Source organism: Pseudomonas sp. Pse1 (genome assembly GCF_024519635.1).
Classification (GTDB): domain Bacteria; phylum Pseudomonadota; class Gammaproteobacteria; order Pseudomonadales; family Pseudomonadaceae; genus Aquipseudomonas.
On the sequence record NZ_JALJRO010000002.1, the window covers coordinates 281,755 to 339,039 of the forward strand.

Sequence of the window (57,285 nt, forward strand, 5' to 3'; positions counted from 1 at the left end):
CGCAGCTGAAGAAATGTCTCTCACTCAGCCGGCCGTCAGCCTACAAATTCGTCAGCTTGAAGAGCTGATTGGTCAACCTTTGTTCGATTATGTCGGCAAAAAGCTCTACATGACCGAGGCCGCTGAAGCGTTACAGCGAGCCAGTCGAGACATTTTCGGCCGCCTGGAAAACCTCGATATGCAGCTGTCCGACATGCAAGGATCGCTGCAGGGACAACTCAAACTGGCGGTGGAATCCAGCGCCAAATACTTCGTCCCGCACCTGTTCGCCGCCTTCAAGCGCCAGCATCCGGAGGTCAATCTGCAGCTGACGGTAGTCAACCGCGGCCAGGTCATCCGACGCCTCTCGGACAACCGCGATGACCTGGTGATCATGTCCATGGTGCCCCAGGACATGGGCCTGGAGTTTCTGCCCTTCCTCAATAACCCCATCGTCGCAGTGGCCCCACCGGATCACCCGCTGTGCCACATGGGGCCATTGCGCCTGCAGGACCTGGAGCCCTATACCTTGTTGCTGCGCGAGCCGGGCTCAGGGACGAGGCTGGCCTGTGAGGAGTATTTCAAGGAAAAGCGCGTGCACTTCAACCAGACCCAGGAGGTCTCGTCGGCCGAAGCGCAGCGTGAATGCGTGGCGGCGGGTCTGGGCATAGCGCTGTTGACGCGGCACGCCCTGAACCTGGAGTTGGCAACCGGCGGTCTCAAAGAGCTGCCCGTCGAAGAGTTGCCGTTGTTCCGCAGCTGGTGCCTGGTGCAAGCCAAGGCGAAGCGCCTGTCACCGGTGGCACATGCATTTCTTGGATTTATCCGCAGCGAACGCGTGCAGATCAGCGCGCTGGTTGAGCGCTTCGGCGGGAAGTTGCCGACGCCGCCTGCCAGTAATTGAGTTCCAGACTGTCGGGAAAATCGCCTATTTCAGCGAGAAGTTGCCGCTGCTCGCAGCGATCTTCAATCGCACGACGGAACGCCATGCGGCGTTGATCTTCTTGCTGACGGCGGGTTTTGACAGCGCTGTTGCGTTCTTCGTAGGGCTGGGCCATTTCGAGTCTCCCAAGGCGTGTACGGGAGTTTCACGATAGGGCTCGGGGATGACGGTTTGGCGGCGCGAGGGTTACAGACAGATGAATGTTGACCTCATCCGGGCTTAGTCATCCAGCGCTTTCACCGACTTGGGCGATAGCCGCAGGCTGCGAAGGCTGCGTTTGACGCTCTTGAGGTGATTGACCAGGCTCGGTCCGCGCGCCATGGCAACTCCCATGGCCAGGACATCGATCACCACCAGGTGGGCGATCCGCGAGGTCAGTGGCGTATAGATTTCGGTATCTTCATGCACGTCGATCGCCAGATTGACAGTCGACAGCTCAGCCAATGGCGTCTGGCTCGGGCAGAGAGTGATCAAAGACGCGCCGCTTTCACGCACCAGGTTGGCGGTAATCAACAAGTCCTTGGAGCGGCCCGACTGGGAGATACAGATCGCCACGTCACTGGGCTTGAGCGTCACCGCCGACATCGCCTGCATATGCGGGTCGGAATAGGCCGCGGCCGTGAGCAGCAAGCGGAAGAACTTATGCTGGGCGTCCGCCGCCACGGCACCCGAGGCACCAAAACCGTAGAACTCGACACGCTGGGCCTGGGACATCAAGGATACAGCCCGCTGCAGCTCCACAGGATCGAGCTTCTCGCGAACCTCCATCAGCGTGTGCAGGGTGGTGTCGAAAATTTTCAGGCTGTAATCGGCGACCGAGTCGTCTTCGTGAATAGCGAACTGTCCAAAACTCGCGCCGGCCGCCAGGCTCTGCGCCAGTTTCAACTTGAGATCCTGGAAGCCGGAACAACCGATGGCGCGACAGAAACGCACGATAGTCGGTTCGCTGATGCCCACACTATGGGCAAGATCCGCCATGGAGCTGTGCATCACCGCCGCAGGGTCAAGCAGCACGTGATCGGCAACCTTGAGCTCCGATTTGCGTAACAGGTGGCGAGACTGGGCGATATGTTGCAACAGGTTCAAAGGGCAGGACTCGTCGGTAGGGGCTGGCGCCGGGGAGGTAGTACGCTTGTAGTTATACTACAAGAATCCGCTTTTTGCCTGCCCAATGCGTAACCGCGTCCCTCGATTTCAGCTGGGCGCACCTCATGTAGCACTGTCAGGCGGGCGCGTTATCCGCTGCCACCCCTCGAACCAGGCTTCCTGACCAGTTATTCAGGCACTCAACCCAGTTGCGCAAGCCAAATATGTAACCTTACAAACACACTAATTAAATACCGCGAAAATCAGAAGTGCCTTGGTTAAATCCCATGCGCAGGAAGCAATTAATCTTTAATCATGGAGCATTAACCAATGAATGTTAAAAGCAAAAACTGGACTGCACAAATCGATCGCATGCCCGGCACAAAGCCTAATTTCCGTGTCTACGGAACCGTCACCGTTGCCCACCCGGGCATCACGCCGAAGCTGGTCAAGAGCCCGGTACAGGACACGCCATATCTACCACTGGAGCTGATTCTGGAAAGCAACGATGGAATCAACATTCAGGTCGAGACAGACAAGTTTGTCGAATACAAAGTTGAAGGCGACTACCCTGTAAGCGCCGTTGGAATCCACTATAAAGGCCAACTAATCCAGCACATCGATGAAGTGCTGGTCACCCAGTAAATCCTCATTAACCTCCCGACAGTGCACCTATGACTTTCGGGAGGCTCACTGACGTTTCAAGACTTGAACGGCATCCCGCTCACGCAGCAGACACCCAAGCCCCTCGGCCTCCATCGGCCTGCTGATCAAATAACCCTGCACTTCGTCACAGTGTTCGGCCTTGAGGAACTCGAGCTGCTCGACTCGCTCGACCCCTTCAGCCACCACCTTGAGCGACAGGCCATGGGCCATGGCGATGATTGCTCGGGTAATGGCCACGTCGGCATCGCCCTCGCCAAGCCCGCGAATGAAGGCCTGATCGATTTTCACGTAATCCACCGGAATGCGTTTGAGGTAGCTCAACGACGAATATCCAGTGCCAAAATCGTCGATAGCCAGCTTTACCCCCAGATCGCGCAATTGCCGAAAGGTCACGATGATGTGCTCAACACTGTCGAGTAACTGGCTTTCGGTCAGCTCCAGCTCCAGGTAGTGCGGCGCTAGTCCGGTTTCATCAAGGACCTGGCGCACCAGACTGACCAACTTGCCCTGGCGCAATTGATGGACCGATAGATTGACCGACACCCGGATCGGCTCCAGCCCCTGACGCTGCCACTCACACGCCTGCCAACAGGCCTGGCGCAATACAAACTCGCCAATCGAGCCGATCAGCCCGGTCTCCTCGGCCAGGCCGATAAAGTCCCCCGGCGGCACCCGCCCCATCGTTGGGTGATCCCAGCGCACCAATGCCTCAGCGGCGTTCAGGCGACCTGTGGCCAGGCACAGCTTGGGCTGGTAATAGACTTTAAGCTGCTGCTCCTCGATGGCCTTGCGCAACTGGTTTTCCAATTGCAATCGCTCAAGGGTACTGGCCTGAAGGCTGTCGGTATAAAACTGGAAGTTGTTACCTCCCAAATGCTTTGCATGCTGCATGGCCATATTCGATTGGCTGACCAGCGTCGAAATTTGCCGGGCATTGTCCGGCAACATGCTGATACCCATCGACGCACTCACGACCAGCTCATGCCCTTCGATGGTCATTGGCACGCGCAGCTTATTCGCCAGTCGGGTCGCCACCCGCGCCAGGCTCGACAAACTGCCATAGGCATCGAAAAGCACGGCAAACTCATCGCTGGACAGGCGAGCGATGGTGTCCGCTTCCGGCAGCGCATTGACCAGGCGTCGAGCCATCTTCTGCAACAGTTGGTCGGCCACATCATGACCAAGGCTGTCATTGAGTAACTTGAAACGGTCGAGGTTGATATGCAGCAACGCCAGACTGCGACCTCCCTGCTGCACGCGTTGATGGGCTTCATGCAGGCGCTCACGGAACAACGAACGATTCGCCAGGCCCGTCAGGTCGTCATAGTGGGTCAGGTAGCGCATTCGTTCTTCAGCGGCGCGGCGCGCCGAAAGATCGGCGAAGAACCCTACTATATGACTGACGTTTCCTCGGCGATCGCGCACTACGCTTAGTTGCAGCCATTGCGGATACAGCTCACCGTTTTTACGGGCCTCGACCAGTTCTCCCTGCCAATGACCCGACTGCTCCAGGGCTTTCTGGATCGATGGAAAGTGCCGACGCGCATCACGACTGCAGGGTAGCTCGACCACATTGCGCCCCAGCAGATCCTCCATCTGATAACCGCTGACCCGGCTGAACGCCTGATTGACGGCAATCAGTATGTAGTTCGGGTCGAGGATCACGATGCCTTCACTGGCCGCTTCAAACACCGTCGCCGCTAACTGGCGTTGCTCCTCCAGATCTTTGCTGACGCTGATGTCGCGGCGCGTCCCGACCATGCGCAACACCCGCCCTGCCGGGCTGCGCTGCACGGCGCGCCCCCGATCTTCGATCCACACCCAATGTCCGTCGCCATGGCGCACCCGATATTCGATCTGATAGTCCTCACTGCGCCCCTTCAGATGCTCCACCAACGCCCGCCGCAGCGGCGGTAAGTCCTCAGGATGCAAGCGCGGTTTCAATTGACTGGGCATCCCGGTGACGAAAGCCGGCTCAATACCGAGCAACTCTTCAAGCTGGGTGTGGTGCACTTCATCGGTTTGGAGATTCCAGTCCCACAAGCCCAATTCACTGGCCTTCAGCGCCAACGCCAGACGGGCTTCGCTTTTGCTCAAAGCCTGATTGGCGTCGTCCAGTTCAAGACTGCTTTGCGCCACCCGGCCTTGCAGCTCTACCTGTGCGGCGCGCAATAGCGCTTCCGCCTCGCGGCGCTGCTCGACTTCCCGCGCCAGGGCCTGGTTAAGCTGATCACTATCACTTTGCGCCTGCTGCAGGTGCTCGATCAGCGCCTGATTCTGGAAGCGGCGCAATAACCGTCCATGGATCAAGCGATTGACCTGCCATGCCACCACACTCAGGGCGCCCAGCAGGATCAAACCAAGCCAGCCCCATCCCTGCTGTTGTTCGTTCGCTCCCCAAAACAGATAACCAACGGCTGGCAGCAGACAAGGCAGGGTAAACGACAGAAAAGCCGGCGCGCTGACCGCATACGCCACACTGGCCGAGAGTGTTGCCGCACCGATCAGGCCGAACACCCAGGCTTGCTGAAGGAAATTGTCGGTGGGCGCAAGGGCGATGCCGGCTGCGGCCAGGGTCAGGCCGCTGACGGCGGATCCCAAGAGAAACATGCGTCGCCAGATTGGCTGGGCTTGACGGCTGGGCATCGCCGAATCGAAGGCCGCCACTTGAATGACCCGCAATGCCACCAGTAATAACAGCCACACCAGCCAGACACTGATCAGCCAAGAGCGCGGCGGGCTCCAGAGCAGGCCGGCGCATACCAGGCCGTTGAGTAACATGAACAACGTCGGCAGCAGCGAGCCCTGATAAAGCAGCCGTGTGCGCTCAACCGCCAGCTCCATGGCGTATTGCTTGCGGATAACCTGCGGCTCGACAAAGGCGCCAGCCAGGCTGGAGTTGGGGGTCATAGGCAAGGATCTTGTTCTTATAAGAAGTGGCCACGCTGGGCCGAAACATCACCGGAGCATACACAAGCAATGGTCCTGACCAAACCGCCACGGCGGATAAAAACCAGGCAACCGATGGGCTGCACTTTGCCCCGAAACTGCCGGGGGCACGGCCTGTGAGGGCTGGCGAGAAATGACCGAGCGGTCGCTCTCGGCAATTCTTTCATCGGTAAATGCAAAGCTCGGTTTGCCCGGTTTGACGCGGCACCCTAGAATGCCCCGATGCGCGATGATCTCTCCCTTTTGCTGAATTCCCTCAACGATGCCCAACGGCAGGCTGTAGCGGCCTCCGTGGGGCGTCAGTTGGTCCTGGCCGGTGCTGGCTCCGGTAAAACCCGAGTGCTGGTGCACCGTATCGCCTGGTTGATCCAGGTCGAAAACGCCTCGCCCCACTCCATCCTGTCGGTGACGTTCACCAACAAGGCCGCTGCGGAGATGCGCCATCGCATCGAGCAGTTGATGGGTATCAACCCGGCCGGTATGTGGGTCGGCACCTTCCACGGTCTGGCGCACCGCCTGTTACGGGCACACTGGCAGGAAGCCGGCCTGAGCCAGACCTTCCAGATCCTCGACAGCGACGACCAGCAACGCCTGGTCAAGCGCGTGATCCGCGAGCTGGGTCTGGACGAACAGCGCTGGCCCGCGCGCCAGGCGCAGTGGTTTATCAACGGACAGAAAGATGAAGGCCTGCGCCCTCAACACATCCAGGCCAGCGGCGATCTGTTCCTGGGCACCATGCGCAGTATCTACGAAGCCTATGAGGCTGCTTGCCTGCGCGCCGGCGTCATCGACTTCTCCGAACTGCTGCTGCGCGCCCTCGATCTGTGGCGCGACCATCCGGGCCTGTTGGCGCACTATCAGAAACGCTTCCGCCATGTGCTGGTGGACGAGTTCCAGGACACCAACGCCGTGCAGTACGCCTGGTTGCGACTGCTGGCCAAGGGCGGCGACAGCCTGATGGTAGTGGGCGATGACGACCAGTCGATCTACGGCTGGCGCGGCGCGAAAATCGAAAATATCCATCAGTATTCAGCCGATTTCCCTGACGCTGAAGTGATTCGCCTGGAGCAGAACTATCGCTCCACGGCCGGCATTCTCAAGGCGGCAAACGCCTTGATTGCCAATAACACCGGGCGCCTGGGCAAAGAGTTGTGGACCGACGGCGGTGACGGCGAAGCCATCAACCTCTACGCTGCGTTCAACGAACACGATGAAGCGCGTTATGTTGTCGAAACCATCGAGAGCGCGCTGAAAACCGGCATGGCCCGCAGCGATATCGCGATTTTGTACCGCTCCAACGCCCAATCGCGGGTATTGGAAGAAGCCCTGTTGCGCGAACGCATTCCGTATCGCATCTATGGCGGCCAGCGCTTCTTCGAGCGTGCCGAAATCAAGAACGCCATGGCCTACCTGCGCTTGCTCGAAGGTCGTGGCAATGACGCGGCACTGGAGCGGGTGATCAACGTTCCGGCCCGGGGCATTGGCGAAAAGACCGTCGAAGCCATCCGCGACCACGCCCGCCACAGTGATGTGTCGATGTGGGAAGCCATGCGCCAGCTAGTCGCCAATAAAGGCCTGACCGGTCGTGCGGCGGGCGCCTTGGGCGCGTTCATCGAGTTGATCGAGAACCTGGCGGCGAAAACCGTCGAAATGCCACTGCACCTGATGACCCAGACGGTCATCGAGCAGTCCGGCCTGATCGCCTATCACGAAGCGGAAAAAGGCGAAAAAGGCCAGGCGCGGGTAGAAAACCTTGAGGAACTGGTCAGCGCCGCGCGCAACTTCGAAAACAGCGAAGAAGACGAAGACCTGACCCCCTTGGCCGCGTTCCTCGGCCATGCCTCACTGGAAGCCGGTGACACCCAGGCCGACGAGCACGAAGACAGCATTCAGTTGATGACCTTGCACAGCGCCAAGGGCCTGGAATTTCCCTACGTGTTCCTGGTGGGCATGGAAGAGGGCCTGTTCCCGCACAAGATGAGCCTGGAAGAACCCGGCCGCCTTGAAGAGGAACGTCGCCTAGCGTACGTCGGCATCACCCGCGCCATGCAGAACCTGGTAATGACCTATGCTGAAACCCGGCGCCTGTACGGCAGCGAAACCTACAACAAAGTGTCGCGCTTCGTTCGCGAAGTGCCCAAGGGTCTGATCCAGGAAGTGCGCCTGTCCAACAGCGTCAGTCGTCCTTTCAGCGGCCAGAAGCAGAGTACCAGCAGCATGTTCGCTGGCGCAGAGATCCCGGAAACCGCTTTCAGCCTGGGTCAGCAAGTGCAACATGCGGTCTTCGGCGAAGGGGTGATCCTCAACTTCGAAGGTTCGGGCGCCCAGGCGCGCGTGCAAGTGAACTTCAGCGAAGGCAGCAAATGGCTGATGCTCGGCTACGCCAAGCTCGAGGCCATCTGAGGAAATCATCGACATGGGCTCGGGTTTCTTTTCCTCCTGGACATTCTGGGCCCTGATGTCGGCAGCTTTCGCGGCCCTGACCGCGATCTTTGCCAAGGTCGGCATTGAAAACGTCAATTCCGACTTCGCGACGCTACTGCGTACGATCGTGGTGCTGGTCAGCCTGGCCTTGATTTTGTACGCAACGGGCCAATATCAATCCCTGGGATCGATCTCCGGCAAAAGCTATTTGTTCCTGCTGTTATCAGGGCTGGCGACCGGCGCCTCGTGGATCTGCTACTTCCGTGCGCTCAAGCTCGGACCGGCCTCGCTGGTCGCCCCGGTGGACAAGCTCAGCGTGGTGCTGGTGGCAGTACTGGGGGTGATCCTGCTGGGGGAGAGACTCGACCTGCGGCAATGGGCTGGGATCGGCCTGATATCAGCGGGCGTAGTTCTATTGGCACTACGCCGCTAAACGACTTTTCTACTGAACCAAGCACCCCGTCCTACAGACAAAAGAACATAGCCCTACACGTACCGACTGAGCTGAACGCAGCCTGTCAGGCAAAAGCCCGAAACACTCTGCCGCTAGCCAGTAACACTTCACCTGTGCAACATGGCGCGCGTGCCATCCACAAATGGGAATTCCCTTTATGAAACGTTTTCTTAGCATCGCCATGGCGTTGTGCATCGGCCTGACGATGAGCCTGGACGCCAACGCCAAGCGCTTTGGTGGCGGCAAAAGCTCCGGCGCTGCGCCGTCGCACCAGACCAGCCAAATGGCTCCTTCCTCTCCAGGCATGGGCGGCGCAGCTGCGACCGCCGGTGCTGCCGGTGCTGCTGGCGCTGCCGCCAAGGCCGGCGGTGCTTCGCGCTGGCTCGGCCCTCTGGCAGGTATCGCTGCCGGTGGCCTGCTGGCCTCCATGTTCATGGGCGACGGCTTCCAGGGCATGCAGATCTTCGACATGCTGATCATGGCGGTCATCGCCTTCGTGATCTTCCGCTTCATCGCTTCGCGTCGTCGCAAGCAGCAGGAGCACCTGGCACCTGCCGGTCACGCACCTATGCAACGTGAAGCCTTCGAGCAGAAGCCGGCCATGGGCTCGATCTTCGGTGGCTCGGCTGCACCCGCTGCCGCTCGTCCGGTGATCAACGCACCAGCCTGGTTCAATGAACAGCGCTTCATCGAAGCTGCGCGCAACCACTTCCAGTCCCTGCAACAGCACTGGGACGCCAACGAAATGGACAAGATCGCCGAGTTCGTGACCCCGCAACTGCTTGAGTTCCTCAAGCGCGAACGTGCCGACCTGGGCGACGGCTTCCAGTCGACCTACATCGACAACCTGACCGTGCAACTGGACGGCGTGGACGATCGCGCAGACAAGACCATCGCCACTCTGACCTTCAGCGGCGTGTCGAAGACCTCGCGCTTCGACCAGGGCGAAGTGTTCAGCGAAAGCTGGAACATGGAACGTCCGCAAGGCGAGAACCAGCCTTGGCTGGTCGCCGGTATCCGCCAGAACGGCTAATACCCTGCAGTTTTGCATGCAGTAAAAAAAACCCCAGCCTCGGCTGGGGTTTTCTATTTCGCGGTTGCATCTATAGCAAGCTACTGTATAAACCGCCCCAACCAAACCGCGCCATTGAGCAAGAGGATCCCGGACGTGGAAGAAATCATCGAACAACTGCGAGAAGCCAACGAACCGGTACCGGTGCCCTTGGAGCTGCCCGACGAAGACCTGCTGGTGGAAATCGAGGAACAGCTGTTCATCGACATCCCGTTTGTCTTCCGCGAATTCCTGCTGACCGTCAGCGATGTCGTCTACGGCAGCCTGGAGCCGGTGACTGTCACCGACCCACAATCCCACACCTACCTGCCAGACGTTGCCGCCAACGCATGGGATGCCGGCGTCGACCGCAGCCTGATCCCGATCTGCCAGGACGGTGACGACTACTACTGCGTCGAGGAAGACGGCACTGTGGTGCTGTGGTCGGCCGAAGAAGAACTGGTCACCGAAGAGACCTGGGAATCGGTATGGCACTGGGCGCGGGACGTCTGGCTGGAAAGCTGATGGGCCAGACGCCCGGCCGGGTCAATGCCCGGATGACTCCTTGTGGTTATCCAGGGTTTCCAGCAGGGCCACTTGCATCCGCGTGTGCACGCGGATGAACCAACGCCAAAGCAATGCCGCCACGGCAGCAGTGACCACGGCAATCAGCAGCAGTAACTTGTTGGTCGGCAAAATGCTGGCCGACAAGGCTGCCAGCAACAGGAAAATCACCAACAGCGAGAGAATCGGGATCACCTCGGCGATCACTCGACGCACGCGCTGTGTATGGCGCCCGGCCATCTCCGGCTTGACGCCCATCTCTGCCAGCAGCATCGACAGTGCCTTGAGCTTGCGATAAGCCGCAATCAGGAACGGCAACGACACCAGCAACGCCCCACCCCAGATCAACGCTTTCTGCCAACTCGGGTCACTGATCCAGTCTTGCAGGTAGGCAGACATGCGCTCGGCAAAGAACGCCCCCGAGAAAAAGATCGCCACCACCAGCGCCAGGTTGACCCCGACCTGCAACAGAATCCGCCGGATCATCGAGGCCAGCATCGCGCCCTCACCCTGCGGCTGAATACTGCGCAGCCATTCGCCATACATCCCCAACACCCGACCCAGCCGGGTCGGGATCACATTGGCGAGCTTGATCGACAACGGATCGGCGGCACGGATCAGGTATGGCGTCAGCAGGGTGGTGATCACCGAAACCGCCACGGCCACCGGGTAAAGGAAATTACTGGTGACCTGCAGGGTCATGCCCAGCGCTGCGATGATGAAAGAAAATTCGCCAATCTGCGACAACCCCATCCCTACCCGCAGTGAGGTACGTCCATCATTGCCGGCAATGAATGCCCCGAGCCCGCACGAGAACATTTTCCCCAGCACCACCGCCACGGTAATCACTGCAATCGGCCAGGCGTATTGCAACAGGATCATCGGGTCGAGCATCAGGCCGATGGCGACGAAGAAGATCGCACTGAACAGGTCGCGAACCGGTTCGATCAAACGCTCAATTTTCAGCAACTGCCGGGACTCGGCCATGATTGCGCCAATCAGGAACGCTCCCAGCACCATGCTGTACTCCAGCTTGACCACCAGCAGGCAGAAACCGAAACACAGGCCCAGCACGGTGATCAGTAGCATTTCATTGCTTTCGAATTTGGCCACGTAGGCCAACAGTCTGGGCACCAGCAGGATGCCCACCACCAGGGCGACGATCATGAACAGCGACAGTTTGCCGACGGTGGAGAACACCTCGCCGGAACTCACGGTGCCACTGACGGCGATGCTCGAGAGCAAGGCAATGATGCCGATGCCCAGAATGTCCTCGACGATCAGCACGCCAAAAATCAGCTGGGCAAAGCGCTCGTTTTTCATCTTCAAGTCATTCAGAGCCTTGACGATGATGGTGGTCGAGGAAATGGCCAGGATTGCGCCAAGGAACAGCGAATCCATGGTGTTCCAGTCGAACCAGCGGCCGATTTCGTAGCCGATCCAGATCATCAGCACGATTTCCAGGAACGCCGCGATAAAGGCCGTCGCGCCGACCTTGAACAGCTTGCGCAGGCTGAACTCCAGACCGAGACAGAACATCAGGAAGATCACCCCCAACTCCGCCAGGGTCTTGATGGTCTGTTCGTCGTGAATCAGCCCGAATGGTGGCGTGTGCGGACCGATGATGAAGCCGGCGACGATGTAACCGAGGACCACCGGTTGTTTCATCCGGTGAAACAATACGGTCACTACCCCGGCCACCATCATGATCACTGCCAAATCCTGAATGAAACTGATGGCATGCATGGCGAAGGCTCCTTGACGTGGGGTACGGGCGGCGGCATCCGATCAACGGGCACGAGAAAAGGCCACGCAAAAGGACTTTCGCAGGGTAACACCGCGACTTAAGGCAGAAACGCGGTGCAATATATGGAAACAGATGGATACAAGCGTGACGACCGCGCCGGGCGTGGCGTCCCGTAAAGGATGGTTTTAAAAACTGATCAAGTGCCCGCAGAGGCGCTCCCCGAATTGCTGCCTACCACCGTGAGTGTGCTATGGAACCCGGAAACGCCCAGCTGTCGATGACCGTCCTGATGACCCCCGACATGGCCAACTTCTCTGGCAATGTCCACGGCGGCACCCTGCTCAAATACCTGGATGAAGTGGCCTACGCCTGCGCCAGCCGATATGCCGGCCGCTACGTAGTGACCCTGTCGGTCGACCAGGTGATCTTTCGCGAACCGATTCATGTCGGTGAACTGGTGACGTTCCTTGCGTCGGTCAACTACACCGGCAACACGTCGATGGAAGTCGGCATCAAGGTGGTCACCGAAAACATCCGCGAGCGCTCGGTGCGTCACACCAACAGTTGCTTCTTCACCATGGTCTCGCTCGACGATGAGCGCAAGCCGGCCCCCGTCCCGCCGCTGCAGCCGCAGAACAGCGAGGACCGCCGCCGCTTCATCCAGGGCAAGCAGCGCCGGCAGATCCGCCAGGAAATGGAAAAGCGTTACCAGGAACTCAAGGCCGACGTCTGATGCGCGAGCGTCAGAGGCTGATTGCCGTCGCCTCGAATTTCACCCGCGGATGAGCGATACGATCCTGGGCCCGCACCAGTTGCAGTTCGTAGCTGGCGCAGGCCTGGGTTTCCAGCAGCACTTCGTGCACCGCCGCGGCGGCGAATTCAAACGCAGCAACCAGGCTGTCACCCAGCAGGACACGCGCGAGGAACAGACCCGACGTCAGGTCGCCAACGCCGACAGGCTGACGCGGAAAGGCCAGCAGCGGTCGACGTAGATGCCAACTGCCTTCAGCCGTCACCAACAGCATCTCGAACCCGTCCGGCAACTTGCCGGGATAATCCAGATGTTTGACCAGCACTGCCTTCGGGCCACGGGCCAACAGCGCCCGGGCCATGGCCAGGCAATCGAACAGTGACTGCGGCTTGCGCCCGGAAAAGCTGTCCAGCTCCAACTGGTTCGGGCACATGAAGTCGGCCACCGACGCGGCTTCGTTCAGCAGGAAGTCGCTGACCTCGGCAGGCACGATGCAGCCTTTCTCGGCATGTCCCATCACCGGATCACAGAGGTACAAGGCATGAGGATTGACCGCCTTGATTCGCGCCACGCCACTGAGGATCGCCCGGCCCTGATCGGCACTGCCCAGATAACCCGATAGCACTGCATCGCAGTTACCCAGTTCGCCAATCGCCGCAATTCCCTCCACCAGCGCCGGAATCTGCTGCGGCGCCAGTACCTCGCCCGCCCACTGGCCGTACTGAGTGTGGTTGGAAAACTGCACCGTGTTCAGCGGCCAGACATTTACCCCGACCCGCTGCATCGGGAAAACCGCGGCGCTGTTGCCGGCATGACCGAAAACCACGTGAGACTGGATGGCGAGCAGATGAGGTGTACGTTTCATGCGGGATGTCCGTAAAACCATTGAAATTCGAGCCGAGCAGTATGCGACTAAACGCAGCCTGTACGACAGGCCAATGTCGCAGTTAAGCTGCGGCTAATTAGTTGGAGTGTTGTGGATGCTGACCCTGGGAAACATCTTTGTCCTGATGCTGCTGGCCACCGGTGCGGCGTGGCTGTGGCACAACCACGGCTTGCGCGAGCGGGCGCTGGAGAGGGTCAAGCGGCATTGCGCCAAACTCGATATCGAACTGCTCGACGGTAACGTGGCGCTGAAAAAAATCGGCTTGGTCAAAGACGCCAATGGACGCCGGCGCCTGGCGCGGATCTACAACTTTGAGTTCACCGTGACCGGCGAACCCCGCCATACCGGGACTATCACCCAGTTCGGCGCCCACAGTGCGCAGATCGAACTGGCGCCCTACCCGATCCCCCACGAGGAAAAGCCCGAGGTGCAAAGCGCCGAAGTCATCGAGCTCAGCCAATGGCGCCAGGATCACAGCAAGTGGCGTCAGTGACGGCAGCGCGCAAAGTGCTCCTTTAGTTCGTCAATTGCCTGTGGTGCGTCGAAAATCAATTCCAGACGTGAGTCCTGACGCCATTCACTGGGCTGCCACTGCAAGCCGGCGTTATCCAGCGCGTTGAGCGACTCCCAGCCGTCAGGGCTGTGGATAACCGCTTTTGCCCGGCGCCAATCCAGCGTCTGCAGCCAGTCCTGCAGCCCCTGGCGATCAAACACCTGGCTCGGGTGCCAGCGCCAACCGATGCTCCAGCCGCCTTTCTGATGCTGACTGAGGCAGATTGGCAAACGTGGATCGGTCCAGATCAGCGGCGGCGAGGCCGATGCCCCGCTCACGTTATCCACAGCGGCGTTGCCGCGCTGCTCGATTCCCGGCAGCTCGCTCAAGAGTAACTGCCCCTGCTCGGTCCAAATCAGCGGAATCTGTGGCAACCGGTCGCGAATCCGTTGTCGCGCTTCGTCACCCAGATCGGCCGCCTTGTTCAACAGCAACAGGCCGGCATCCGGTATAGCTTGTTCTTGAGCGCTCGGCAGCGGTTTACCGGCGGCCAGTGCTTGCGCATCGAGCACCATGACGCAGGGCTGGATCGTCAACACGCCTCGCCAAGGCGCTTCGCTCAGTTGCCGGATTAACTGGACGGGATGGCCAAGCCCGGAAGGCTCAATGAACAGGCGGTCAGGGCGGGATTTGCGCAGAAGGCGCCCCAGACCAATCTGGAACGGAGCGCCGTTGACGCAACACAGGCAGCCGCCGGCGACTTCGCCCAAGGCGATGCCATCGGCATCGGAGGTCAGCAGCGCAGCGTCGATGCCGATTTGCCCGAACTCATTGATCAGCACGGCCCAGCGCTCATGTACTGGCCGCTGCGCCAGCAATTGCTTGAGCAAACTGGTCTTGCCAGCCCCCAGCGGGCCGGCAATCACGTGGGTGGGGATGTTGTGCAACAGACTGGAAGATTTCACAGCAGATAACGGCATCATGGAGAGGTGCCACCAATATGCCTGAGCAATGAGCGATGCACTATCACCGCCGGACTCAGGCCAGCCAGTCCAGGGTCAGGATCAACCGGCGTTCACCAGACAGCGGTTGAGGCGATCGGTGGACCAGGCCAAATCCTTCGTTACCTTGCCACTTTTCGCCCTTGAGCAGCGCCACTTCACCACAGAGCATGTGTTGACAGTCCTCGGGCTCGGCTAGCACATTGCCCAGATGCTGACGGCTCATGGCGTCTTCTCCAAGCCACTGGCTGCCGAGGCCGGCATAGGTGGTAATCAGTCGCACCGGTACGTGATCAACGTGAAAGCGCGGACACATGGCCTTATCCAGCGCTCGAACACGAACGCCAATGCGCCGCGCGCCCAACAGGCAGGCAAAAGCGCTAATCAGCCAGGACACATCGGCGATAAAGCCTTCGTATCCCTCGAGATCGCTGTAGCTGGAGGCCAATCCCTTCAAGTTCGGCGGTACTTCGTCATCCGCCAACTCCACCACCAGCGACTCGGCCAATGGCTGCTGCAACGACAGCAGCAACTCACCGAAATCGGCGATATGCAGCGGTAACTGACGCTGCCAGACGGTCAGGTTGGTATCGTCCTCGAGTATCCGGGCGAACACCTCGGGAGTCTGGCCAAGGACCTGCTTCGGCATCAGGCCGCCTCCTCGTCGATCCAGGGTCCAAAAGGATCTTCCAGCAGACGCCAGCCCTCGATACCCAGCGCCATCTCAGCATCACTCAACAGGCACTCATCAAGCTCATTAGTCAGCTGGGCGAAGTCGATGTTCTGGCCAATGAACACCAGCTCCTGGCGGCAATCACCGGTGGTTGCCGTCCAGTTCTGCAGAATCGCAGCGGTACTTTCCTGATCATCTGGCCACTGGTTTTTCGGCACGAACCGCCACCAGCGCCCGGCAAAACCATGACGCATCAAACCACCGGCCTGCGACCAACTGCCGGCGTCCTGGTGCTTGCTGGCCAGCCAGAAAAACCCTTTTGAACGCAGCAGCTTCCCGTTCACCCAGGGGCGATTGATAAAATTGAAGAAGCGCTGCGGATGAAACGGCCGACGCGCTCGATAGGCGCTTGAGGCGATGCCGTACTCGGTAGTTTCCGGCACATGCGCGCCGCGCAACTCCTGCAACCAGCCGGGGGCTTGTGAGGCTTTCTCGAAATCGAAGCGACCGGTGTTGAGAATCTGCTTGAGCGGCACCTCCCCCATGACCATCGGAATAATCCGCGCCTGGGCGTTCAAGCGCTTGAGAATCGCCACTAACTCTTCGCGCTCGGCGCTGCTGATCAAATCGATCTTGCTGATCAGCAGCACATCCGCGAATTCGATCTGCTCGATCAGCAAATCCGTGATCGACCGCTCGTCATCCTCACCCAGGGTCTCCCCGCGAGAGGCAAGACTTTCAGCGGCCTGATAGTCGAGCAGGAAGTTCATCCCGTCGACCACCGTCACCATGGTGTCCAGGCGCGCGATATCCGCCAGGCTTTGGCCCGATTCATCGCGAAAGGTGAAGGTCTCTGCTATCGGCAACGGCTCGGAAATCCCAGTGGACTCGATCAACAGATAATCGAAGCGACCGTCACGGGCCAGCGCACTGACCTCCTCCAGCAAATCCTCGCGCAGGGTGCAGCAAATGCAGCCGTTGCTCATTTCCACGAGCTTTTCCTGGGCGCGGTTGAGGGTGACATCGCGTTGCACCGCGCTGCCGTCGATGTTGATTTCACTCATGTCGTTGACGATCACCGCCACCCGCAAGTTCTCGCGGTTGCGCAGGACATGGTTGAGCAGCGTACTTTTGCCGGCACCAAGAAAACCGGACAACACGGTAACGGGGAGACGATTGGGCATCAGGGGTCCTCCATGAGGAGCGAGAAAACGGCGAATCGCAAATGTTATAGTATAACAATGCAAATAATCCACTCTGCCCTTGCCGCCCCACGACGAAGGGCGTAATCCTGAGCGCGCCCCTACTGTGAGAATCCCATGCACATCGCCTTGAAATGCACGCTTTTCGGCCTGTCGCTGATGGTCATGACTGACGCTAATGCTTTACCGCCAGGCCAGACAACCTGCACCCGCAGCGCCAATCTGCTGGCTTGCGTGGATCCGCAAGGCAATGCCTATAGCATTGCCACCGCAGGCGATACCACCTACACGCGCGGCTATGAACAGCTCGGCAAACGCTATTGGGCGCAGACCAGCAGCCGTTACGGCCAACTGACCTTCTTCACCGGCCTGGCCTCCGACGGCGAAGCCTGGGTCGGCTACAGCCGGCGCGTTGGTTGGACCACCCTCAACCGTTTTTCCAGTTCGGGAGGCTCAAGTGCCAGGTTCACTTGTAGCCGCTTGACCGGCTGCTAAAACCGCTTTAACCGCGCATCAAAAAAACTCTCGCCGGACGTATTGTTACGATATAACATCTTTCAAAATTTCACCGACGGACCTATTCATGAATGCCCTGACTTTGCCGGATATAGCCGCGCAGGCTTCACGCCAATCTTTGCTTCTGGATTGGGTGGGCATGTGCGGGATCGCTGTTCCTGTAATCCTGGATGACCAGCGTGTAAGTGCGATCGCTGACGCGGGTGTCAGCCTGGATAACGCAGAGGCCCGGGGCATTCATATGTCGCGGTTGTACCTGGCGTTGGAAATGCTGGAGTTGGGGAACTTGAGTCCCGCCCTGCTACGCCGCGTACTGCAATCATTCCTCGATAGCCACAACGGTTTGTCCCAAGCCGCCTACCTGCGCATTCATACGGCCTTGCTGTTGAAACGACCGGCATTGGTCAGTCCGTTGGCGGGATGGAAAAGCTATCCACTGATCGTTGATGCGCGCCTGCAGTGCGAAATGTTCCACGTGGAACTGAAGTTAGAGGTGCCTTACTCATCCACCTGCCCGTGCTCAGCCGCGCTCTCCAGACAGCTGATTCAACAGCAATTCGTCGACGACTTTGCCAACAAGCCTTTGCATCACGCAGACGTCCTGACCTGGCTTGGCTCAGCGAATGGCATCACGGCAACGCCTCATAGCCAGCGCAGCACCGCTCATCTGAACCTGCATCTGGATAACAGCGTGGACGACCTACCCTTGGTTGCCGCCATCAACGCCGCCGAAGCAGCGCTGGGAACCGCCGTGCAAACCGCAGTCAAGCGCGTGGACGAGCAGGCCTTCGCCTTGGCCAACGGGCAGAACCTGATGTTCTGTGAAGATGCGGCGCGACGCCTGCACCTGGCGTTAAGACGCTTTCCCGGCCTCCAGGGATTTGACCTGCGCGTGGTCCACGCCGAGAGCTTGCACGCTCATGACGCCGTGGCCGAAAGCCGCTGGAAGCGGGAGGCCGCATGATCCGCAAGAATCCTTCCGGCGATTTGCCCGTCATTGCCGAGTCCGCCTACATCGATAAAACCGCAATCATCTGCGGCAAGGTGATCATTGGCGAAAACGTTTTTGTCGGGCCCTACGCCGTCATCCGTGCCGATGAAGTCGATGCGTCAGGCAGCATGCAGCCGATCACCATTGGCGCCAATTCGAACATTCAGGACGGCGTGGTCATCCACTCCAAATCAGGTGCTGCCGTGACCATTGGCGAGTTCAGCTCAATCGCTCATCGCTCCATCGTCCATGGCCCCTGCACCGTCGGTGATCGGGTGTTCATCGGTTTCAATAGCGTGCTGTTCAATTGCGCCGTAGGTGACGGCTGTGTGGTGCGGCATAACTCGGTGGTCGACGGCCGGGATCTGCCTCCGGCTTTTTACGTACCCTCGACCACACGGATCGGCCCCGCAACCGACCTGTCCCAATTCCCGCCGGTCAGCGTCAGCGCCTCGGAGTTTTCCGAAGATGTCGCGCGTACCAACGTCGACCTGGTGCGCGGGTATAAAGCCCTGCAGAACGAGTTCTGAGATGAATAGCGTGCTGATTCGCAACGCGCGTCTGGTCAATGAGGGGCAGCAGTTCGATGCGGATCTGCTGGTAGATCACGGCCGGATCGTCAAAATCGCCAGTAGCATCGAGGGCGAAAATGCGGCATTGGAAATCGACGCAAATGGCCAATGGTTGTTGCCAGGGATGATCGACGACCAAGTGCACTTTCGTGAGCCTGGCGCGCCAGACAAAGGCAGCTTCTACACAGAATCGCGGGCTGCCGTGGTGGGTGGCATCACCAGTTTTATGGACATGCCCAACACTCAGCCCGCGACGTTGACGCTGGCCGCACTGGAGGACAAAAAACGTCGAGCTGCACTCAGTTCCGTGGCCAACTATGGCTTCCACTTCGGGGTCAGCAACGACAACCTCGATACGGTCGCGGCGCTCAACCCAAGCGCCGTGGCCGGCGTCAAAGTGTTCATGGGCGCCTCGACCGGCAACATGCTGGTGGATGACCCGCAGGTACTGGAGCGTCTATTTGCCGAAGTACCCACCGTGCTCCTGGCACACTGCGAGCACACGCCGAGCATTCAGGAAAACCAGCAGCGTTTCGCCGAGCGCTATGGCGACAATATTCCAGCCGGCGCTCACCCCCTGATTCGCGACGCTCAGGCATGCTTTCGCTCCTCGTCACTGGCGGTGGAATTGGCCAAGCGCTTTGGCACCCGATTACACGTCCTGCACCTGACCACCGCGCAGGAGCTGACCCTGTTCGAGGACAAACCCCTGGCGCAGAAACAGATTACTGCCGAGGTTTGTCTGCATCATTTGTTGTTCGATGACCGTGACTATCCGCGCCTGGGCAACTTGATCAAATGCAATCCGGCAATCAAGACCCAGGCCGATCGTGACGCCCTGCGCCTGGCATTGTTGGGCAATCGACTGGACGTTATCGGCAGTGACCATGCCCCGCATACCTGGGCAGAGAAACAGCGCCCCTACCCACTGGCCCCAGCCGGTCTACCCTTGGTACAACATGCCCTGCCCGCATTGCTGGAACTGGTGGCCGACCACGTACTGCCGTTGACCACGCTGGTCGCCAAGACCAGTCATCGCGTGGCCGACCTGTTCGCCATTCCTGACCGCGGATACTTACGCGAAGGCTACTGGGCCGACCTGGTGCTGATTCGCCCAGAGCCCGAGGGTCGGGCGGTATCCCGCCAGCCGATTTTGGCGCAATGTGGCTGGACGCCCTTTGCCGAGCGGCGGTTTCGCCACAGCGTATCTACCACTTTAGTGTCGGGTCAGATCGCCTGGCACGCCGAAAGTCTTAATGACAGCTGCAAGGGTTTGCCCTTACGGTTCAACCGTTGAATCCGGTTACCTGTATGACTACCGGGGGTCACTGAGCATGCTCCAGATCACTCTGCCAGACGGCACACTGCGTGAGTTCGACCAACCCCTCTCCGTCTCCGAGCTGGCGTCGAGTATTGGCCTGGGCCTGGCCAGGGCCGCCGTCGCCGGTCGGGTCAACGGTACCCTGGTCGATTGCGCCTTCGTTATCCGCCATAACGCCCGCGTGGGTATTGTGACCGCCCGCGAACCTGAAGGCCTGGAAATCCTTCGACGCTCCTGCGCCCTCCTGCTGGCAATGGCGATCAAGCAACTGCACGCTCGCGCCAGCATCCTCGCCGGCTCAGTGGTCGGTGACGGCTTCTATTGCGAGTTCTCCCACAGCCGAACCTTGCACCCCGATGATCTGCGCCTGATCGAAGCGAGGATGTACGCCCTGGCGCTGGCCAATCACTCCATCCGGCATGTCCTGGCCTTGTATCAGTTGGCGCACTGCGCCACGGTCGGCGCAGGTCCCCACGCCCCGTCCACCAATGTATTGCGCGCCTTCAGCCTGGCGCATGTGAATGGCAGCGCACGGCAGCGGATCTACGGGGTGTGCTGGACCGATCAGCAAGAGCTCGACGCATGGCGAGCACCACAGCAGGCGATGGTGGTGAGCGTCGATGAGCGCCAGATCGAATACACCCAGTCGGTGACCGACGCCCTGCGCCGAGCCGGAGTACGAGCCAACTCCGACGTGCGCAACGAGAAAATCGCCGACAAAATCCGTCAGCACCGCTCACAAGCGGTGCCTTATCTATTAGTGGTGGGCGAGCGGGAAATGGCCGGCGACTTCGTCAGCCTGCGCAGCGGCGAGGGTGAGAATTTGGGTCAGATGAATATTGCCGCGGCCTGCGAGCGATTGCGTGGCGGGACGCTCGCTCGCGAGGGCGCAGCACCGTAAGTGCAGACTTCAGGCGCGCGGTTTGACCGTGCCGCAATCCTGCCCCAGCCATACGGCGCGGGTGTCCATGCTGCCCGCTTGCTGAATGCCGGTGGCATTGAAGGTGCCGTTGACCGAAGCATTGAACTCGCGGTCGCTGAGGAAAGTGGCGACGCCTGTGCCCTGGGCTTTCGGGCAACTGAAGCGGAACTTCCACTGATTACCACTGCGGTCGGTGACCTCTTGCTTGCAGCCCGATTGCGGGTCTTGCAGCGGGATATCGTCCGTCTTCACTTGCTCCGGGGTCAGGCACACACGAATCCCCTTGCCGCCCATATTGATCCCCTGCTTCTCCAGCGCGGCTTTCTGCGCCGGAGTGATTTGATTGCCCAATTGGCTGAGGATCAATTGCAGGTCCGGCAGGTTCTGGTTATCGACCTTCATATTGCTCGAGGTCAGTTCCCACAACCCCGGTTGTAGCATCTGCGCCTGCGCGGCGACAGGAACCGACAAGCCAACAGCCATGAGCCAACCCAGCAGACGTACGTTCATCAAGTAACTCCCAGTCAGTAATGGCCGTTAGACGTCGCCAATCTACTTCGGTTGCATGGCGAATTAAATAGCGACATTGCGCCTGGAACATGGTCTGTTAGGCATTGAATTCTCCGGAGCAAGGTTGCCCCATGGATTTTTTCGGACCTCATCTTTTTGCCTACCTGATTGCGCTCATTCATTCCCTGGGCTCGATTGCGGCCATCCATGCCGTTCTCACCGTGCGCACCGCACAAGGCTCAATCGCCTGGGCACTGTCGCTGGTCTTCATCCCCTACCTGACCCTGATTCCTTATCTGGTGTTCGGCCGCAGTACTTTCGATGCCTACATCAAGGCCCGACGCCAGGCCAACGAACAGATGCGCCGGGCCATCGCCGACTTGAACTGGCGGCCGTGGGTCGAAGAAGCGCTGACCGCCCGTGCTTCAGCCGCCTACGCCTCTCTGCGCGCCATGCCCAAGCTGGGGCGGATGCCCTGCCTGGCAAATAATCAGGTGCGGCTGTTGATCAACGGTCATGCCACCTTCGACGCAATCTTCGACGCCATCGAGCAGGCACGCGAAGCGATATTGATCCAGTTTTTCATCGTCCATGACGACGAACTCGGGCGCCGCCTGCAAAGCCTGCTGCTGGAAAAAGCTGCGCAAGGGGTCGCGGTGTATTTGCTCTATGACCGCATTGGCAGCCATTCCCTGCCCCACAGCTATGTGCAGACCCTGCGCGACGCCGGCGTGCAGGTCAAAGCCTTCGCCACCCGCAGCGGCTGGCTCAATCGCTTCCAGGTGAATTTTCGCAATCACCGCAAGATCGTCGTGGTCGACGGCCTGCAGGGTTTTGTCGGCGGGCATAACGTCGGCGATGAGTACCTGGGCGCCAAGCCGCCACTGTCGCCGTGGCGCGACACCCACGTGGCGGTCAGCGGGCCGGTGGTGGCCTGCATGCAAGAGTCGTTCGCTGAAGACTGGTTCTGGGCAGCACGGGAGTTGCCACCGCTGATCCTGCCGCAAAGCTATCCGGATGACGGCGTTCTCTGCCAACTGCTGGCCAGTGGGCCGGCGGACCCTTATGAAACCTGCTCGCTGTTTTTTGTCGAGGCCATCCACGCGGCGACCGAACGAGTGTGGATCACCAGCCCCTACTTCGTCCCCGATGAAGCAGTATTCGCCGCCCTGCGCCTGGCCGTCCTGCGCGGCGTCGACGTGCGCCTGCTGTTGCCGTCGCGACCGGACCACCGCATCGTTTACGCCGCCTCCAGCCTCTATGCGTTCGAAGCTGTGCGCGCCGGCGTTCGGGTGTTTCGCTATCAGCCCGGTTTCCTGCACCAGAAGGTGGTGTTGATCGACGGTGAAATCAGCGCCATTGGCAGCGCCAACCTCGACAACCGTTCCTTCAGGCTCAACTTCGAGGTGATGCTGCTCACCGTGGACAGCGTCTTCGCTGGCGAAGTGGAGCGCATGCTTGAACAGGACTTTGCCCTGTCGCAAGAACTGAACAAGGATGCAGGCCGGCAAACCCACCGCCTGCAACAGCTCGGCATGCGGGTCGCCCGGCTGATTTCGCCGATTCTCTAGGGGTGGTAGATATCGTCGCGGGTCCAGGGCAACTCGTGACTGCCATCGGCGTGGGCTTTGACTGCGAGAATCTGGTGCAGGTTGATCCAGCCCCGCGCAAAGGCATAAGCGCAGCCAGCCAGGTATAAGCGCCAGATACGCAGCGCTTGCTGCGGAACCTCTTTGGCCGCGGCATCTAAGTTGTCTTCGAGCCGCTCGCTCCAGTGATCCAGGGTGCGCGCATAGTGCAGGCGCAGGCTTTCGACATCGACGATCTCCAGTCCGGCCTCACTGATCTCGGCGGAGATCATCGACAGATGGGGCAACTCACCATTGGGGAACACATAGCGCTCGATAAAATCACCCGCGCCCCGCCCCACCGGACGCCCATCGATCGATTTGGCGGTAATCCCGTGGTTCATCACCAGGCCGCCTTCACGTACCGCACCAAATAATGTCCGGCAATATTCGGCCAGGTTGGCATGGCCGACGTGTTCGAACATGCCGACACTCACCACCTTATCGAAACGGCCATCCTGCGGCAGGTCGCGATAGTCGAGCAGCTGCAATTCGACCTGATCCTGCAGCCCCTCTTCGTTCACCCGCTCCCGCGCCAGAGCCAACTGCTCCTTGCTTAAGGTAATGCCGAACACCTTGACCCCGAATTCCCGCGCGGCATAGCGCGCCAGCCCGCCCCAACCGCAGCCCACGTCCAGCAGGTATTCCCCCGGTTGCAACCGGAGCTTGCGGCACAGGTGACGGAATTTCGCCTGCTGCGCCTGCTCGAGGGTTTCGCTGCCGGTCTCGAAATAGGCGCAGGAGTACGCCATGTCGCTGTCGAGCCACAGCTGATAGAACGCATTGGACAGGTCGTAATGATAGGAGATCGCCGCCGCGTCGGTGGCTTTGTCGTGGGCGGTGCGTACCGGCTGGCTGTCATCGTCTTCGTTGAGCAGCGCCTGGCTCCACTCGTCACACACCCGGATCACATCGCTGATCGAGCCTTCCAGCTCCAGCTTGCCTTCAACAAAGGCTGCGCCGAGCAGGTCGAGGCTGGGGTGGGTGAACTGCGAGACCATCTGCGGATCCTTGACCACGATAGTGACACTGGGCGCCGGGCCCAGGTTGAATTCGTGGCCGTCCCACAGTCGCAAACGCAGTGGCAAATGCAGGTTCTGCAAAGCCGGTGGAAGTTGAGCGAGCATGAAAACCCCCTGTTCCAGACGTCTGTCATGAGGGTAGACCATAGTAGAAAATTAGCAGGCTATCGAAATATACGCCTTTTTCCATCGGTCATAGCGCACAGAACGCTGTCGTTAAACCTGTCCTTCAGGCAGAAGAACGCCTGCACAGGCACGCCCTCACTGCGGTTGACTGTCAATTTTCGGCGCAGTTCGAATAATCATGACGGCTTGACTTTGAATCTGCGCAGCGCAAATATTACAAGCATAATATTATCTGATCGCTACGTTTAATCTCCATCGCACACCGACACAGGAGTAATGCCATGAGCACCTACGACATCGTGATTCTGGGAGGCGGCCCCGGCGGCTACAACGCGGCGATCCGCGCCGGCCAACTGGGGCTCAAGGCCGCCTGTGTCGAAGGCCGAGCGACGCTGGGCGGCACCTGCCTTAATGTGGGCTGCATGCCGTCCAAGGCACTGCTGCACGCGTCCGAACTCTATGAAGCGGCGATGGGAACGGAATTTGCCCACCTGGGGATCGAGGTCAAGCCGACGCTCAATTTGGCGCAGATGATGAAACAGAAAGCAGAAAGCGTTGCTGGCCTGACCAAGGGCATCGAATTCCTGTTTCGCAAGAACAAGGTCGAGTGGATCAAAGGCTGGGGTCATATCGATGGCCCGGGCAAGGTCAGCGTCACCGACGTCGAGGGCAATAAAACAGAACTGCTGGCCAAGGACATCATTATCGCCACAGGCTCTGAACCGACGCCGCTGCCTGGCGTCACCATCGACAACCAGCGCATTCTCGACTCCACGGGCGCCCTGTCCCTCAGCGAAGTGCCCAGGCATTTGGTGGTCATCGGGGCCGGGGTGATCGGCCTCGAACTTGGCTCGGTCTGGCGTCGTCTCGGAGCGCAGGTCACGGTGGTTGAATACCTCGACCGCATCTGCCCGGGCACCGACCTGGAAGCGGGTAAAACCCTGCAACGCGCCCTCGGCAAACAGGGCATCAATTTCAAGCTGGGCACCAAAGTGACTGCAGCAACCCCCTCCCCCACAGGCGTGCAACTGAGCCTGGAAGCGGCGGCGGGCGGCAGTGCCGAATCACTCGAGGCGGATTATGTGCTGGTGGCTATCGGACGCCGGCCGTTCACCCAGGGCCTTGGCCTCGAAAACGTAGGCCTGACCACTGATTCACGCGGCATGCTGAGCAACCGTGGTCATCGCACCGAAGTGCCCGGGTTCTGGGTGATCGGTGATGTCACCTCGGGACCGATGCTCGCCCACAAGGCCGAAGACGAAGCCATGGCCTGCGTCGAGCAAATCGTCGGCAAGGCTGGCGAAGTAAACTACGAGTTGATCCCCAGCGTGATCTATACCCGGCCGGAACTGGCCAGTGTCGGCAAGACCGAAGAGCAACTCAAGGCTGAGGGACACGCCTACAAGGTCGGCAAATTTCCGTTCAGCGCCAACAGCCGGGCCAAGATCAACCATGAAACTGAAGGCTTTGCCAAAGTCCTCGCCGACGAGCGCACCGACGAGGTCCTGGGCGTGCATCTGGTCGGACCGAATGTCAGCGAGATGATTGGCGAGTATTGCGTGGCCATGGAGTTCTCGGCCTCGGCCGAGGATATCGCGCTGACCTGCCACCCACACCCGACACGCTCCGAGGCCTTGCGTCAGGCCGCGATGAATGTCGAGGGGATGGCGACCCAGATGTAACCACCTTTTCTTAACGCGCCCGGCGCCGGCGCAGCATCAGCAAGCCGGCGCCAACCACCAGGAGGATCGCAGTCACCTGTAGCGCACGTTTGTAGGGGCGCAAGCCCGTACGCAGACCGTCCAGCGACTGGGTCACGTAACGTTTGTTGGCCGCAGTGAAATCGGGTTGCTGGCATTGCTGCCCGAAGTTCTCCGCCCAAGGCACGTACGGCCCTTGTTCGACATAGCGCCGGTATAACGCGCTCTGGTCGGCAAGGCTGGTGCCCCAACCCGAAGCCTGGCAAAGCACCGCGGCGAATGCCTGGCTGCTGTGGGGCAACAGATCGGCCGCTTGGCTCACCAACCCAGTGGCGACGTAGCGGTAATGGAAACGCAGATCGGGTTGCGCGGCGCTGGCTTGTTGGCGCTGTACCTCGGCATCGGAAATCAGCGGTGCAGGCTTGATCTCAGGGATGTCCAGGCTGAAATTACCCTCGAAGGTGGCGTAGTCCGGCGCCATCTCGTAACCGAGCAACTCCATGCCATGCTCACGGGCCAAACGGCCGGCGTCGTAGAAAGCTTGCGCGCGTTTGGTCGGCCACCATCCCGATTGCGCCTGCTCGCGTAAGTCACCGTATTCCTTGGCCAGCCCCTGCAATTGCGGGTTTTCGAAGTACGCCGGCGCTTGCTCGAAGCGCTGTTCACGCAATAAGCGACGCCCCAGCAGATCACGCAATCGCGCGGCTACCGGGATCGGCTCGTAGTTGTCGCGCTGCGCCTGAGTCAGGGGGGCCGGAGCCGGAACCTGTTGATCGACGAACTGCTTGAGTTCATCGACCGTCAGTACGCGTTCCGCCACCTGCGCCGCATCCTGCCAATACAGGTCCTGGCTGCGATAGAGCTGCTCGAAGGCTTGCAGGTAGTCACCGCGCTCCAGGGCCAGTAAGGCACTTTCGCCCTCGACCCGGCAACCCGGCTTGAGGGTTTCGAAGTCGCCACTCGCCGTGTCGCGATAGCCCCAGTCCTCGTCCTGCGGAAAGGCTTTCGCCGCTTTTGCGTAAGCGCTCACGGCCGAGGCTTTGTCGCCATCGCGCAGGGCAATTTTCGCCCGCAACCACCACGCCAGGCCGCCGTCGCCGGCATGCTCCAGCAAGGTTTTGCTGGTGGCGTAATCACCCACCTGATAGTTCAGCGCCGCCAGGCGATCGGCATTGTCGAGGCTGCCGGCGGTGTTATGCAGCAGCGCCTTGATCATTTTTTGCTCAGTCGGCGGCTGTTCGCCAAACGACCAGCCGACATGGCTGATCAGCGCCGCCGTGACCAACTGCTGCACCGCCTTGCCCTCGAGCAAGCGATTGAGTTGGGCCTCAGGTAGCGCATTGAGTTCCTGCACCAACTGCTTGAGCGAGCTATAACCCACCGGCGACCCCAGCGAACTCTGGCTGGCATACAACTCGACAGCCGTGTTCCAGTCACCGGCTTGACGCACCACTCGCGCCTCTTCACCCAGGCTGGCAATGCCCAGGTCCAATGGGTCGCTGAAGCCGTCGATGCTCAGTTGCCGGGCCTGGGAAAAGGCCTCGCGCGCCTGTTGCAAAAGGTCGTGGCGCTCGGCGTCATCCAGCTCGCTGGCCTGCTGACTGACAGCGACCAACGCCCGGCCCAGCGAATACGCCGCCCAGGTGCTGCGCAACCCACGCTGATCGGCCGGCAACGCCAGCACTTGGCGGAAATACTCCGCCGCCAGCGCCGCGTCGCCGGCATTGAAAGCGACCGCGCCGGCCGTGTACAGGCTCAGTTCGGCGGCCAGGCCGGCGCTCTCCGCTTGCACTCGCTGAGCAGTGCTCAAGGTTCGCAACTGCGCCACCAGCGTGCGCTGAGCGTCGTTCAAGCCCACTTGCTCCGCCGCAGTCCGCGCCTTCAGGTAGGGATCTTCGTCACTGCCATAGTCATAACGGGGAACCGTGGCCGTCGCCGGCTTGAGCCCGGTAATCGCCTTGCCCAGTCGATTGACCTCGAACTGGAAACTGCCTTCCGGCAACTCGCCGAGGGTCTGTGCCCGATCGCCCAGCAGGCGCAGTGGGAAATCCGGTCCGCAGGCCAGCGCCGTGCCCAGCGGCACACTCAGGCTAATGGCCAACAACAGCCGCGACCCGTTACGGGAAAACATGTGAACCTCCTTGATCGATGGTTGTGCAGCGTGCCCAGCCCAACGTGCGCTGGGCACCGGCAGGCAGGCGGCCGTCCTTGAGACGGCTGAATTCGAGTTTCCCTGGTGTCTGTTGCAACGCGTAGCCGTTGAGCCCGTCTGCCGCCTCACACTGGGTCGCCGCCAGCGTCAGCCGTGCCGGCAAGGCGCTGTCGAGGTTGCCATCATTGCGCAGGACGATGTCGTAGAGACCGTCGTTACCGGAAAGGTTCAGTGCCAAACCGCTGCGCAGCGGATTGCCCTGGGCCACAGCGCGCAAAGTGGTCAGGCTCCAGGCGCGTCGATCACCCGCAAGTGGCAGGCGAAACCAGATCAGGCCGGCGAGATGAGCTGGCGGTGCATGACGCAATTGAGCGGCCAAGGTCGACAGTTGTTGCGGGTCAGCCATCAGTTCACGGCGCTGCCCACCCTGCTCGATGGGTACCTCGCTTTCCACCAGCGGCGCCCCGCCATCGCCCGGCAGCACGGCGATACCGTAGGCCGGTAATGCCAGGTAGAACGGTTTGTCAGTCGCCCGGCTCCAGCGCTCGGCCCACTGCTTGGCCTGCACCGGATCGAACAAACCCCGTTTGGGATCGCTGACGGCGTGTACTTGCAACACGCTGCTGTCGACTTGCGCCAGAAGACCGGGCAGCTGCGGGCTGTCGAGCCAGGCCGGCAATGCGGTGATGCTCAATTTCAAGGAAACCGGCAGCGCATTACGCAACGTCTCGAGAAACTGCCGATAGGCCGGCAGCCGCGCGGTCCCGGCGTCGTGGTCGATTTCCACACCCGCCAGCGTCAGGCTCTGGGCCTGCCAATCGGCGGCTACCTGAAGGATTTGTTTGATGGTTTCGCTAGCGTCCAGCTGCTTGAGCTGCCCATCTAGCCGCACCACCGCAATCAATGGGCGCGCGTCGATTTTCAACAGGGCGCTATCGATCTGCGCCCGGCGCCAGCCAGCGTGTGGATGATTTTGCAGCGCCAACACTCGCAGGGTTGAAAACCCGTCACGCGATTGCGCCAGGGCCTCGGCATGGGCCGGGGTCCATTGCCGTTGCCAGATGTAGAGTTGTTGATCGAGGGACGGCGTACTTGATTGCCCGCAACCGCCCAGGAGCGCGAGGCTGCACAGCAGTGCACAACGCAGGAAATGAATCGTCGACATAACTGGCCTGTGGCTGCTAAGGCACTGCCTTTGTAGGAGCGAGCCTGCTCGCGAAGGTCTTCAACGATGACGTTGTTAACCTGACACCCTGCGGCGAACTCAGGTTCTTCGCGAGCAGGCTCGCTCCTACAAGGGGCAGTGCTCGTGCAAATCACGCCAGCCTACGCAGCCTCCGGCTTGCGGGCAATGATCACCTGACTTTTCGCCACCACCCCATCCAGCGCCTGTTTGATCTGCGCCCCGCGCGGTGATTCCAGTACTGCATTCCAGGTCTCGGCCCAGTGATTGAGTAACGGGTGATCGGGATTGCTGAACTCGACCTTGGCTTCCCAGAACAACAGCATCCACAGCGACCAGTAAAAGCCGTATTGGCTATGACTGATCACTTCCAACCCGGCATCGCCGACCATCTGCTTGAACTGCGCCTCGCTGATGATGCGGATATGGTTGGGCTTCTGGAAATACTCGTCGGCCGCGATGCCCTTTTGCAGGTCTTCGGAACTCGGGTGCGGCACGCTCAGCAGATACAACGCACCGGGTTTGCCGACGCGCACCAGTTCGCAGAGGAACTGCGCCGGGTCGTCGACGTGTTCGATAACTTCGGTGGACACCACGCGGGTCGCCGTTGCGTCGGCAATCGGTAGCGGCGCGCAATCGGTGACATGGCATTCGACGCTTTGCGCAATGGTATCGCCCAGGCGCTGGCGAGTGGCTTCGACCTTGGCCGCGTCAATATCAGCAATGATGATGTGCGCGCCACGGGTGGCACAAAAATGCACATTGCCACCGTCGCCGCAGCCGACATCCAGCAGCGTGTCGTCAGCGGTCACCGGGAAACCGGTAAACAGTTCGCCGGTCTGCTGGTTGAACCAGCCACTGAGCACCGCATCGCGCAAGCCCAGCATGTAAGGATCGACTTTATTCATGGGTGCGCTGACCGGCGCAGCCTCAGGTTGCACAGGTGCAGGGGCAGCAGCGCCCGCGGTCAGCTTCTTCAGCAGGCTCAGCATGAGGTAACTCCAGGTGATGGCAGGGGGTTGCGGGACGCACTCAAGCGTTTCACCAGCGCCGCGCCGCGATTACGCATGGGCATTTCGATCAAGCGATAGTTCAGCTCGCTCAACAGCACGATCAGCCCGAATGCCAGCACCAGCGTGACGACGGGATGCCCGGCCGGGCTCGGCAGCGAGGCCGCCTGAAGATGAAAGGTCAGCTCCCGCACCAGCGAGTAGGCCGGGATGTGAATCAGGTAAATGCCGTAGGAGCGGCTGCCGATCCAGGTCATCAGGGTCTTGAACAAGCCCGTCGGCATCAGGTAATCGCGGTTGTAGGACGCCAGCCAGACCGGCACCGCACTGAGCACAGCAATGGCACCGATGCGGTAATTCGTGAAGGTAAAACGATCGGTCGCCAGGAAGCTCATGAGCAACGCGATCGCCAGCAACAGCGATACCCCCGCCCAAGACCGACGTAGAAAAGTCGGCTCCCAACGCCAGTAACTCGACTGCGCACTCCACATCGCAAGCAATACGCCGAGCGCCAGGGCGTCGGTGCGGATCACCATCAGGATCGGTGTGCGCAGGGTCAACAGTTGCACCGCCACCAGCGCTAGCAGCGCCCACACCAGGTACTTGCGGCACAGCAGGATCAGCAGCGGGAATAACAGATAGAACTGCTCCTCCAGCGACAGGCTCCAGTACACAAAACTGATGCCATATTCGTAGTGGAAGAAACTGTCGGCGAAACGAAAGTTGGCGTATTGCAACACCCCGGCCAGCGTCGCCTGCAGGTTGGCGCTCACGCTGCCAAAGGCGCCGGAGCGGTTGAGAAACAGGCAGGCCAGCAGCATCAGCGCCAACCACAGCCAGGCCGATGGCAACAGGCGAAAGGCGCGGCGCAGCCAGAAATTGCGTGTCTGCTGCCAGTACTCCTGACGCGTGGTGCAGCCTTGCAAGGCGGGAATCAGGCTGCGGGCAATGACAAAACCGGAGATCGCGAAGAACAGATCGACGCCCCACCAGGGTTGCCCAAGCGCATGGATCGCATCCAACAGTGGCACCGGCGTGGCAAACAAACTGCCTTGCAAATGATGAAACAGCACCCCGAGCACGGCGATACCGCGCAACAGTTCGATGTCCATGATCCGCGTGTTGCTCATGCCTGGTCCTCGGCTTTCGGTTTGCGGGCAATGATCACCTGGCTCTTGGGCATGAACTGATCCAGCACCCGCTTGATCGCCAGCCCGTCGGGTTGCATCAGCAGGTCACGCCAGGTACGCGCCCAGCCTTCCATCAGCGGCGGGTACGGTGCCTGGATCCGGTCACGCACCGCCCCGCCCATGTCCTTGCCAGCCGCGCGTTCGCTGGCCCAGAAGAAGATCATGCCCATGACCCAGAAAAAGCCGGTGGCCTGGCGGTGCTCGATGATCAGCCCGGCGTCTTCGACCAATGCGCCGAAACGTTCGTGGGAGAAAATCTGCACATGGTTCGGTGCCTGGAAATAACCGGCCGGGGCTATCCCCTGCTGCAGGTGTTCACCCACCGGTGCCGGCACGCTGAGCAAATACTGGGCGCCCGGGCGCCCCATGCGCACCAGCTCGGCCATGAACCGCTCGGGTTCGTCGACGTGCTCCAGCACCTCCATGCACACCACTTTGCTCGCGCAGCCATCTGCCAGGGGTAACGGCAGGCTATTGCTGACCAGGCCCAGGGACGGAGCCTGACTCTGTGCCTCGACCAATCGAGCGAGGTCGCGGACCTTATCCTGTTCGCTGTCGGTAAAAATTACCGACGCGCCCTGGCGCACGGCAAACAAGGTCGCCGCCCCTTCGCCGCAGCCGACATCCAGCAGCGTATCGTCGGCGCTGATGGCAAAGCCCTTGAGCAACTCGCCGCTGGCACCGAGAAACCAGCCATCGAGCACCGCATCGGTGAAGCCGCAATCACGCGGCGACACCGCAGTTTCAGGTTCCACCACCGGTGCAGGCGCAGGGCGCAGCCAATCGAGCAGGCGCCCGATCACACCGTTTTCGCCTGTGCCGCCACGTCCGCAAGGAACATGCGCAGTCGCTGCTCGGCGACCGCCTGGCTGCAGAACCCTTGCAGCCGGTTGACGGCATGGGCGGCCATGCGCGCATAACGCACCTGATCGTGTTTGGCTACGGCGTAGCTGGCTTGATACGCCGAGCACAACGAGTCCCAATTGGTCACATAACGCAGCGTGCGGTAAGCCGCGCGCGGGTCGTGGGGCCAGGCGGTGAGTTCGTCAGTGGAGTCGACGATGAAGGCGTTATCGGCGTCGATATAGTCCGCCATCGCCGTGTTGAACGGTGCAACAGCCGGCTTGCCGCAGGACATGAACTCCATCAGCGGCAGGCACTGGCCCTCGCCGAACGAACTGTTGACCACAAAACTGGTGGCCTCCACCAGGCGCTCATAATCCGCGTCGGCCAGGAAGCCGTGGATCAGTACCACACGGCAGCGGAACGACTGATTCTTGTACAGGTGGTGGAGCATGTCGTTCAACGCATCAGAGATGTCATGGTGGGTCAGTTTCAACACCAGCGTGGCATCTGCCGTATCGCGGAAGGTCGTGCAGAACGCACTGAGCATGTCCTGCCAATTCTTGCGGCCATCGTAGGGATTGAACACCGAGGTGTAGATCACTCCGTCCAGTTCGACCTGGCAATCCCCCACCGGCCTGTCGAAAGACACCGGCTCGCCCTCGCGCAACGCAGGCGGACCATAGGGGCGCAAGTCGAGGGTACGACTGTCGAGCAACAGGCCACGCAGGTTGAGCGTCACCCGTTGCGCCAGCGCAGATTGCCCCAGAGCCTGGCCGCGATGGGCAAAGCGATCCCAGACCGGCGCCGGAATGGCACTGACGGGATAGGCCGGGCCCATGGCATCACGCACGGCCTGTACGGTGAAGCTGGAATGGGTGATAGCGGCACCGGCGGCCTCCAGCACCACGCGCCAGTCGTGGCGGGGTTCGCCGTGCCAGGTATCGGTGGGAATGGTGCTGAACTCCCAGGCGAAAACCGGAATGGTAGGACAGGCGTAGTGGATCGGCGTGCGATGAGGCGGCGAGAACGACAGGAACACACAGTCTTCGCCGCGGCTGCGGCAATCGAAATACAGGCGATCGACCAGTTCGTCCGGGTCGCTCACCTCGATCACCTGGCCGATGCGCTCCAGCACCGGGCGGAACTCTTTGAGCACAAAGTAATAGCTGTACTCGGGCCGACCGAGGTTCTGCTCGATGTTACTTTTGTTGGTTTCCGAATGAATGATGATCAGCATGATGCGGCCCCCGTCACAGCGACCTGCACCTGCGGCACATCGTCGAGAAAATCGCCAAGGCGCTGCTGTACCCCAGCGAAATTGCAGTACTCACGCATGCGTTCGTTAGCCGCCAGCGCCATCACCTGGTAGCGCTCGGGCTGCTCTTTTGCCATTTGGTAGCTGGCCAGATAAGCATTTTTCAACGACCCCCAATCCGGGCGATGGGAAACCGTGCGATACAGAATCCGCGAGTCCTGCGGCCATATCGCAGGTTGCTGACTGGAGTCGACGATGAACGCGACGCTGTCGTCGATGTAATCCAGCATCGCCGTGTGCCGAGGGGCGATCACCGGTTTGGCGCACGCCATGAACTCCATCAACGGCAGGCACAGACCTTCGCAGCGCGAAGCGTTGACATAGAAACTGGCGGCGCCGTACAGCCGGGAAAACTGTTGATCGTCCAGATAGCCATGCATGACTACCACGCGGCAACTGAAGGGCGAGAGTTGCGACAACAGCGTGAGCATGTGCACGTAATAGGTGGACAGGTCCTTCTGGGTCATTTTCAACACCAGGGTCGCGTCCTCGACATCACGCATCGCCCAGCAGAACGCGGTGATCAACTGGTGCCAGTTCTTGCGCCCGTCATCGGGGTTGAACACGCTGACGTAGATCACGCCATCGACCTGGGTTTCGACCACTGCATCGGTCGCGGGAAACTGCGCTTGTGGGTGCATCTCCTCGACCGGCGCTTCGATGACGATCACCTCCTCCACCTCCGGCTCCACCTCGACCATCGGCTCCGGCTCTGCTACTGCTTCTACCGGGCGGTTGCCACGCAACCGTGCCCGCAGGCTGTCCGGCAGCAGGTCGCTAAAGCCTTCGATGTAGGTCTGCCGCAGGTAATGCTTGGCGATGAACAGCCGGCGCCGCCAGGTCAGTGACGGCGCCTCGACGACAACGAGCGGTTCGGGTTCGGGAATCGGTTCCGGTTCCGGTTCCGGCTCTGGTTCTGGCTCAGGGATAATGGGCGCGATCAGGCCGTCAGCGGACAACCCCAAGCCCCGGCTGTCGATAATGCAACCCTGGATCTGCAGAGTGGCGCCCGGATTGACCGGGGTACTCGGAAACTGCTCACGAATCTCGGCGAATCGCTCCCACAGCGGTGTTGGCAGCACCAGCACCGGAAAGTCCTCACCCAACGCCCGGCGCACGGCTTGCGCGGTATGCGTTGACAGGGTGATCACACGGCCATGGCGCGCCAGGGTGCGACTCCAGTCCTGCTGAAAGTCGTTGTCCCAGTGTTCGGTGGGGATCGAGTCAAACTCCCAGGCCACTACGCAGAGCGTCGGGCAGCTCAGGTCGCAGGGAGTCTTGTGGGGTGGCGCGAACGACACGAACAGAGCTTCTTCACCTTCGGCGGCAAGACGCCGAAACAGCGGATCGACCTCGCCGACCGAGTCCACCACATGCACCCGGCCAAGACTCTCAAGAACCGGACGATAAGCCTTGAGCACGAAGTAGTAGCTGTATTCAGGACGGCCGAGACTCTGGCTGATCGAGCGGTCGTTCACATCCGAGTAAAGAATGAAATTCATGGCATCCCACGATGAGGGCGCCCCTTGGGCAACCTCACTCTGATGACGGCACAGCCACGGCTCGACCCGCACTTGCGGAGTTCGTCAGCGTCTGCATGCCCGTCTACGTTCTTGTTTTTTTGGTCAGTTCCAAGCGTCGAAAGACCCCTGAGCTGATCGCTGGGCAATGGTGCTGAGAGGCATTCTAAACACATCCGTTGGGGGTTCGTGAACACCGCAGGCGAATTAATACGATCGTCCCAATGAGAACTTATCAGTCACGATGAGACCTGTTGAAATTACCGCGCAATTGGCACAGATTGACGGGCAAACAACTACAACAACAACTTTGCTTACCAGAAATTCCTAATGGATTTGTAGGGCTATTCGGAATAGCAACCAGGAATTCTGGTGATGACAGAGTTGACCGACCAAGGGGACCGCTGCGTGAAAAAGCGTCTGTTCGTTACGGGCCTGAATGGATTTGTCGGCCGACATCTCCAGACGCGCCTGAACGCCGCCGACTCGCAATGGGAGTTGCTGCCAGCTGCCGCAGGCTATGACCTGCGCGAACCACAAAGCCTTGAAGGCCTGTGGCCGCAATTGCCCGACGCGGTGATTCATCTCGCCGGCCAGACCTTCATCCCCGAAGCCTTCCGCGACCCGGCCAATACCTTTCAGGTCAATCTGCTGGGCACCCTGAATCTATTGCAGGCGCTCAAGGGACGTGGCTTCCAGGGCACTTTCCTGTATGTCAGTTCCGGCGACGTCTATGGCCAGGTTGGCGAAGAAGCCTTGCCCATCGACGAGCGACAAGCGCCCTGCCCGCGTAACCCTTACGCCGTTAGCAAACTGTCGGCCGAACTGCTGAGCCTGCAGTGGGGCATGACCGAAGGCTGGCCGGTGCTGGTCGCTCGCCCGTTCAACCATATCGGCGCCGGTCAGGCTGACAGCTTTGTCGTCGCCAGCGCCGCCCGGCAGATCTGCCGAATCCGCCAGGGCCTGCAAGCGCCTGAGTTGCAAGTGGGCGATATCGACGTCACTCGCGATTTTCTCGATGTGGGCGATGTGGTCTCGGCCTACCTGGCCCTGCTCGCCAAGGGTGAACCGGGCCAGGTCTACAACATTTGCTCCGGTGTCGAGCAGAGCGTGCGTGGGCTGATCGAGCAACTGGCCGACCTGGCCCAGGTCGAGGTTCAACTGATTCAAGACCCTGCACGCATGCGCCGTGCAGAGCAGCGTCGCGTCTGCGGCAGCCATGCCAGGCTGCAGCAGGCCACAGGATGGACGCCAGAACTGACAACACAACAATCTCTGCGGGCGATCCTGTCCGACTGGGAGTCACGGGTAAGACAAGAATGACTAAAAGTGCATTGATCACGGGGATCACTGGCCAGGACGGCGCGTATCTGGCCAAGCTGTTGCTCGATAAGGGTTATGAAGTCTACGGCCTGGTTGCGCGGCGCAGCAGCGATTCGCGCTGGCGCCTGCGGGAAATGGGCGTCGAAAGTGCCATTCACTACCTTGACGGTGACATGGCCGACGCCTGTTCAGTGCAGCGTGCGGTGATCAAGGCCGCGCCCGACGAGGTATATAACCTGGCGGCGCAGAGCTTTGTCGCGGCGTCCTGGGATCAGCCGGTGACCACGGGCATTGTCGACGGCTTGGGCGTGACCCACCTGCTCGAAGCAATCCGCCAGTTCAGTCCGCACACCCGCTTTTATCAGGCCTCGACCAGCGAAATGTTCGGCCTGATCCAGGCCGCGCAACAGGACGAGAACACCCCGTTCTACCCGCGCAGTCCGTACGGCGTGGCCAAGCTTTATGGTCACTGGATCACCGTCAACTACCGTGAAAGCTTCAACCTCCACGCCAGCAGCGGCATCCTCTTCAATCACGAGTCACCGCTGCGCGGTATCGAGTTCGTGACCCGCAAGGTCACCGACGCCGCTGCCCGGATCAAACAGGGCAAACAACAGGAGCTACGCCTGGGCAACATCGACGCCAAGCGGGACTGGGGCTTTGCCGGTGACTACGTCGAAGCCATGTGGCTGATGCTGCAACAGGACAAGGCCGACGATTTCGTGGTCGCCACCGGCGTCACCACCACGGTGCGCGAGATGTGCCAGATCGCCTTCGACCATGTCGGCCTCGACTATCGTGATTACGTGAAGATCGACCCGGCGTTCTTCCGCCCGGCTGAAGTCGACGTACTGCTGGGCAATCCGGCCAAGGCACAGCGACTGCTGGGCTGGAAACCGAAAACCGATCTGCAGACCCTGATCCGCATGATGATGGATGCGGACATGAAACGAGTCGCCAAGGAGTAGGCCATGCTGATACCTGTGATTCTTTCTGGCGGTGCCGGTACACGGCTCTGGCCGGTTTCGCGTGAAGGCCATCCCAAGCCGTTCATGATGCTGCCCGATGGCGAGACGCTGCTGGGCAAGACTTACCGGCGGGCCGCTTCGCTGCTGGGCAGTCACGGCGACATCGTTACCGTGACCAATCGCGACTACTACTTCCAGAGCAAGGATCACTACCAGCAGGCTCACCTGGGTCATCATCGCGGGCACTTCATCCTCGAGCCGACCGGCCGCAACACCGCGCCAGCAATTGCTGCCGCAGCGCTCTCGCTGCAAGCGCTGCACGGCGACGACGCGATCATGGTGGTGATGCCGGCCGATCACCTGATCCGCAACGAAGAGGCGTTCCGTGCAGCGGTGAAACACGCGGTGAAGCTGGCCGAGTCCGGACACCTGGTGACTTTCGGCATCATTCCCACCGCGCCGGAGACTGGCTTCGGCTACATCGAGCGTGGTGAGCAACTGGATGAGCAAGGCGCATCCCGGGTCGCACGCTTTGTCGAAAAACCCGATCTGCAAACCGCGACCCACTACGTCGAAAGCCAGGCGTTCCTGTGGAATTCGGGAATGTTCTGCTTCGCCATCAGCACCTTACTGGCAGAACTGAAGATCCATGCCCCGGAGCTGCTGGAGCAGGCGGACTGTTGCCTGGGGGCCAGCGCCGTGGTGGAAACCGGTGGCTGCCTGCAACAGGAACTGTCAACCGCGCACTTCGCGCAAATGACCGACATTTCCATCGACTACGCCTTGATGGAGCGCTCGGAAAAAGTCGTGGTGATTCCGGCCGGATTCGACTGGAGCGACATCGGTTCCTGGGGTGCAGTCAGCGCCCTGCTGCCAGCCGACGCACAGAACAACCGCGCCAGCGGCGAAGCGCTGTTTATCGACAGTCGCGACAACTACGTGCAAAGCGACGGGCGCATGGTCGCGACCGTGGGTGTGGATAACCTGATCGTCATCGACACCGCCGACGCCGTGCTGATCGCCCATGCCGACCGCGCACAAGACGTGCGCAAGGTGGTCAAGCAGCTCAAGGACAACGACCACGAGAGCTATCGGCTGCACCGGACCGTCTGCCGTCCGTGGGGCACCTACACCGTGCTCGAGGAAGGGCCGCGCTTCAAGATCAAGCGCATCGTGGTCAAGCCCGGCGCCAAGCTGTCCCTGCAAATGCACCATCATCGCAACGAACATTGGGTGGTGGTCGAGGGCATGGCCAAGGTCACCAACAATGGTTCGGGCACACATCTGGTCGCCAAGAACGAGTCGACGTTCATCGCGGCCGGGCACAAGCATCGCCTGGAAAACCCAGGAGTGATCGACCTGGTCATCATTGAAGTGCAAAGCGGTGAGTATCTGGGAGAGGACGATATTGTCCGCTTCGAAGATCAGTACGGAAGGACGGTCTGAATGCTGCTTAACCTGTACCGCTCGATGCGCAGTTATCGTGGCTTCATCCTCGGTAGCGTCAAGCGGGAGTTTCAATCGCGGTATCGCAATTCGTTGTTCGGCGCGCTCTGGACCGTGCTCAACCCGCTGTCGATGATCGTCGTCTATACGGTGATCTTCTCGCAGATCATGCGGGCCCGCCTGCCGGGGGTGGATGACGGGTTGGCCTATAGCGTGTACCTGTGCGCAGGCCTGCTGACCTGGGGTCTGTTCTCGGAGATCACCCTGCGCAGCCAGAGCATGTTCCTGGAAAACGCCAACCTGCTGAAGAAAATCAGCTTCCCGCGAATCTGCCTGCCGGTGATCGTGCTACTCAACGCCGGGATCAACTTTGCGATCATCCTCGCCCTGTTCATCGGCTTCCTGCTGATCAGTGGCCGCCTGCCCGGCATGGCGTTGCTGGCGCTGGTGCCGCTGCTGGCGTTGCAGGTGATGTTCTCGGCGGGACTGGGGATGATTTTGGGTGTGCTCAACGTGTTTTTCCGCGACGTCGGGCAATTCTTCGGGATCCTCCTGCAGTTCTGGTTTTGGCTGACGCCCATCGTTTACCCGATGTCGATCCTGCCGGAAGACATCCAGCGCGTGCTTGCACTCAATCCGCTGACCGCCTTGATGCACAGCTACCAGAACGTATTCCTCTATAACCAATGGCCGGACTGGAGTTCGCTGACGCCACTGCTGGTGGTCGGCCTGTTGCTCTGTTTGATGGGGCTGCGGCTTTTCCGCCAGCGCGTTGGTGAAATGGTGGATGAGCTCTAATGGGACACATACGAGTCAGTGGCCTGGGCAAGGCCTACAAACAGTACCCCAATCGCTGGAGCCGCCTGCTGGAATGGCTGGTGCCTTTCTCCCGGGTTCGTCATCAACAACATTGGGTGCTGCAGGGTGTCGACTTTGAAATCCCGGCCGGTGAAGCAGTGGGGATTGTCGGGGTCAACGGCGCCGGCAAAAGCACGTTGCTGAAAATGATCACCGGCACCACCCAACCCACCTGCGGGCAGATTCACCTGCAAGGGCGGGTCGCCGCGCTGCTTGAACTGGGCATGGGCTTTCACCCGGACTTCACCGGCCGCCAGAACGTGTTCATGGCCGGCCAGTTGCTGGGCATGCAGGTCGAGGAAATCGATGCACTGATGCCAGAGATCGAAGGCTTCGCCGAAATCGGTGCAGCCATCGATCATCCGGTGCGCACCTACTCCAGCGGCATGCAGATGCGCCTGGCGTTCAGCGTCGCCACCGCGCGCCGGCCCGACATTCTGATCGTCGATGAAGCCCTGTCGGTGGGTGATGCCTACTTCCAGCACAAGAGTTTCGAGCGCATCCGCAGCTTCCGCCGTGACGGCACCACCCTGCTGATCGTGTCCCATGATCGCTCGGCGATTCAGTCGATCTGCGACACCGCGATCCTCCTGGAAAAAGGCCGCATGGCCATGCACGGCAAACCAGAAGAGGTGATGGACTACTACAACGCCATGCTCGCCGAACGCGAAGGGCAGATCGTGCGCCAGGAAATGCTCGCCAACGGCCAGGTGCAAACCATTTCCGGCACCGGCGAGGCGACCATCCACAGCGTGCGCCTGCTGGACCAACGCCAGCGTTCGATGGAGGTTGCCGAAGTCGGCCAGCCGATGGTGCTGGAAGTGCAGGTCGATGTGCGCCAGGACATCGAGCGCCTGGTCCTCGGCTTCCTGATCAAGGACCGCCTGGGCCAGGCCATGTACGGGATCAACACCCATCGCCTGGACCAGGCCCTGACCGACCTGCAGGCCGGCGAACGCGTGACCTACCGCTTCGCCTTCCCCATGCGCCTGGGCAAGGGCAATTACTCGGTGGCCTTGAGCCTGTCGCGCCTGGATTCGCACCTGGACCGCAATTTCGAATGGCGCGACTACGGCCTGGTGTTTCACGTCATCAATAACCGTCAGGAAGATTTCGTCGGCTGTTCCTGGCTGGAAGCCCAGACCAGCATCAGCCGCTCATCCATTACACCCGTGAATCCGGAGACAACTTCATGACGCGTTTGCTGGTTGAATGCACCTATGTGTTCGAATACCCGGAGGCCAATTCGGGCATCCAGCGCGTGGTGCGAAACGTCATCCGCGAGTTGCCAAAAAAAGACCCTTCATTGCAGTGCATTCCGGTAGTGATGCTCAACGACGCGTTGTATGAAGTGACCAGCCTCGCCCCGCTGGCGGTGCCCAAGCTCGACCTGATGGGCCTGCGCGTACGCCTGGAGCAAATCGCCAGCAAATTCTGGCTGCTGCACCGTAAGCTGGAGCGACGCCGGCCATTTTGCCAATCGAATTTCGCCCGACGGGTGCTATACGTGGGTTGCCGGCTCGCCGTGTTCGGCGCCTTGAGCGTGCCGATTCGCCTGCTCAATTTCTGCCTAAAGCGCCAGGAAATCCCTACTCGCTGCAAACCTTTGCAACATCAGGCGGGTGATCAACTGGTGCTGCTGGACTCGTCCTGGCAAACCAATTTTTTTCCCCTGGCCGAACAACTCAAGCGTGATGGGGTGGGCATCGTTTCGGTCGTCTATGACTTGATTCCGCTGACTCATCCTCAGTTCTGCGACGCCGGTCTGGTGCGCGTATTCAGCGACTGGTTCGACTGGATCACGAAAACCGCCGACGGCTATGTTGCGATCTCCGAAACCATTCGCGATCAGGTCCACGATGAAATGCTCCGACGAGTGGGCCCGACGCAGGTGGCGCAACGCTGGTTCGACTATTTCCACCTCGGCAGCGAACTGGATCTGTGCGACGACTCAACGCCGGTGGATCCGGCGCTCAAGCAGATGTTCAAAAGCAAGGACCCGGTGTTCCTGATGGTCAGCACCATCGAGCCGCGCAAGAACCACAGTTACCTGCTCGATGCCTTCGAAATAGCCTGGGCCAATGGTTCGCGGGCCCGGCTGTGTATTGCCGGACGGATCGGCTGGAAATGCGATGCGCTGATCGAACGCATCCGCAAACACCCCGAGCTCAATAAACGCCTGTTCATGTTCAACGACCTCAGCGATCGCAGCCTGGAGCACGCTTACTCCAACGCCACTTCGCTGGTGTTTCCCTCGCATGTCGAAGGATTCGGCCTGCCATTGGTGGAGGCCATGCAACGCGGCTTGCCGGCGATGGGCAGCGATATTCCGGTATTCCGCGAGATCGGCGGGCCGTTCATGGCGTACTTCGATCTGGACGATCCGCAGAATCTGGTGAATCTGATCAGCGAAATGGAGACCACCGGTCGCTTCCCGGCAGAACGCAACGTCAGCGAATGGCGTTGGCTCGGTTGGCGCGAGGCCAGTGCGCAGTTGATCGAGCGGGTCATGAGCCATGTGCACAAGCCTGCGGTGCGCGTCGAGAAGCAGCATGCAGATTGCTCTTAACGCGCGCATCCTCCAGGCCCCGCGTACCGGTATCGGGCATTACCTGACAGAGCTGATTCACGCTCTGAGCCAGGAATCCGACGTCGAGTTGTCGCTGTTCCACGGCTGGGGCTGGAGCCCGATGCTGCCAGCCGCCGCGCTGCCGGGTTATTCGCGGATCACCCCGGTGCTACGGCAGATTCCCGGTGCCTATCAGGCCCGGCGCTGGCTGGAACAACGGCGCTTCGACAAGGGCCGGCCACAGACGGTCGACCTGTACCACGAACCGAGCCTGTGGCCCTTGGCGTTCAAGGGCCCGACCATCGTCACCCTGCACGACCTGACCCACGTGCACTACCCCGCGACCCAACCGGCGGCGCGCCTGAAGGAAATCGAACGGCGCCTGGAACAGGGCGTGAAGCAGGCCAGTCTGATTCTCACCGACTCACAGTTCATTGCCGACGAGGCGCAGGCCTATTTCGGTCTGGGACCGGAGCGTTTCATCGTCGCCCCGCTGGGCGCCGCGCCACGTTTCCACCCGCGTACCGACGATGAATTACGCAGCGTACTGCTCAGCCACGGCGTCGAGCCCCGTGGCTATTTCCTTTGTGTCGGCACCCTGGAGCCGCGAAAAAATCTGCTGCAGGCGTTGCGGGCCCATGCCCTTCTGCCGGAGTCGATGCGCCAGCAATTTCCCTTGCTGATCGTCGGAATGGCCGGCTGGAAGACCGAACAACTCAATGAAGAACTGCGCAAGCGCATGCTTGAAGGCACGGTCTGCCTGCTCGGCTATTTGTCCGACGAGCATGTGGCTCAATTGATCGCCGGTGCCCGAGCGCTGATATTTCCTTCGTTGTATGAAGGCTTCGGCCTTCCAGTGCTGGAAGCCATGGCCAGCGGCACGCCGGTGGTCGTCACCCGGCGTTCGGCGATGCCGGAGGTCGCGGGCGCTGCCGGCAACTATATTGAACCCCATGACCTGAACGGCTTGCGCGATGCCATGAGCCGGCTGGTCGATGATCAAACGCATTGGCAAGCATGCCGAGAAGCCGGGCTGCAACAGGCGCGGCTTTTTTCCTGGAATCGTTGCGCGACGCTCACCGCTCGCGCTTATCGCCAGGCTTTGGGAGGTTGAATGCGCGTCCTTCATTTCTTCAAAACCTATCTGTCGGAAAGCGTGGGCGGCATCGAGCAGGTGATGTTCGAGCTGTGCGAAAGCGGCGTTGCGCACGGGATAGAAAGCCAAGTCCTGACTCTGAGTGCCAACCCGGTACCGGTAGTGATTCCATTCGGTCAGCACCAGGTTCATCGCGCCAAGTTGGATGTGCAGATCGCCTCCACCGGTTTTTCTTACAGCGTGCTCAAACAATTTCGTGAGCTGGCGGCTGAGGCTGACGTGGTCAACTACCACTTTCCCTGGCCGTTCATGGACCTGGTGCACTTTCTCAGCGGCATGAACAAACCCAGCGTGGTTACGTACCACTCGGACATCATTCGCCAGAAGCACTTGCTGACCCTTTATCGACCCTTGATGACGCGCTTCCTCGCCAGCGTTGACCGGATCGTCGCGGCATCGCCGAACTACCTGCAAACCAGCGATGTACTCAAGCAATTTCCGCAAAAAACCCGAGTCATTCCCTATGGACTGAACAAATCGGCTTACCCCAAATCCGACCCCGAACGCATGGCCCGATGGCGTGAGCGCCTGGGCGAGCGGTTCTTCCTATTCGTTGGCGTGATGCGTTACTACAAGGGCCTGCACATCCTCATCGAAGCGCTCAAGGACGTGGACTACCCGGTGGTGATCGTCGGTGCCGGTCCGCTGGAAAGCGAGTTGCAGGCCCAGGCTGCAGCCTTGGGTTTGCGCAACATCAAGTTCGTCGGGCGCCTCGACGACGCCGACAAGGCCGCCGTGCTGGAGTTGAGCTACGCCATGGTCTTTCCGTCGCACCTGCGATCGGAAGCCTTCGGCATCTCACTGCTGGAAGGCGCGATGTACGGCAAGCCGATGATCTCCAGCGAAATCGGTACTGGCACCAGCTTCATCAACAACCACGGCGAAACCGGCCTGGTGGTGCCGCCAAGTAATCCCCAGGCCTTCCGTCAGGCCATGCGCACTCTGTGGGATAACCCAGTGCAAGCTGCCACCATGGGCATCAAGGCCGAAGCTCGCTACCGACAGCTATTCACCGCCGAGGAAATGGGCCGCCAGTGGGCCCGCTTGTATGAGGAATTACTGGCGGAAAAAACCCTGTCGTTTGCCTGAGGCGAAGTCTTACAACTCCAGCACCAGCGGCTGCTCGCCCTTGGCCGGAATCGCACAGCAGATCAGCACCTCTCCGTCTCCCGGCAACTCCGCCGGGGGCTGTGGATAATTCACCTGTCCGCTTATCAGGCGCGTCCGGCAAGTGCCACAAGAGCCTCCCCGACAACTGAACTCCGGACGCAGCCCCTGGCTCTCCGCCAGTTCCAGCAAGCTGCCTGCCTCCGGCTGCCACCGCGCGTTGATCTGCGCGTTTTGAAAGGTCACCGTCACCGCTTCAGTGGCTGCGGCCGGTTGCTCGATGACCGGGGCCAGTGGGTCAGGTCTGCGACGCAACGTCGAGGGCCCGAAAGTCTCGGCGTGAATCCGTTGATCGTCCACATCCAGATCACGCAGCTCGTCATACAGGGCCTGAGTAAAACCGCCTGGGCCACAGAGGACGAAGTCCGCTTGATCGTAGTCCTCGATCTGCAGCACCTCCCGCACCAAGGCCAGATCGATACGCCCACGCCGATCGAAGTCCACGCCCTCTTGCGCCTCCGGCTCCGGTTGGCTGAGCACGCGCACCACCTGCACGGTACCGTCGCCGTTCTCCAGCAAGCGATCCAACTCAGCGCGAAATGGCTGGTCAGCAAGGCTGCGAGAACTCTGCAGCAGCCAACTCGGCCGGGTGTGGCGGGTGCGTTGTCCTTGGTAAACCACCTCGCGCAACATCGACAACAACGGCGTAATTCCCACGCCCGCGGCCAGCAACACCAAGGGCCGGCGCTCGTCAGCAGCGACAGTGAAATGCCCTTGGGGCGCACGCGCCTCGATCACATCACCGACCTTGATTCGCTCATGCAAGTGCGACGACACCCGCCCCTCACGCTTGACGCTGATGCGCATGAAATCATCGGATGGCGCGCTCGACAGGCTATAGGTACGGATGTGCACCTGGTCATCAAGGGTGAAACGCACCGGCAAATGCTGCCCCGCCTGGAACAACGGCAAGCCGGCATCATCCCCCGCTTCAAGGTAGATCGAGCGAATATGCTGACTCTCGCGCTCAATCCGGCTGACCCGCAGGGGCCGCCACCGATCACCCAATGCCCGCGCTTGCAAACGCGCCGCCGCCTGCTCCCAGGTCCCGGTCAGCAAACTGTTGGGGGAAACCCCATCAAAGCGCCAGCGCAACGCCAACGCCGCAGGCCGCCGGACTACCTGCTCGACATGCAGCTTCCACAGCCGCTCGGCGCCCTGAAATGCCTCCACCAACGGCCCCTCAAGGAGAATCTCGGTGCGGCCGGTGAGTTGCAGCAGGTCGCCTGTTTTGAAGTCGATAAACAGCAGGCCGGCACGCGGGTTTAGCAACAGATTGCCCAAGGTGTTGAAGTGCAGGTTGCCGGCAAAATCGGGGACTGTCAGGCAATCACCTTCGATTTTGACGAAACCCGCCTGACCGCCACGATGGGAAACATCGACCGAGCGAGCGTTATCCACATCCACGTAGCTGGCGATAAAAAAAGTGTCGGCTGACTCAATCACCGCTTTGGCAGCGTCATCCAGCCCATCCAGGTGCTGCGCCTTGCGCGTCGCCGGATCAGCCAAAGGCACCGTCTCAAACTGGCGCAGCTGGATGTATTGCGGGCAATTGCCGAAAGCCTGCTCGACTTCAACACTCAAGCCTTGATCATCGAGTGCGCCCACTCGACCATTGAGGCGGTTGCGGCGCCGGGTGTGGAGTTCGATTCCGAGCATGCCGATCGCCGCACCGGCTTGCAGTTGTGCCGGGTCGTCGGACGCCGGCAGGCTGTCGAGCTGCAACAGCGCTGGCGCCGGGGAATGAGCAAAACCGACTGGGCCCTCGAGGATGCTGGCCCAGGGATTGCCCTGGGCATCAACTGCGCCGAACAGCATGAACGGCAGTTGGCTATAGAACTGCCGGTGTTGATCCGGCATTTCCTTGCGGATGACCTTGCGCCCAAACGCCTCCATGCGCTCAGCTACTCCAACGCGAGCCTGCAACTGTTGCTCGCCGGCATGCCACGGTGAAAGCTCCATGACCTCACTCCCCTGCGCACATGGCGCAATCTCAGGCGGTTTGCAGACCAGCCACAGTGCGTGGCATGGGCACGAAGCCGGGCAACGCTTCGATCCGCGCCAACCAGGCACGCACGTGGGGATAGTCGGCCAGCGAGACATTGCCTTCCGGAGCGTGGGCGATATAGCTGTAAGCCGCGACATCGGCGATGGTCGGTGTGTTATCGACCAGGTAGCTCGAGCTGACCAGTTCCTGATCCATCACTTTGAGCAAGGCATGGGCACGGGCGATAACCTCATCGGCGTTGAACGTTGCGCCGAACACCGTAATGAGTCTTGCAGCGGCCGGACCGAAGGCAATCGGTCCGGCAGCCACCGACAGCCAACGCTGCACTCGCGCCGCGCCGAGCGGGTCGCTGGGCAGCCACCGCCCGTTGCCATACTTTTGTGCCAGGTACACCAGGATCGCATTGGAGTCGGCCAGCACCACGCCCTGATCATCAATTGCCGGCACTTGGCCAAAGGAATTTATTTTCAGGAAATCCGCTTGTTTGTGCTCACCCTTAGCCAGATCGACGAAGATCAGCTCCGTGGGCAGCTCCAGCAACGACAGCATCAGCTCCACGCGGTGGGCGTGTCCTGAACGGGGGAAGTTGTAGAGTTTGATGGCGTGCATGATTGGCTCCGGGACTGATTGGCGCGGTTCCGGGTTGGATCGCGCTGTTGAGAGCCATCTTGCGCCGCGTTGAAAAACAACAGAATCACCAGAAAAGACAAACCATTATTTCAGCCAGTGCAATAACGCATCAGCTACGTAACGATGGATGCTCGCGTAAGGCGTGGACGGCGTAGTCGACAAAACTGCGAACCCGCGCCGGCGCCTTGCGTCCACCCTGGTACACCACGTGAATGGGCATGGGCGGAAGTTCGAAGTCTTCGAGGACTATTTCCAACTCACCCGCCGCCACCTTCCCCGCAACCTGGTATGAAAGCACCCGGGTCAGCCCTAATCCGAGGCTCGCGGCACTGATCGCCGCCTGATTGGCGGTCGTCACCAATCGCGGTTCGAGACGCACATTCAAGGTTTCGCCCGCGACCCTGAACGGCCAACTACGCTGCTGGCCTACGGCGGAGGTCGCAATGATCCGTGCCCGTTGCAGGTCCTCGGGATGGGTCGGCCGACCATGCTGCTCCAGGTAAGCCGCAGAGCCGCAGACCACTCGTCGCACCTGGCCCACCAGCACCGCGTGTTGGCTGCTGTCCGGCAGATCGCCGATACGTACCGCGACATCAACGCCCTCTTCGACCATGTTCACCACCCGGTCGACCAGCAAGGCATTGATGCTGACCTCGGGATACTGCTCAAGGAAACCGACCATCACAGGCGTGACGTACAAGTCGCCAAACAGCACCGGCGCGGTGACCGTCAGTTGCCCACGAGGTTGCGCGTGACTGCCCGCCGCCGACGCTTCAGCTTCCTGAATGTCCGCCAGAATCCGACGGCAGTCTTCCAGGTATCGCTGCCCGGCCTCAGACAGGTGCACATTGCGCGTGGTCCGAATCAGCAACTGCGTGCCGATACGCACCTCCAGCGCCGCCACCGCCCGAGTCACGCTGGCCGCCGACAATCCCAACCGCCGCGCCGCCGCCGAGAAGCCCTGCTCCTGGGCAACGGTGGTGAAGACTTGCATTTCCTGTAGCCGATCCATAGGGGTCCTCGGGGACAATTTGATACCCGCGCTGTAGCACTAGGTAACACGATAGCCCCGTTGCGGTGCATCTTTTCAACGGCTTGCCGCCGCCCGCCTGCTGGACCTGCCCGCTGGGCACTCTCGGCTGTCGGGTTTGAGTCACTGGTTGCGGCAAATATGTCCGATCGACCATTTCGTGCTGTTCGTCTACGAAGGCAATCATGGGCCATTGGCGTTGTTCGACACCTTCTAGCCCCGGCACGGTGAAGATTCACCGCAAGAACATCTACGCCAAACTCGGTATCGGCAGTCAGTCTGAACCGTCACGCTTGAGACGTTAGCTGTACAAAATCATTATTTGGTATAACTTTTAAAGACGTCGATTGAGTCTTGTCGAGGTCTATGCATGACTATGCAGAAGGGCCGCTTAACCTCCCTCCTTATCTGCCTTGTTCTGATACTCCAGAGTGCAGAACTATTGGCGGGTTGGCGCGAGGCTTTACCCGATGCTCGTCGGTTGGGTAGCGGGGAGATGCGCGTCTTTGGGCTCTCCATCTACAGCGCGCAATTCTGGAGCCAACGCCTGATTGCCGGTGACCCGCTGGATTCTGATGCGCCTTTTGCGCTGGAGCTGACCTACAGTCGGGCTGTTAGTCGCGATGATCTGGTTGAGGCCAGCCTTAAGGAAATCCGTCGCCTGTCGCCCAACTCCCTGAATACAGAGCTGATGACCCGCTGGGAGCGAGAGATGCGACAGGCGTTTGTCGATGTGCGTGCCGGTGACCGCATCACCGGAGTCTACATGCCTGGAGAGGGCGCCCGTTTTTACGTCGGCGAGACGCTCCAGCATGTGGTTAGGGATGAGGCGTTCGCCAAAGCCTTTTTTGCCATCTGGCTTGACCCCCGAACACGCAATCCGGAGCTGCGCGCCCAATTACTGGGTGCAGCTAAACCCTGAGAGCGTGGAGGAAATGCACATGTTGAAGATAGGAATAATGCTGCTTTGCATTGGTCTTGCCAGTTGCAGCCGGGTGGATGTGCACACCTACAGCCAAGAGACACCCACGCTTGAGTTGCGCAAATTCTTCGAGGGCCGCGTCATAGCCTGGGGTATGTTTCAAAAGCGTTCAGGTGAGGTCACCAAGCGCTTCCACGTGGAGATCAATGGCCACTCCGAAGGTGACAGGCTGATCCTCGACGAGTCATTTACTTACAGCGACGGTACTCAGCAAAAACGGGTGTGGACGCTCACTCCGGTTGGTTCCAGTCAATGGCGCGGAACCGCTGGCGATGTGGTGGGTGAGGCGCGTGGTGAGATAGCGGGCAATACACTGCGCTGGAAATATGTGTTGAGCCTGCCGGTGGATGGCAAGGAGTATCAGGTCGACTTGGACGACTGGATGTACCTGATGGACAAGAACACGATGATCAATCGCTCGTTCATGAGCAAGTTCGGGGTGGAGGTCGGCCAGATCACCTTGTTCTTTCGCAAGCAGTCTTGAGTCACCGCGCAGGCTGTTCGGCGATACGGTGCAGTGCCGGCATTAATATCGTCCATATCAATGCGAGTAGCAGCATGCTGGGCCAGGTACCGAGCGGCAGGCCCACGCCTGCCAACTGGGCGCCCCCCCAATAGGAGAGAGGCCCGCCAAAGGCTCCTAGTAGACTTCCCATCCACCAAGGTCGCTTTGTCCAGCTCAGACTGTGACGCAAAGTGCTGGCGAAAAGCAGCCAAAGTATTGCCAGCCAGAGCGGCAGAACCCAAGTGGCGCCGGAAAAGTCGAACAACCCGACATGAAAAAGCGCACTGTCCAGCACCCAACCGCAGGCGGCTACCCGTAACAGACTGCGCCACTCATCAGGGTCGTTGGCAATCCAAAGCAGGTGTATGGCCAGGCAGGCAATTGCAATCAGCAACAGCCACGACCGTTGCGCACCCAACACGCAGGCGAACCAGCCGAGTTGGAAAAGCCCGGCGTTGAGCAACAACCGGCCCCGTCTGCTCACGCCTTTAGCCCGAAGGGCTGCGGCCGCGCCCCGGGTTTGGCGAGCAATAGATGCGCGGTACCGATGCTTCGCTCAAGGAAGCCGCCTTCGCAGTAGCACAGGTAGAACTCCCAGAGGCGATAGAACGTCTGATCGTAGCCCAGTGCTTCCAGGTTGTGCCGGCTGCGCCGCAAGTTATCGTGCCACAGGCGAAGCGTGCGTGCGTAGTGAAGGCCGAAGTCCTCCATGTGGTGAAGGTTCAGGTCAGTGTCGCGACTGATGGTGTGCAGCATCGCGTTCACCGAAGGCAAGGCACCGCCCGGGAAAATGTAGCGCTGGATGAAGTCGACCGTTTTTTTCGCCTGCTCATAACGCTGGTCCCGAATGGTGATGGCCTGCAAAAGCATAAGACCGTGTTCTTTGAGCAGATGGGCGCATTGTTTGAAGTAAGTGGGTAGGAAGCGGTGTCCGACGGCCTCTATCATCTCGATCGAAACGAGCTTGTCGTATTTGCCCGTCAGGTCACGATAGTCCTGCAACAGAAGGGTAATGCGGTCTTGCAGGCACTGTTCCTCAATTCGGCGCTGGGTGTATGCAAATTGCTCACGCGACAGCGTGGTCGTCGTGACCTTGCAGCCGTAGTGGGTGGCCGCATACAGCGCCATACTCCCCCAGCCAGTACCGATCTCCAGCAGGTGGTCACTGGGTTTGAGATCGAGCTTTTGGCAGATGCACTCCAACTTATACAGTTGAGCCTGTTCGAGGCTGTCGCTGCTGGAGCGGAACATGGCTGAGGAATACATCATGGTGGGGTCCAGCAGTTGTTCAAACAGCGCGTTGCCCAGGTCGTAGTGCGCTGAAATGTTGCGCTGCGAGCCTTGACGCGTATTGCGGTTGAGCCAGTGCAAGGCTTTAGCCAGTGGCCGGCGCATACGTGCCAGGCCTCGCTCCATTCCATCCAGCACATCGAGGTTGGCAACGAAAATGCGGACCACCGCAGTCAGATCGGGACTACTCCAGTAGCCTTGGATATAGGCCTCACCAGCGCCAATTGAGCCATTCGCCGCGACCATCGGCCAGAGCGCCGCATTAAGCACTTCGATCTCGCCATGCAGCCCATCGCCTGGCTGGCCGAAGCTCAAGGGCTCACCGTCGACAATGACAACCAAGTGTCCGTGGCGCAGCTTTGCCAACTGACGTACAACCAATTTCTTTAACAGGCGGGCGCCTACTCCGTTGGCCGCAGAGCCACAGGTGCGGATAGGGTTCAGGCTAGGGTTTGTCATGGCGAGACTCCAGATTCGCAGTGCGGTATTCGCCGCTGGCGGCTCCATGGGAAAACAGTGGCAGACGCTTGAGCAGCAAGCGCAGGGCCTGCCAGTAAATGCCGAGCAGGGTCTTGCCAGTCATCCAGGGGAAGTCCAGCAGGTGGCGGTGCAGGCTTTGGCGCGTCAGTTCGATGCGCTCCAGGCCCAGACCCGCTTCAAAGATCTTTTGTTCGCCCTGCCAGTCCTGCATGGTTACGTGCAGCTGTTGGTCGGGAGCAGAGAAACGCATTCGGTACTCCAGATCGCGAGGCAGGAAGGGCGAGACGTGAAAGCTCTTGGCCACCCTATGGCATGACTCACCCGTCGCGTGGGTCGGCAATACGTAGTGGTAACGCTCTCGCCAAGGGGTGTTGCTGACTTCGCAGAGGATGGCGGCCAGACTGCCGTCGGATTCGAAGCAATAAAACAGACTGATCGGATTAAAGGACAGCCCCCAACTGCGCGGCTGGGTGAGCAGGCAGATCCGTCCCTGCGGAGCATGGCCAAGGGCCTGCTCCACGCGCTGACGTACGGCATCGCTCAGCGTTATGCCCTGGCGGGTGAAAAGCGGCAGGTAGTCCGTCTCGCGGAAGGCGAAGGCGGCCCAGCGCGAATGTCCGGCGAGCCACGATAGGCCCAGCACCTGGGATTGCTCCGCAAGATCCAGGTAGAGCATACCCATGCGGTAGCGAAACCCATGAACGCGCGGCAGCAACCGGCGGTGGCTGACCCAGCCGCGGTATAGCGCGCTGTTCACAGGTGTTCTCCGAAAGCAGCCGCCACGCGCAAGGCGCTCACCACACCATCTTCGTGGAAGCCGTTGGCCCAGTAGGCGCCGCAGTAGTAGCTGTTTTGAGCACCCTGTAAATCTTGCCAGCGCGCCTGTGCGAGCAGTCCTGCCTGGCTATATTGCGGATGGGCGTAGCGAAAGCGCTTGAGGATTTTGTCCGGGTCAATGTCCTCGGTCTGGTTCAGGCTAACGCAGAAGGTGGTTTCACTCTGGAGCCCTTGCAAGATATTCATGTTGTAGGTGACAGCGGCCGGTTGCCGGGCTGAGCCGCCGAGGCGGTAATTCCAGCTTGCCCAAGCCAGGCGACGGTTCGGCAGCAGACGAGTGTCGCTGTGCAGCACCACGTCGTTCTCGGCGTAACTCAGTGCGCCGAGTATCTCCCGCTCGGCTTGGCTGGGAGCCGCCAGCAGGCTTAATGCCTGGTCGCTGTGGCAGGCGAAAACCACGGTGTCAAAGCGCTCGATGCCGGCGCCGCTGTGCAGGTTCACTCCAGCGATGTCACGTTCTACCCGATACACCGGGCAATTGAGGCGGATGTGCTCGATAAAGCCGGCGCTCAACGCGGCTACATAACTGCGCGAGCCACCGCTGACCACCCGCCACTGTGGCCGATGGGTGACCGACAGCAGCCCGTGGTTTTTACAGAAGCGCACGAAGAACAGAAGCGGAAAACGATGCATGTCGCCCAGTGACATCGACCAGATCGCCGAGCCCATCGGGACGATGTAATGCTCGATAAAACGCTGACCGTAGCCGTTTTGCCGCAGGTAGGCCCCGAGGGTGGTATCGGCGGCTATGCGTTGTTCCTCCAGGTCACGCAATGCTTCGCGGTTGAAGCGCAAGATGTCGTGCAACATGCCCCAGAAACCGGGTGAGAGCAGGTTGCGACGCTGGGCAAAAAGGCCGTTGAGGTTTTTGCCGTTATATTCAGTGCCAGTGTGCGGATCCTGAACCGAGAAACTCATCTCGGTGGGTTGCGAGGTCACGCCCAGTTGATCCAGTAGTCGGATAAAGTTGGGATAGGTCCAGTCATTGAAGACGATGAAACCTGTATCGATGGCAAAACGTTCACCCTTTACTTCAACGTCAACAGTATGGGTATGGCCGCCAATCCAGTCACTCGACTCGAATACGGTGACATCGTGCTGACGGTTGAGCAGGTAGGCGCAGGTCAGCCCGGAGATACCGCTACCGATGATGGCTACTTTCATGAAGATTCTTCCGTGACGGGACGCGCCATGAGTTTGCCCAGTGCCAGTTGCAGACGTTGAGGCAATACAGCTAATAGACGGAGTGCGGCGATGAATGCCCCGGGAAAGGCGATCTCTAACGGTCGTCGTTCCAGTCGGGTTGTTATGTAAGCGGCAGCCTTGCTCACGGGCCAACGCATCGGCATCGGAAAATCGTTCTGTTGCGTGAGCGGCGTATCGACGAAGCCCGGGCTGACGAGGGTGACGTCGATGCCCTCGTGTGCCACGTCGATACGCAGCGATTGAAACAGGTAACGCATAGCCGCTTTGGAGGCGCCGTACGCTCCGGCCCGAGGCAATGGCAGGTAAGTGACCGAGCTACATACCGCCACCAAGTGCGGTTTCTGCGCCTTGTGCAACAGCGGTAGGGCTGCTTCCACGCAGTAGGCCGCAGAAAGCAAATTGGCCCGCATCACCCGTTCAACCATATTGGCTTCGAAGGCGCTGACGTCCAGGTACTCGCAGGTCCCAGCGTTCAGGATGGCTTGATCCAGGTGGCCCCAAACGTGCTCGATTCGCTCGCCCATGGCTCGAACTTCGCACGGATCGGTAAGGTCGCCTGGCAGCAGAAGTACCTGTTGTGGGTACTCCGCGTGTAATTTTTCCAGGGCTTGTACATTGCGCGCGCTGACGGCCAGAAAATGGCCTTGGGTCAGAAGAATGTCCGCCATTGCAGCGCCGATGCCGCTGCTGGCGCCAGTGAGCCAGATGCGTTTCATGCCAGCCTCCTTTTCAACCAGCCAATGGCGGTCCCCATCAACGGCAGGTGCTCATAGAGCAGAGCGCCGGCATCGAAGTAATCACGATGCTGGTACACCTTCTCGTGCCACAGCAGATACGAGCAGCCATCGACCTCAATCAGTTGGCCACGGCGCAGGCGAGGATGGTGATAGTGCAGGGTCCAACGTAGGTAACCGGCATGGTCTTGCACCTGGTCGTAGCCGTGAAACCTGAAACCCAGATTGCTGACGTTGGCGTAGAGCTCTGTGAAATAGTCTTGCAGCGCTGTCAGGCCCTGGATCTCATGAAGCGGATCACTGAAGTGCACATCGTGACTGTACAGCTCCTGGAGTTTGTGCAAATTACTGGCGTCCAGCGCTGCGAAGTCGTGGGCGAAGCGTCGCAGGAAGTCAGACATATTGCGTCTCCAGTGTGGGCATGTCTTGGACAAGTTCAGCGGCCGCTGGTGCCTGTGGTGGCGACCATTGCCCACACCGGTTCTTGTACAGTTTGATGAGTCTTGTACAGCTTTTTAAGGATAAGACGAATACTGTACAAGTCAAATTTCCTGTACAACTATTTCTACGATTTGTTGAGCCACAAGTGCTCACACCTACCGCATCGGCGCCGAGAAGGTGTGGCAGGAAATTTCCGAAACACTTCCTCGGAAGAACGTTTTCCTTTAATGAAAAGAGTTCGCTCCACAAAGGAACGCACAGTTTCCTCTGGCTGAATCGTCAGGATGATTTTGGGCTTTCAAACGTTGAGCTTCGCCCAGAGTAGGGAGGAGCGGAGGGAAGCGTCGCTGGACACCGAACCGGGGGCGTCGGTGCCAGCGACAGACTTTATTTATTTCCGACAGACTTTATTTCGTAGCTTCACAGCGGCCGCGATTCTGTGGATAACTTATTCCACCGTCACCGACTTCGCCAGGTTGCGCGGCTGGTCGACGTCGGTGCCCTTGAGCACGGCGACGTAGTACGAGAGCAACTGCAGCGGGATGGTGTAGAGGATCGGCGACAGGATGTCGTGAATGTGCGGCATGTTCACCACGTGCGTGCCTTCGCCGTTGCTCATGCCAGCCTTTTCGTCAGCAAAGACGATCAGTTGGCCGCCACGGGCGCGCACTTCCTGCAGGTTGGATTTGAGCTTTTCCAGCAGTTCGTTGTTCGGCGCTACAGTGACGACCGGCATGTCATTGTCGACCAGAGCCAGTGGGCCGTGTTTCAACTCGCCCGCTGGGTAGGCTTCAGCGTGAATATAGGAAATTTCCTTGAGCTTGAGCGCCCCTTCCATCGCCACCGGGAACTGTGCACCACGGCCGAGGAACAGAGTGTGATGCTTTTCGGCGAACAGCTCGGCGACTTTCTCCACCGTGCTGTCCATCGCCAGGGCTTCGCCAAGGCGGGTCGGCAAGCGACGCAGCTCTTCGACCAATTCGGCTTCCACACCTTTGCCGAGAGTGCCGCGCACCTGGCCCAGGGACAGGGTCAGGAGCAGCAGGCCGACCAACTGCGTGGTGAAGGCTTTGGTCGACGCAACGCCGATTTCACGACCGGCCTGGGTCAGCAGGGTCAGGTCGGATTCGCGTACCAGCGAGCTGATGCCGACGTTGCAGATCGCCAAGCTGGCGAGGAAGCCCAGTTCCTTGGCGTTGCGCAGCGCAGCCAGGGTGTCGGCGGTTTCGCCGGACTGGGAAATGGTCACGAACAGCGAGTCCGGTTGCACCACGACCTTGCGGTAGCGAAACTCACTGGCTACTTCGACTTGGCACGGAATACCAGCCAGTTCTTCTAGCCAGTAACGGGCCACCATCCCGGCGTGATAGCTGGTGCCACAGGCGACGATCTGCACATTGCGGACCTTGGCGAACAGCTCGGCCGCTTGTGGACCGAAGGCTTGCACCAGCACTTGGTTCTGGCTCAAGCGACCTTCCAGGGTGCGTTGCACGACGGACGGCTGTTCGTGGATTTCCTTGAGCATGAAGTGGCGGTACTCGCCCTTCTCGGCCGACTCGGCGCTGTCGCGGTACTGCACGGTTTCACGCTCGACGGCCTTGCCGTCGACATCCCAGATCTGCACGCTTTCACGACGGATTTCGGCGATATCGCCTTCTTCGAGGTACATGAAGCGGTCGGTCACCTGGCGCAGGGCCAGTTGGTCGGAAGCGAGGAAGTTCTCGCCCAGGCCGAGGCCGATCACCAGCGGGCTGCCACTACGGGCGGCCACCAGGCGATCCGGCTGTTTGGCGTTGATCACCGCCAGACCGTAGGCGCCGTGCAGTTCCTTGACGGTGGCCTTGAGGGCGACGGTCAGGTCCGGCTGGTCCTTGAGTTTGTGGTTGAGCAGGTGGGCGATAACTTCGGTATCGGTGTCCGAGGTGAACTCATAGCCCAAAGCCTTGAGCTCTGCGCGCAAGACTTCGTGGTTTTCGATGATGCCATTGTGTACGACCGCCAGATCACCGGAGAAATGCGGGTGGGCGTTACGCTCGCAGGGTGCACCATGGGTGGCCCAACGGGTATGGGCGATACCCAGACGGCCCACCAGTGGCGCGGTTTCCAGGGCCGACTCCAGCTCGCTGACCTTGCCCGGGCGACGCATACGCTGCAACGAATTGTCTTGGGTGTACACCGCCACACCGGCACTGTCGTAGCCGCGGTATTCGAGGCGCTTGAGGCCCTCGAGCAAAATCGCGGTGATGCTACGTTCGGCGACTG

General features: G+C 60.2%; 52 protein-coding genes and 1 pseudogene (2 of these 53 cut by a window edge). 26 read left to right on the forward strand and 27 right to left on the reverse strand.

The window, feature by feature from the left end; all coding sequences use genetic code 11:
• Positions 1-883 carry the 3' portion of a LysR family transcriptional regulator gene (locus NR126_RS03985; RefSeq protein WP_027616760.1) on the forward strand. Its footprint begins 80 nt before the window's first position, so only the last 883 of its 963 coding nucleotides appear in the window; its start codon lies off the left edge, out of view; its stop codon occupies positions 881-883.
• Here NR126_RS03985 and NR126_RS03990 read toward each other — a convergent pair.
• Together NR126_RS03990 and hexR are read right to left on the reverse strand one after the other, a co-directional pair.
• Positions 825-1,037 (reverse strand): PA3496 family putative envelope integrity protein, encoded by a 213-nt coding sequence (locus NR126_RS03990; protein ID WP_105753550.1) that lies wholly within the window; start codon positions 1,035-1,037, stop codon positions 825-827. The genes NR126_RS03985 and NR126_RS03990 overlap by 59 nt on opposite strands.
• 104 nt (positions 1,038-1,141) lie before the next feature.
• Positions 1,142-2,008: a transcriptional regulator HexR gene (gene hexR, locus NR126_RS03995; protein WP_007896526.1), complete on the reverse strand. Its 867-nt coding sequence runs from the start codon at positions 2,006-2,008 to the stop codon at positions 1,142-1,144.
• Between the two features lie 330 nt (positions 2,009-2,338).
• Here hexR and NR126_RS04000 point away from each other — a divergent pair, with 330 nt between their 5' ends.
• Positions 2,339-2,653, forward strand: coding sequence for a hypothetical protein (locus tag NR126_RS04000; protein WP_027616759.1), 315 nt, complete (start codon positions 2,339-2,341; stop codon positions 2,651-2,653).
• A gap of 45 nt (positions 2,654-2,698) precedes the next feature.
• Here the strand turns inward: NR126_RS04000 and NR126_RS04005 are convergent, their stop codons facing one another.
• Positions 2,699-5,584 (reverse strand): bifunctional diguanylate cyclase/phosphodiesterase, encoded by a 2,886-nt coding sequence (locus NR126_RS04005; protein WP_256829709.1) that lies wholly within the window; start codon positions 5,582-5,584, stop codon positions 2,699-2,701.
• A 261-nt stretch (positions 5,585-5,845) separates the two neighbouring features.
• On the opposite strand from NR126_RS04005, the gene uvrD reads away from it, so the two are divergent.
• The 4 genes from uvrD (at position 5,846) to NR126_RS04025 (ending at position 10,077) form a co-directional block, all read left to right on the forward strand.
• Positions 5,846-8,026, forward strand: a complete 2,181-nt coding sequence (uvrD, locus tag NR126_RS04010) for a DNA helicase II (RefSeq protein WP_027616757.1) — start codon at positions 5,846-5,848, stop codon at positions 8,024-8,026.
• A 13-nt stretch (positions 8,027-8,039) separates the two neighbouring features.
• Complete coding sequence (locus tag NR126_RS04015; RefSeq protein WP_105753547.1) at positions 8,040-8,480, forward strand: EamA family transporter; 441 nt, start codon at positions 8,040-8,042, stop codon at positions 8,478-8,480.
• Between the two features lie 178 nt (positions 8,481-8,658).
• Positions 8,659-9,534, forward strand: coding sequence for a Tim44 domain-containing protein (locus NR126_RS04020; RefSeq protein ID WP_027616755.1), 876 nt, complete (start codon positions 8,659-8,661; stop codon positions 9,532-9,534).
• Positions 9,535-9,669: 135 nt separating this feature from the next.
• Positions 9,670-10,077: an SMI1/KNR4 family protein gene (locus NR126_RS04025; protein WP_014720555.1), complete on the forward strand. Its 408-nt coding sequence runs from the start codon at positions 9,670-9,672 to the stop codon at positions 10,075-10,077.
• A 21-nt stretch (positions 10,078-10,098) separates the two neighbouring features.
• On the opposite strand, the gene NR126_RS04030 is transcribed toward NR126_RS04025, so the two are convergent.
• Positions 10,099-11,862, reverse strand: a complete 1,764-nt coding sequence (locus tag NR126_RS04030) for a cation:proton antiporter (protein WP_027616754.1) — start codon at positions 11,860-11,862, stop codon at positions 10,099-10,101.
• Between the two features lie 251 nt (positions 11,863-12,113).
• Between NR126_RS04030 and NR126_RS04035 the strand changes: the two genes are divergently transcribed.
• Positions 12,114-12,596: an acyl-CoA thioesterase gene (locus tag NR126_RS04035; protein WP_027616753.1), complete on the forward strand. Its 483-nt coding sequence runs from the start codon at positions 12,114-12,116 to the stop codon at positions 12,594-12,596.
• Positions 12,597-12,606: 10 nt separating this feature from the next.
• Here the strand turns inward: NR126_RS04035 and pdxY are convergent, their stop codons facing one another.
• Positions 12,607-13,479, reverse strand: a complete 873-nt coding sequence (gene pdxY / locus NR126_RS04040; protein WP_027616752.1) for a pyridoxal kinase PdxY — start codon at positions 13,477-13,479, stop codon at positions 12,607-12,609.
• A 115-nt stretch (positions 13,480-13,594) separates the two neighbouring features.
• Here pdxY and NR126_RS04045 point away from each other — a divergent pair, with 115 nt between their 5' ends.
• Entirely contained in the window at positions 13,595-13,993 is a 399-nt protein-coding gene (locus NR126_RS04045) for a DUF3301 domain-containing protein (RefSeq protein ID WP_256829710.1), read from the forward strand.
• Here the strand turns inward: NR126_RS04045 and NR126_RS04050 are convergent.
• The 3 genes from NR126_RS04050 to zigA form a co-directional block, all read right to left on the reverse strand.
• Positions 13,987-14,943: a GTP-binding protein gene (locus NR126_RS04050; protein ID WP_256829813.1), complete on the reverse strand. Its 957-nt coding sequence runs from the start codon at positions 14,941-14,943 to the stop codon at positions 13,987-13,989. The two genes, NR126_RS04045 and NR126_RS04050, sit on opposite strands and share 7 nt — an antisense overlap.
• 88 nt (positions 14,944-15,031) lie before the next feature.
• Positions 15,032-15,643, reverse strand: a complete 612-nt coding sequence (locus tag NR126_RS04055; protein WP_033865964.1) for a DUF1826 domain-containing protein — start codon at positions 15,641-15,643, stop codon at positions 15,032-15,034.
• Positions 15,643-16,851 (reverse strand): zinc metallochaperone GTPase ZigA, encoded by a 1,209-nt coding sequence (gene zigA / locus NR126_RS04060; protein ID WP_027616748.1) that lies wholly within the window; start codon positions 16,849-16,851, stop codon positions 15,643-15,645. Before zigA ends, NR126_RS04055 begins: the two co-directional genes overlap by 1 nt.
• A 135-nt stretch (positions 16,852-16,986) precedes the next feature.
• Here zigA and NR126_RS04065 point away from each other — a divergent pair, with 135 nt between their 5' ends.
• The 5 genes from NR126_RS04065 to NR126_RS04085 all read left to right on the forward strand — a co-directional run bounded on the left by NR126_RS04065 (position 16,987) and on the right by NR126_RS04085 (position 21,170).
• Positions 16,987-17,364 carry a hypothetical protein gene (locus NR126_RS04065; protein WP_027616747.1) on the forward strand — a complete coding sequence of 126 codons (378 nt, stop codon included), beginning with the start codon at positions 16,987-16,989 and terminating at the stop codon, positions 17,362-17,364.
• A gap of 88 nt (positions 17,365-17,452) precedes the next feature.
• On the forward strand, positions 17,453-18,349 hold the full coding sequence (gene folE2 / locus NR126_RS04070) for a GTP cyclohydrolase FolE2 (RefSeq protein ID WP_027616746.1): 897 nt from the start codon (positions 17,453-17,455) through the stop codon (positions 18,347-18,349).
• Positions 18,346-18,906, forward strand: a complete 561-nt coding sequence (locus NR126_RS04075) for a DapH/DapD/GlmU-related protein (RefSeq protein ID WP_027616745.1) — start codon at positions 18,346-18,348, stop codon at positions 18,904-18,906. Before folE2 ends, NR126_RS04075 begins: the two co-directional genes overlap by 4 nt.
• Before the next feature lies 1 nt (position 18,907).
• Entirely contained in the window at positions 18,908-20,245 is a 1,338-nt protein-coding gene (locus tag NR126_RS04080; protein WP_256829711.1) for a dihydroorotase, read from the forward strand.
• A gap of 37 nt (positions 20,246-20,282) precedes the next feature.
• The gene (locus NR126_RS04085; RefSeq protein WP_027616743.1) at positions 20,283-21,170 is read left to right on the forward strand and encodes a His/Gly/Thr/Pro-type tRNA ligase C-terminal domain-containing protein; all 888 of its coding nucleotides are present in this window, start codon (positions 20,283-20,285) and stop codon (positions 21,168-21,170) included.
• 9 nt (positions 21,171-21,179) lie between these two features.
• Here the strand turns inward: NR126_RS04085 and NR126_RS04090 are convergent, their stop codons facing one another.
• Positions 21,180-21,701, reverse strand: coding sequence for a DUF3617 domain-containing protein (locus NR126_RS04090; RefSeq protein WP_027616742.1), 522 nt, complete (start codon positions 21,699-21,701; stop codon positions 21,180-21,182).
• Between the two features lie 131 nt (positions 21,702-21,832).
• On the opposite strand from NR126_RS04090, the gene cls reads away from it, so the two are divergent.
• Complete coding sequence (gene cls / locus NR126_RS04095) at positions 21,833-23,272, forward strand: cardiolipin synthase (RefSeq protein ID WP_105753543.1); 1,440 nt, start codon at positions 21,833-21,835, stop codon at positions 23,270-23,272.
• On the opposite strand, the gene cfaB is transcribed toward cls, so the two are convergent.
• Positions 23,269-24,456, reverse strand: a complete 1,188-nt coding sequence (cfaB, locus tag NR126_RS04100; RefSeq protein ID WP_256829712.1) for a C17 cyclopropane fatty acid synthase CfaB — start codon at positions 24,454-24,456, stop codon at positions 23,269-23,271. The genes cls and cfaB overlap by 4 nt on opposite strands.
• 302 nt (positions 24,457-24,758) lie before the next feature.
• On the opposite strand from cfaB, the gene lpdA reads away from it, so the two are divergent.
• Positions 24,759-26,159 carry a dihydrolipoyl dehydrogenase gene (gene lpdA / locus NR126_RS04105; protein ID WP_027616739.1) on the forward strand — a complete coding sequence of 467 codons (1,401 nt, stop codon included), beginning with the start codon at positions 24,759-24,761 and terminating at the stop codon, positions 26,157-26,159.
• A gap of 10 nt (positions 26,160-26,169) precedes the next feature.
• Here the strand turns inward: lpdA and NR126_RS04110 are convergent, their stop codons facing one another.
• The 7 genes from NR126_RS04110 to NR126_RS04145 form a co-directional block, all read right to left on the reverse strand.
• A complete protein-coding gene (locus tag NR126_RS04110) occupies positions 26,170-28,308 on the reverse strand; it encodes a hypothetical protein (protein ID WP_256829713.1) in 2,139 nt (712 codons plus the stop codon).
• The gene (locus NR126_RS04115) at positions 28,295-29,494 is read right to left on the reverse strand and encodes a DUF3142 domain-containing protein (protein ID WP_256829715.1); all 1,200 of its coding nucleotides are present in this window, start codon (positions 29,492-29,494) and stop codon (positions 28,295-28,297) included. The genes NR126_RS04110 and NR126_RS04115 overlap by 14 nt, the downstream gene beginning before the upstream one ends.
• A 161-nt stretch (positions 29,495-29,655) precedes the next feature.
• Positions 29,656-30,504 (reverse strand): class I SAM-dependent methyltransferase, encoded by an 849-nt coding sequence (locus NR126_RS04125; protein ID WP_256829716.1) that lies wholly within the window; start codon positions 30,502-30,504, stop codon positions 29,656-29,658.
• Complete coding sequence (locus NR126_RS04130) at positions 30,498-31,652, reverse strand: acyltransferase (protein WP_256829717.1); 1,155 nt, start codon at positions 31,650-31,652, stop codon at positions 30,498-30,500. The genes NR126_RS04125 and NR126_RS04130 overlap by 7 nt, the downstream gene beginning before the upstream one ends.
• A complete protein-coding gene (locus NR126_RS04135) occupies positions 31,649-32,515 on the reverse strand; it encodes a class I SAM-dependent methyltransferase (RefSeq protein ID WP_027616734.1) in 867 nt (288 codons plus the stop codon). The genes NR126_RS04130 and NR126_RS04135 overlap by 4 nt, the downstream gene beginning before the upstream one ends.
• Positions 32,512-33,795, reverse strand: coding sequence for a glycosyltransferase (locus tag NR126_RS04140; protein ID WP_256829718.1), 1,284 nt, complete (start codon positions 33,793-33,795; stop codon positions 32,512-32,514). The genes NR126_RS04135 and NR126_RS04140 overlap by 4 nt, the downstream gene beginning before the upstream one ends.
• Positions 33,789-35,375, reverse strand: coding sequence for a glycosyltransferase (locus NR126_RS04145; RefSeq protein ID WP_256829719.1), 1,587 nt, complete (start codon positions 35,373-35,375; stop codon positions 33,789-33,791). The genes NR126_RS04140 and NR126_RS04145 overlap by 7 nt, the downstream gene beginning before the upstream one ends.
• A gap of 426 nt (positions 35,376-35,801) precedes the next feature.
• On the opposite strand from NR126_RS04145, the gene NR126_RS04150 reads away from it, so the two are divergent.
• From NR126_RS04150 to NR126_RS04185, 8 genes are read left to right on the forward strand one after another with little or no spacing between them, the layout of a single operon-like run.
• Entirely contained in the window at positions 35,802-36,716 is a 915-nt protein-coding gene (locus tag NR126_RS04150) for a GDP-mannose 4,6-dehydratase (RefSeq protein WP_027616731.1), read from the forward strand.
• Positions 36,713-37,684 (forward strand): GDP-mannose 4,6-dehydratase, encoded by a 972-nt coding sequence (gmd, locus tag NR126_RS04155; RefSeq protein ID WP_027616730.1) that lies wholly within the window; start codon positions 36,713-36,715, stop codon positions 37,682-37,684. Before NR126_RS04150 ends, gmd begins: the two co-directional genes overlap by 4 nt.
• Positions 37,685-37,687: 3 nt before the next feature.
• Positions 37,688-39,130: a mannose-1-phosphate guanylyltransferase/mannose-6-phosphate isomerase gene (locus NR126_RS04160; RefSeq protein WP_027616729.1), complete on the forward strand. Its 1,443-nt coding sequence runs from the start codon at positions 37,688-37,690 to the stop codon at positions 39,128-39,130.
• On the forward strand, positions 39,131-39,928 hold the full coding sequence (locus NR126_RS04165; protein ID WP_027616728.1) for an ABC transporter permease: 798 nt from the start codon (positions 39,131-39,133) through the stop codon (positions 39,926-39,928).
• Complete coding sequence (locus NR126_RS04170; RefSeq protein ID WP_256829720.1) at positions 39,928-41,184, forward strand: ABC transporter ATP-binding protein; 1,257 nt, start codon at positions 39,928-39,930, stop codon at positions 41,182-41,184. Before NR126_RS04165 ends, NR126_RS04170 begins: the two co-directional genes overlap by 1 nt.
• Complete coding sequence (locus NR126_RS04175) at positions 41,181-42,557, forward strand: glycosyltransferase family 1 protein (protein ID WP_027616726.1); 1,377 nt, start codon at positions 41,181-41,183, stop codon at positions 42,555-42,557. The genes NR126_RS04170 and NR126_RS04175 overlap by 4 nt, the downstream gene beginning before the upstream one ends.
• On the forward strand, positions 42,541-43,671 hold the full coding sequence (locus NR126_RS04180; RefSeq protein ID WP_256829721.1) for a glycosyltransferase family 1 protein: 1,131 nt from the start codon (positions 42,541-42,543) through the stop codon (positions 43,669-43,671). The genes NR126_RS04175 and NR126_RS04180 overlap by 17 nt, the downstream gene beginning before the upstream one ends.
• A complete protein-coding gene (locus NR126_RS04185; RefSeq protein WP_027616724.1) occupies positions 43,672-44,802 on the forward strand; it encodes a glycosyltransferase family 4 protein in 1,131 nt (376 codons plus the stop codon). It begins immediately after the preceding gene.
• A gap of 9 nt (positions 44,803-44,811) precedes the next feature.
• Here the strand turns inward: NR126_RS04185 and NR126_RS04190 are convergent, their stop codons facing one another.
• From NR126_RS04190 to NR126_RS04200, 3 genes are all read right to left on the reverse strand, one after another.
• Positions 44,812-46,842 carry a pyridoxamine 5'-phosphate oxidase family protein gene (locus tag NR126_RS04190; RefSeq protein WP_256829722.1) on the reverse strand — a complete coding sequence of 677 codons (2,031 nt, stop codon included), beginning with the start codon at positions 46,840-46,842 and terminating at the stop codon, positions 44,812-44,814.
• Between the two features lie 31 nt (positions 46,843-46,873).
• Complete coding sequence (locus NR126_RS04195) at positions 46,874-47,497, reverse strand: glutathione S-transferase family protein (RefSeq protein WP_027616722.1); 624 nt, start codon at positions 47,495-47,497, stop codon at positions 46,874-46,876.
• Positions 47,498-47,627: 130 nt separating this feature from the next.
• Positions 47,628-48,530 carry a LysR family transcriptional regulator gene (locus tag NR126_RS04200; RefSeq protein WP_105753531.1) on the reverse strand — a complete coding sequence of 301 codons (903 nt, stop codon included), beginning with the start codon at positions 48,528-48,530 and terminating at the stop codon, positions 47,628-47,630.
• 97 nt (positions 48,531-48,627) lie between these two features.
• On the opposite strand from NR126_RS04200, the pseudogene NR126_RS04205 reads away from it, so the two are divergent.
• The 3 genes and pseudogenes from NR126_RS04205 to NR126_RS04215 all read left to right on the forward strand — a co-directional run.
• A pseudogene (locus NR126_RS04205) lies at positions 48,628-48,762 on the forward strand (helix-turn-helix transcriptional regulator); the annotation flags it as partial.
• 156 nt (positions 48,763-48,918) lie between these two features.
• Positions 48,919-49,470 carry a chalcone isomerase family protein gene (locus NR126_RS04210; RefSeq protein ID WP_027616720.1) on the forward strand — a complete coding sequence of 184 codons (552 nt, stop codon included), beginning with the start codon at positions 48,919-48,921 and terminating at the stop codon, positions 49,468-49,470.
• Between the two features lie 19 nt (positions 49,471-49,489).
• Complete coding sequence (locus NR126_RS04215; protein ID WP_256829723.1) at positions 49,490-50,014, forward strand: DUF3833 domain-containing protein; 525 nt, start codon at positions 49,490-49,492, stop codon at positions 50,012-50,014.
• A gap of 1 nt (position 50,015) precedes the next feature.
• Here the strand turns inward: NR126_RS04215 and NR126_RS04220 are convergent, their stop codons facing one another.
• From NR126_RS04220 to glmS, 7 genes are all read right to left on the reverse strand, one after another.
• Positions 50,016-50,501, reverse strand: a complete 486-nt coding sequence (locus NR126_RS04220) for a DUF2878 domain-containing protein (protein WP_256829724.1) — start codon at positions 50,499-50,501, stop codon at positions 50,016-50,018.
• Between the two features lie 14 nt (positions 50,502-50,515).
• Entirely contained in the window at positions 50,516-51,784 is a 1,269-nt protein-coding gene (locus NR126_RS04225) for a cyclopropane-fatty-acyl-phospholipid synthase family protein (RefSeq protein ID WP_256829725.1), read from the reverse strand.
• Positions 51,771-52,562 (reverse strand): DUF1365 domain-containing protein, encoded by a 792-nt coding sequence (locus NR126_RS04230; RefSeq protein ID WP_027616716.1) that lies wholly within the window; start codon positions 52,560-52,562, stop codon positions 51,771-51,773. Before NR126_RS04230 ends, NR126_RS04225 begins: the two co-directional genes overlap by 14 nt.
• Entirely contained in the window at positions 52,559-53,806 is a 1,248-nt protein-coding gene (locus NR126_RS04235; protein ID WP_256829728.1) for an NAD(P)/FAD-dependent oxidoreductase, read from the reverse strand. Before NR126_RS04235 ends, NR126_RS04230 begins: the two co-directional genes overlap by 4 nt.
• Positions 53,803-54,564 carry an SDR family oxidoreductase gene (locus tag NR126_RS04240; RefSeq protein WP_256829730.1) on the reverse strand — a complete coding sequence of 254 codons (762 nt, stop codon included), beginning with the start codon at positions 54,562-54,564 and terminating at the stop codon, positions 53,803-53,805. The genes NR126_RS04235 and NR126_RS04240 overlap by 4 nt, the downstream gene beginning before the upstream one ends.
• Positions 54,561-54,983: a nuclear transport factor 2 family protein gene (locus tag NR126_RS04245; protein ID WP_027616713.1), complete on the reverse strand. Its 423-nt coding sequence runs from the start codon at positions 54,981-54,983 to the stop codon at positions 54,561-54,563. Before NR126_RS04245 ends, NR126_RS04240 begins: the two co-directional genes overlap by 4 nt.
• A gap of 488 nt (positions 54,984-55,471) precedes the next feature.
• Positions 55,472-57,285, reverse strand: the 3' portion of a protein-coding gene (gene glmS / locus NR126_RS04250) for a glutamine--fructose-6-phosphate transaminase (isomerizing) (protein WP_256829731.1). The gene runs 19 nt beyond the window's last position; only the last 1,814 of its 1,833 coding nucleotides appear in the window; its start codon lies off the right edge, out of view; its stop codon occupies positions 55,472-55,474.

Bases quoted from the DNA above. Each gene is read 5' to 3' on its own strand.
- NR126_RS03990 (WP_105753550.1), bottom strand. From the start codon at position 1,037: ATGGCCCAGCCCTACGAAGAACGCAACAGCGCTGTCAAAACCCGCCGT.
- NR126_RS04000 (WP_027616759.1), top strand. From the start codon at position 2,339: ATGAATGTTAAAAGCAAAAACTGGACTGCACAAATCGATCGCATGCCC.
- NR126_RS04005 (WP_256829709.1), bottom strand. From the start codon at position 5,584: ATGACCCCCAACTCCAGCCTGGCTGGCGCCTTTGTCGAGCCGCAGGTT.
- uvrD (WP_027616757.1), top strand. From the start codon at position 5,846: ATGCGCGATGATCTCTCCCTTTTGCTGAATTCCCTCAACGATGCCCAA.
- NR126_RS04015 (WP_105753547.1), top strand. From the start codon at position 8,040: ATGGGCTCGGGTTTCTTTTCCTCCTGGACATTCTGGGCCCTGATGTCG.
- NR126_RS04020 (WP_027616755.1), top strand. From the start codon at position 8,659: ATGAAACGTTTTCTTAGCATCGCCATGGCGTTGTGCATCGGCCTGACG.
- NR126_RS04030 (WP_027616754.1), bottom strand. From the start codon at position 11,862: ATGCATGCCATCAGTTTCATTCAGGATTTGGCAGTGATCATGATGGTG.
- NR126_RS04035 (WP_027616753.1), top strand. From the start codon at position 12,114: ATGGAACCCGGAAACGCCCAGCTGTCGATGACCGTCCTGATGACCCCC.
- pdxY (WP_027616752.1), bottom strand. From the start codon at position 13,479: ATGAAACGTACACCTCATCTGCTCGCCATCCAGTCTCACGTGGTTTTC.
- NR126_RS04045 (WP_256829710.1), top strand. From the start codon at position 13,595: ATGCTGACCCTGGGAAACATCTTTGTCCTGATGCTGCTGGCCACCGGT.
- NR126_RS04055 (WP_033865964.1), bottom strand. From the start codon at position 15,643: ATGCCGAAGCAGGTCCTTGGCCAGACTCCCGAGGTGTTCGCCCGGATA.
- zigA (WP_027616748.1), bottom strand. From the start codon at position 16,851: ATGCCCAATCGTCTCCCCGTTACCGTGTTGTCCGGTTTTCTTGGTGCC.
- NR126_RS04065 (WP_027616747.1), top strand. From the start codon at position 16,987: ATGCACATCGCCTTGAAATGCACGCTTTTCGGCCTGTCGCTGATGGTC.
- folE2 (WP_027616746.1), top strand. From the start codon at position 17,453: ATGAATGCCCTGACTTTGCCGGATATAGCCGCGCAGGCTTCACGCCAA.
- NR126_RS04075 (WP_027616745.1), top strand. From the start codon at position 18,346: ATGATCCGCAAGAATCCTTCCGGCGATTTGCCCGTCATTGCCGAGTCC.
- NR126_RS04080 (WP_256829711.1), top strand. From the start codon at position 18,908: ATGAATAGCGTGCTGATTCGCAACGCGCGTCTGGTCAATGAGGGGCAG.
- NR126_RS04085 (WP_027616743.1), top strand. From the start codon at position 20,283: ATGCTCCAGATCACTCTGCCAGACGGCACACTGCGTGAGTTCGACCAA.
- NR126_RS04090 (WP_027616742.1), bottom strand. From the start codon at position 21,701: ATGAACGTACGTCTGCTGGGTTGGCTCATGGCTGTTGGCTTGTCGGTT.
- cls (WP_105753543.1), top strand. From the start codon at position 21,833: ATGGATTTTTTCGGACCTCATCTTTTTGCCTACCTGATTGCGCTCATT.
- cfaB (WP_256829712.1), bottom strand. From the start codon at position 24,456: ATGCTCGCTCAACTTCCACCGGCTTTGCAGAACCTGCATTTGCCACTG.
- lpdA (WP_027616739.1), top strand. From the start codon at position 24,759: ATGAGCACCTACGACATCGTGATTCTGGGAGGCGGCCCCGGCGGCTAC.
- NR126_RS04110 (WP_256829713.1), bottom strand. From the start codon at position 28,308: ATGTTTTCCCGTAACGGGTCGCGGCTGTTGTTGGCCATTAGCCTGAGT.
- NR126_RS04115 (WP_256829715.1), bottom strand. From the start codon at position 29,494: ATGTCGACGATTCATTTCCTGCGTTGTGCACTGCTGTGCAGCCTCGCG.
- NR126_RS04125 (WP_256829716.1), bottom strand. From the start codon at position 30,504: ATGCTGAGCCTGCTGAAGAAGCTGACCGCGGGCGCTGCTGCCCCTGCA.
- NR126_RS04130 (WP_256829717.1), bottom strand. From the start codon at position 31,652: ATGAGCAACACGCGGATCATGGACATCGAACTGTTGCGCGGTATCGCC.
- NR126_RS04140 (WP_256829718.1), bottom strand. From the start codon at position 33,795: ATGCTGATCATCATTCATTCGGAAACCAACAAAAGTAACATCGAGCAG.
- NR126_RS04145 (WP_256829719.1), bottom strand. From the start codon at position 35,375: ATGAATTTCATTCTTTACTCGGATGTGAACGACCGCTCGATCAGCCAG.
- gmd (WP_027616730.1), top strand. From the start codon at position 36,713: ATGACTAAAAGTGCATTGATCACGGGGATCACTGGCCAGGACGGCGCG.
- NR126_RS04160 (WP_027616729.1), top strand. From the start codon at position 37,688: ATGCTGATACCTGTGATTCTTTCTGGCGGTGCCGGTACACGGCTCTGG.
- NR126_RS04165 (WP_027616728.1), top strand. From the start codon at position 39,131: ATGCTGCTTAACCTGTACCGCTCGATGCGCAGTTATCGTGGCTTCATC.
- NR126_RS04170 (WP_256829720.1), top strand. From the start codon at position 39,928: ATGGGACACATACGAGTCAGTGGCCTGGGCAAGGCCTACAAACAGTAC.
- NR126_RS04175 (WP_027616726.1), top strand. From the start codon at position 41,181: ATGACGCGTTTGCTGGTTGAATGCACCTATGTGTTCGAATACCCGGAG.
- NR126_RS04180 (WP_256829721.1), top strand. From the start codon at position 42,541: ATGCAGATTGCTCTTAACGCGCGCATCCTCCAGGCCCCGCGTACCGGT.
- NR126_RS04185 (WP_027616724.1), top strand. From the start codon at position 43,672: ATGCGCGTCCTTCATTTCTTCAAAACCTATCTGTCGGAAAGCGTGGGC.
- NR126_RS04190 (WP_256829722.1), bottom strand. From the start codon at position 46,842: ATGGAGCTTTCACCGTGGCATGCCGGCGAGCAACAGTTGCAGGCTCGC.
- NR126_RS04195 (WP_027616722.1), bottom strand. From the start codon at position 47,497: ATGCACGCCATCAAACTCTACAACTTCCCCCGTTCAGGACACGCCCAC.
- NR126_RS04200 (WP_105753531.1), bottom strand. From the start codon at position 48,530: ATGGATCGGCTACAGGAAATGCAAGTCTTCACCACCGTTGCCCAGGAG.
- NR126_RS04210 (WP_027616720.1), top strand. From the start codon at position 48,919: ATGACTATGCAGAAGGGCCGCTTAACCTCCCTCCTTATCTGCCTTGTT.
- NR126_RS04215 (WP_256829723.1), top strand. From the start codon at position 49,490: ATGTTGAAGATAGGAATAATGCTGCTTTGCATTGGTCTTGCCAGTTGC.
- NR126_RS04225 (WP_256829725.1), bottom strand. From the start codon at position 51,784: ATGACAAACCCTAGCCTGAACCCTATCCGCACCTGTGGCTCTGCGGCC.
- NR126_RS04235 (WP_256829728.1), bottom strand. From the start codon at position 53,806: ATGAAAGTAGCCATCATCGGTAGCGGTATCTCCGGGCTGACCTGCGCC.
- NR126_RS04240 (WP_256829730.1), bottom strand. From the start codon at position 54,564: ATGAAACGCATCTGGCTCACTGGCGCCAGCAGCGGCATCGGCGCTGCA.
- NR126_RS04245 (WP_027616713.1), bottom strand. From the start codon at position 54,983: ATGTCTGACTTCCTGCGACGCTTCGCCCACGACTTCGCAGCGCTGGAC.